General features: G+C 62.3%; 47 protein-coding genes, 2 tRNA genes and 1 riboswitch (2 of these 50 running past the window's edge). Of the genes, 36 read left to right on the top strand and 13 right to left on the bottom strand.

From position 1 onward, the window contains the following. A protein-coding gene (locus J0L98_RS01800) for a LysR family transcriptional regulator (RefSeq protein WP_296409670.1) crosses the window boundary here: on the bottom strand, nt 1-652 show its 5' portion. It extends 257 nt beyond the left edge of the window; 652 of the gene's 909 nt are visible here — the first part of the coding sequence; its start codon is at nt 650-652; the stop codon falls past the left edge of the window. Nucleotides 653-707: 55 nt separating this feature from the next. Next, nucleotides 708-1,061 carry a helix-turn-helix transcriptional regulator gene (locus tag J0L98_RS01805; protein WP_296409672.1) on the bottom strand — a complete coding sequence of 118 codons (354 nt, stop codon included), beginning with the start codon at nt 1,059-1,061 and terminating at the stop codon, nt 708-710. Nucleotides 1,062-1,172: 111 nt separating this feature from the next. On the opposite strand from J0L98_RS01805, the gene J0L98_RS01810 reads away from it, so the two are divergent. Beyond that, entirely contained in the window at nt 1,173-1,397 is a 225-nt protein-coding gene (locus J0L98_RS01810; protein WP_296409673.1) for a helix-turn-helix transcriptional regulator, read from the top strand. Between the two features lie 27 nt (nt 1,398-1,424). Beyond that, nucleotides 1,425-2,369 carry a diguanylate cyclase gene (locus J0L98_RS01815; RefSeq protein ID WP_296409674.1) on the top strand — a complete coding sequence of 315 codons (945 nt, stop codon included), beginning with the start codon at nt 1,425-1,427 and terminating at the stop codon, nt 2,367-2,369. A 19-nt stretch (nt 2,370-2,388) separates the two neighbouring features. Here J0L98_RS01815 and J0L98_RS01820 read toward each other — a convergent pair whose 3' ends face one another. Both J0L98_RS01820 and J0L98_RS01825 read right to left on the bottom strand, forming a co-directional pair. After that, nucleotides 2,389-3,369, bottom strand: a complete 981-nt coding sequence (locus J0L98_RS01820) for an NADPH:quinone oxidoreductase family protein (protein WP_296409676.1) — start codon at nt 3,367-3,369, stop codon at nt 2,389-2,391. A 28-nt stretch (nt 3,370-3,397) separates the two neighbouring features. Next, nucleotides 3,398-3,523, bottom strand: coding sequence for a hypothetical protein (locus tag J0L98_RS01825; protein ID WP_296409679.1), 126 nt, complete (start codon nt 3,521-3,523; stop codon nt 3,398-3,400). 215 nt (nt 3,524-3,738) lie between these two features. Here J0L98_RS01825 and J0L98_RS01830 point away from each other — a divergent pair. The 8 genes from J0L98_RS01830 to J0L98_RS01865 all read left to right on the top strand — a co-directional run bounded on the left by J0L98_RS01830 (nt 3,739) and on the right by J0L98_RS01865 (nt 20,555). After that, a tRNA-Arg gene (locus J0L98_RS01830) sits at nt 3,739-3,815 on the top strand. A 99-nt stretch (nt 3,816-3,914) separates the two neighbouring features. Further along, nucleotides 3,915-3,991: transfer RNA gene (locus J0L98_RS01835), tRNA-Arg, on the top strand. A 211-nt stretch (nt 3,992-4,202) separates the two neighbouring features. Continuing rightward, entirely contained in the window at nt 4,203-5,552 is a 1,350-nt protein-coding gene (locus tag J0L98_RS01840) for an HlyD family efflux transporter periplasmic adaptor subunit (protein ID WP_296409681.1), read from the top strand. 1 nt (nt 5,553) lies between these two features. Continuing rightward, complete coding sequence (locus J0L98_RS01845; RefSeq protein ID WP_296409682.1) at nt 5,554-7,701, top strand: PqqD family peptide modification chaperone; 2,148 nt, start codon at nt 5,554-5,556, stop codon at nt 7,699-7,701. Then, a complete protein-coding gene (locus J0L98_RS01850) occupies nt 7,698-9,653 on the top strand; it encodes a preprotein translocase subunit SecA (protein WP_296409685.1) in 1,956 nt (651 codons plus the stop codon). The genes J0L98_RS01845 and J0L98_RS01850 overlap by 4 nt, the downstream gene beginning before the upstream one ends. A 5-nt stretch (nt 9,654-9,658) precedes the next feature. Continuing rightward, complete coding sequence (locus J0L98_RS01855; RefSeq protein WP_296409686.1) at nt 9,659-10,594, top strand: efflux RND transporter periplasmic adaptor subunit; 936 nt, start codon at nt 9,659-9,661, stop codon at nt 10,592-10,594. Between the two features lie 8 nt (nt 10,595-10,602). After that, nucleotides 10,603-19,017 (top strand): cadherin domain-containing protein, encoded by an 8,415-nt coding sequence (locus J0L98_RS01860; protein WP_296409687.1) that lies wholly within the window; start codon nt 10,603-10,605, stop codon nt 19,015-19,017. Further along, a complete protein-coding gene (locus tag J0L98_RS01865; RefSeq protein WP_296409688.1) occupies nt 19,014-20,555 on the top strand; it encodes a GGDEF domain-containing protein in 1,542 nt (513 codons plus the stop codon). The genes J0L98_RS01860 and J0L98_RS01865 overlap by 4 nt, the downstream gene beginning before the upstream one ends. 59 nt (nt 20,556-20,614) lie before the next feature. Here the strand turns inward: J0L98_RS01865 and J0L98_RS01870 are convergent, their stop codons facing one another. From J0L98_RS01870 to J0L98_RS01880, 3 genes are read right to left on the bottom strand one after another with little or no spacing between them, the layout of a single operon-like run. Then, nucleotides 20,615-21,034 carry a biopolymer transporter ExbD gene (locus tag J0L98_RS01870; protein ID WP_296403286.1) on the bottom strand — a complete coding sequence of 140 codons (420 nt, stop codon included), beginning with the start codon at nt 21,032-21,034 and terminating at the stop codon, nt 20,615-20,617. Continuing rightward, nucleotides 21,031-21,759 (bottom strand): MotA/TolQ/ExbB proton channel family protein, encoded by a 729-nt coding sequence (locus tag J0L98_RS01875; protein WP_296403284.1) that lies wholly within the window; start codon nt 21,757-21,759, stop codon nt 21,031-21,033. The genes J0L98_RS01870 and J0L98_RS01875 overlap by 4 nt, the downstream gene beginning before the upstream one ends. 33 nt (nt 21,760-21,792) lie before the next feature. Further along, nucleotides 21,793-22,641 (bottom strand): energy transducer TonB, encoded by an 849-nt coding sequence (locus J0L98_RS01880; protein WP_296409690.1) that lies wholly within the window; start codon nt 22,639-22,641, stop codon nt 21,793-21,795. A 167-nt stretch (nt 22,642-22,808) separates the two neighbouring features. On the opposite strand from J0L98_RS01880, the gene J0L98_RS01885 reads away from it, so the two are divergent. The 3 genes from J0L98_RS01885 (at nt 22,809) to J0L98_RS01895 (ending at nt 27,368) form a co-directional block, all read left to right on the top strand. After that, nucleotides 22,809-25,322, top strand: a complete 2,514-nt coding sequence (locus J0L98_RS01885; protein WP_296409691.1) for a TonB-dependent receptor — start codon at nt 22,809-22,811, stop codon at nt 25,320-25,322. A 64-nt stretch (nt 25,323-25,386) separates the two neighbouring features. Continuing rightward, nucleotides 25,387-26,715, top strand: a complete 1,329-nt coding sequence (locus J0L98_RS01890) for a histidine kinase (RefSeq protein WP_296409773.1) — start codon at nt 25,387-25,389, stop codon at nt 26,713-26,715. Continuing rightward, a complete protein-coding gene (locus tag J0L98_RS01895; RefSeq protein WP_296409692.1) occupies nt 26,712-27,368 on the top strand; it encodes a response regulator transcription factor in 657 nt (218 codons plus the stop codon). The genes J0L98_RS01890 and J0L98_RS01895 overlap by 4 nt, the downstream gene beginning before the upstream one ends. An 18-nt stretch (nt 27,369-27,386) precedes the next feature. On the opposite strand, the gene lplT is transcribed toward J0L98_RS01895, so the two are convergent. Beyond that, nucleotides 27,387-28,649 carry a lysophospholipid transporter LplT gene (gene lplT / locus J0L98_RS01900; protein WP_296409693.1) on the bottom strand — a complete coding sequence of 421 codons (1,263 nt, stop codon included), beginning with the start codon at nt 28,647-28,649 and terminating at the stop codon, nt 27,387-27,389. Nucleotides 28,650-28,774: 125 nt separating this feature from the next. On the opposite strand from lplT, the gene J0L98_RS01905 reads away from it, so the two are divergent. From J0L98_RS01905 to J0L98_RS01925, 5 genes are all read left to right on the top strand, one after another. Continuing rightward, the gene (locus J0L98_RS01905) at nt 28,775-29,689 is read left to right on the top strand and encodes a LysR family transcriptional regulator (RefSeq protein WP_296409694.1); all 915 of its coding nucleotides are present in this window, start codon (nt 28,775-28,777) and stop codon (nt 29,687-29,689) included. Nucleotides 29,690-29,694: 5 nt separating this feature from the next. Beyond that, entirely contained in the window at nt 29,695-30,774 is a 1,080-nt protein-coding gene (gene alr, locus J0L98_RS01910; RefSeq protein ID WP_296409695.1) for an alanine racemase, read from the top strand. 6 nt (nt 30,775-30,780) lie between these two features. Then, nucleotides 30,781-32,157, top strand: a complete 1,377-nt coding sequence (gene radA / locus J0L98_RS01915) for a DNA repair protein RadA (RefSeq protein ID WP_296403271.1) — start codon at nt 30,781-30,783, stop codon at nt 32,155-32,157. A gap of 180 nt (nt 32,158-32,337) precedes the next feature. After that, a complete protein-coding gene (locus J0L98_RS01920) occupies nt 32,338-32,613 on the top strand; it encodes an HU family DNA-binding protein (RefSeq protein ID WP_296409696.1) in 276 nt (91 codons plus the stop codon). 238 nt (nt 32,614-32,851) lie between these two features. Then, nucleotides 32,852-33,307, top strand: a complete 456-nt coding sequence (locus J0L98_RS01925; protein ID WP_296409697.1) for a hypothetical protein — start codon at nt 32,852-32,854, stop codon at nt 33,305-33,307. Here the strand turns inward: J0L98_RS01925 and J0L98_RS01930 are convergent, their stop codons facing one another. Next, nucleotides 33,308-35,440 (bottom strand): carboxy terminal-processing peptidase, encoded by a 2,133-nt coding sequence (locus J0L98_RS01930; protein WP_296409698.1) that lies wholly within the window; start codon nt 35,438-35,440, stop codon nt 33,308-33,310. It lies immediately after the preceding gene. A 151-nt stretch (nt 35,441-35,591) separates the two neighbouring features. Then, on the bottom strand, nt 35,592-35,972 hold the full coding sequence (locus J0L98_RS01935; protein WP_296403263.1) for a rhodanese-like domain-containing protein: 381 nt from the start codon (nt 35,970-35,972) through the stop codon (nt 35,592-35,594). A gap of 261 nt (nt 35,973-36,233) precedes the next feature. Continuing rightward, a riboswitch (cobalamin riboswitch) is annotated at nt 36,234-36,445 on the top strand. A gap of 153 nt (nt 36,446-36,598) precedes the next feature. Here J0L98_RS01935 and J0L98_RS01940 point away from each other — a divergent pair. The 3 genes from J0L98_RS01940 to J0L98_RS01950 are packed head-to-tail and all read left to right on the top strand — an operon-like array spanning nt 36,599 to nt 41,379. Continuing rightward, nucleotides 36,599-39,364 (top strand): ribonucleoside-diphosphate reductase subunit alpha, encoded by a 2,766-nt coding sequence (locus tag J0L98_RS01940; protein ID WP_296409699.1) that lies wholly within the window; start codon nt 36,599-36,601, stop codon nt 39,362-39,364. A gap of 26 nt (nt 39,365-39,390) precedes the next feature. Next, nucleotides 39,391-40,224, top strand: a complete 834-nt coding sequence (locus tag J0L98_RS01945) for a hypothetical protein (RefSeq protein WP_296409701.1) — start codon at nt 39,391-39,393, stop codon at nt 40,222-40,224. A gap of 15 nt (nt 40,225-40,239) precedes the next feature. Then, complete coding sequence (locus J0L98_RS01950; RefSeq protein WP_296409705.1) at nt 40,240-41,379, top strand: ribonucleotide-diphosphate reductase subunit beta; 1,140 nt, start codon at nt 40,240-40,242, stop codon at nt 41,377-41,379. Nucleotides 41,380-41,389: 10 nt separating this feature from the next. Here J0L98_RS01950 and J0L98_RS01955 read toward each other — a convergent pair whose 3' ends face one another. Next, nucleotides 41,390-42,799, bottom strand: coding sequence for a short-chain fatty acyl-CoA regulator family protein (locus J0L98_RS01955; protein ID WP_296409706.1), 1,410 nt, complete (start codon nt 42,797-42,799; stop codon nt 41,390-41,392). A 174-nt stretch (nt 42,800-42,973) separates the two neighbouring features. Between J0L98_RS01955 and prpC the strand changes: the two genes are divergently transcribed. The 5 genes from prpC (at nt 42,974) to J0L98_RS01980 (ending at nt 49,544) form a co-directional block, all read left to right on the top strand. Then, nucleotides 42,974-44,128 (top strand): 2-methylcitrate synthase, encoded by a 1,155-nt coding sequence (prpC, locus tag J0L98_RS01960; RefSeq protein ID WP_296409707.1) that lies wholly within the window; start codon nt 42,974-42,976, stop codon nt 44,126-44,128. A gap of 13 nt (nt 44,129-44,141) precedes the next feature. After that, nucleotides 44,142-46,760 (top strand): Fe/S-dependent 2-methylisocitrate dehydratase AcnD, encoded by a 2,619-nt coding sequence (gene acnD, locus J0L98_RS01965; protein WP_296409709.1) that lies wholly within the window; start codon nt 44,142-44,144, stop codon nt 46,758-46,760. Then, the gene (prpF, locus tag J0L98_RS01970) at nt 46,760-47,947 is read left to right on the top strand and encodes a 2-methylaconitate cis-trans isomerase PrpF (protein WP_296409710.1); all 1,188 of its coding nucleotides are present in this window, start codon (nt 46,760-46,762) and stop codon (nt 47,945-47,947) included. Before acnD ends, prpF begins: the two co-directional genes overlap by 1 nt. Before the next feature lie 14 nt (nt 47,948-47,961). After that, nucleotides 47,962-48,822 (top strand): isocitrate lyase/phosphoenolpyruvate mutase family protein, encoded by an 861-nt coding sequence (locus J0L98_RS01975; RefSeq protein ID WP_296409711.1) that lies wholly within the window; start codon nt 47,962-47,964, stop codon nt 48,820-48,822. 176 nt (nt 48,823-48,998) lie between these two features. Further along, nucleotides 48,999-49,544, top strand: coding sequence for a GntR family transcriptional regulator (locus J0L98_RS01980; protein WP_296409714.1), 546 nt, complete (start codon nt 48,999-49,001; stop codon nt 49,542-49,544). A gap of 182 nt (nt 49,545-49,726) precedes the next feature. Here J0L98_RS01980 and J0L98_RS21545 read toward each other — a convergent pair whose 3' ends face one another. Next, the gene (locus J0L98_RS21545) at nt 49,727-50,131 is read right to left on the bottom strand and encodes a DUF3693 domain-containing protein (protein ID WP_365954041.1); all 405 of its coding nucleotides are present in this window, start codon (nt 50,129-50,131) and stop codon (nt 49,727-49,729) included. 251 nt (nt 50,132-50,382) lie between these two features. On the opposite strand from J0L98_RS21545, the gene J0L98_RS01985 reads away from it, so the two are divergent. The 10 genes from J0L98_RS01985 to J0L98_RS21555 all read left to right on the top strand — a co-directional run bounded on the left by J0L98_RS01985 (nt 50,383) and on the right by J0L98_RS21555 (nt 57,497). Continuing rightward, a complete protein-coding gene (locus tag J0L98_RS01985) occupies nt 50,383-50,676 on the top strand; it encodes a hypothetical protein (protein ID WP_296409715.1) in 294 nt (97 codons plus the stop codon). Continuing rightward, nucleotides 50,676-51,254 (top strand): hypothetical protein, encoded by a 579-nt coding sequence (locus tag J0L98_RS01990; protein ID WP_296409717.1) that lies wholly within the window; start codon nt 50,676-50,678, stop codon nt 51,252-51,254. The genes J0L98_RS01985 and J0L98_RS01990 overlap by 1 nt, the downstream gene beginning before the upstream one ends. Then, complete coding sequence (locus tag J0L98_RS01995; protein ID WP_296409718.1) at nt 51,244-52,539, top strand: replication initiation factor domain-containing protein; 1,296 nt, start codon at nt 51,244-51,246, stop codon at nt 52,537-52,539. The genes J0L98_RS01990 and J0L98_RS01995 overlap by 11 nt, the downstream gene beginning before the upstream one ends. Nucleotides 52,540-52,541: 2 nt before the next feature. Continuing rightward, a complete protein-coding gene (locus J0L98_RS02000; RefSeq protein WP_296409719.1) occupies nt 52,542-52,844 on the top strand; it encodes a hypothetical protein in 303 nt (100 codons plus the stop codon). A gap of 412 nt (nt 52,845-53,256) precedes the next feature. Next, nucleotides 53,257-53,457 (top strand): major capsid protein, encoded by a 201-nt coding sequence (locus J0L98_RS21550; RefSeq protein ID WP_365954058.1) that lies wholly within the window; start codon nt 53,257-53,259, stop codon nt 53,455-53,457. Then, nucleotides 53,457-54,011, top strand: coding sequence for a hypothetical protein (locus tag J0L98_RS02010; RefSeq protein WP_296409722.1), 555 nt, complete (start codon nt 53,457-53,459; stop codon nt 54,009-54,011). The genes J0L98_RS21550 and J0L98_RS02010 overlap by 1 nt, the downstream gene beginning before the upstream one ends. A gap of 126 nt (nt 54,012-54,137) precedes the next feature. Then, entirely contained in the window at nt 54,138-55,451 is a 1,314-nt protein-coding gene (locus tag J0L98_RS02015) for a virulence factor TspB C-terminal domain-related protein (RefSeq protein WP_296409724.1), read from the top strand. Nucleotides 55,452-55,542: 91 nt separating this feature from the next. Beyond that, nucleotides 55,543-55,827, top strand: coding sequence for a DUF2523 domain-containing protein (locus J0L98_RS02020; protein WP_296409725.1), 285 nt, complete (start codon nt 55,543-55,545; stop codon nt 55,825-55,827). Then, nucleotides 55,824-56,969 carry a zonular occludens toxin domain-containing protein gene (locus J0L98_RS02025; RefSeq protein WP_296409728.1) on the top strand — a complete coding sequence of 382 codons (1,146 nt, stop codon included), beginning with the start codon at nt 55,824-55,826 and terminating at the stop codon, nt 56,967-56,969. Before J0L98_RS02020 ends, J0L98_RS02025 begins: the two co-directional genes overlap by 4 nt. 234 nt (nt 56,970-57,203) lie before the next feature. After that, complete coding sequence (locus tag J0L98_RS21555) at nt 57,204-57,497, top strand: helix-turn-helix transcriptional regulator (protein WP_365954046.1); 294 nt, start codon at nt 57,204-57,206, stop codon at nt 57,495-57,497. Here J0L98_RS21555 and J0L98_RS02030 read toward each other — a convergent pair. Next, nucleotides 57,437-57,671 carry the 3' portion of a helix-turn-helix domain-containing protein gene (locus J0L98_RS02030; RefSeq protein WP_296409730.1) on the bottom strand. The gene runs 239 nt beyond the window's last position, so 235 of the gene's 474 nt are visible here — the last part of the coding sequence; its start codon lies beyond the right edge, outside the window; the stop codon is at nt 57,437-57,439. The genes J0L98_RS21555 and J0L98_RS02030 overlap by 61 nt on opposite strands.

The following is a 57,671-nucleotide window of genomic DNA, read 5'->3' on the forward strand; positions in this document are numbered from 1 at the left end:
AGGTGGGATGGGGTTTCTGGCCCAGGCTGGCAAAGACGGCATCAATGGTCTGACGGTTGTGCATGTTAGGCGTCAGCAGGCCCAGCGGGATCTGGGCAGCCTCCTGCCAGGTGACGCAATCGCGGCCTTCAAAGGGGCTGCTCGCGGGCGTGAGCAGAACATGGTTTTCACGCCAGAGGGGGAGGGCATCCAGGTCTGCAGCGGTGGATTCCTGATAGGCGATGCCGCCGTCAAGCTCGAAGCTGCGCAAGCCCGCAAGGATCTGCTGGGTGCTCATGGACAATACTTCCACGTCCACCAGCGGATGGTGGCGGGCAAAAGCCGCGGTCAGCGTCGCCACGGCGGTGAGACCGGTGGGGATGACGCCGAGGCGCAAGCGCCCGGCCAGCCCGTCCTGCATCTGGGACAGCTCCTGGCGCAAGCCTTCGGCCCGGGCCGCCATCTGACGGACGCATTCAAGCACCCGTTCGCCCTCCCGGGTCAGACCGGAAAACTGTTGGCCGCGCTCCACGACAGTCACGCCCAGCTCGGATTCGATGTCGCGAATGGCTGCCGACAAGGTCGACGCCGACACGTGGCAGGCTTCCGCTGCGCGGCCGAAGTGCTTTTCCCGGGCGAGGGCAATCAGGTAGAGAAACTTCCGCGCGATCATCGGGCTGGCCGGGAGAAGGGGTCTGAGTGCTGCATGAGCTCCGTTATACACCGCCTCATGACCAGTGCTTCAGAAACTCGAGGAGGGCCTCGCGGCGGGCTGGCGGCAGCCGGCGGTACACGGCCTGCAGATGGCGCTCGTCCTCAGGCAACTCGCGTTCGACACGGTATTCGCGCTGCGCCTCCTGGACTTCCGGCCTGAAGTCGCGGGGGCCGCGTCCGGTGACGATCCATTCGAACCATACGTCCAGTTCGACGGCGAGGGTACGGAGATTGTCCACCGAGGGCTCCGTCTTGCCGTTCTCCCAATCGGAGACGGTGGGTTGCGACACCCCCAGCCGGCGCGCCAGCTCGCTCTGGCTGAGGGTCTTCTGTTCCCTGGACTCCCTGATTCGGTTTCCGATCTTCATGGATGAAAAATATAGGTAAAACCTATAAATCGGAAATAAGTTTTACCTATTGACACACCCATCGCCCATGCCTATATTTGCATACGCATAATGGATAGAAATCGATCACCAATGACGCCGCTGCGCAGTGCACGAAAAACGAAAGGAATGACCCAGTCGGCACTCGCCCGGCAGAGCGGCGTGAGCCAGGCCCACATCTCTGCGTTGGAGAGCGGCCAGTGCCGCGCATCGGCAGAACTGGCCGAGCGGCTTGTGCGGGTGATCGGACCAGGCTTGATCAGCGAGGCCGAGATCCTCTATCCCGAACGTTTCCCGAACCACGAGGGCCGAGCCTGAATGCGCCGCCGTGCGTCCCTGCCAGCAGTGCGGTCCCGGGCAGATACCACCCCCCGCGCCGGGCGCGTGTTCTCCGACGCCCACAATGGCATGCTCATCGTCAGCCCCCGCGGCGTGATCCTGGAAGCCAATGGCGCCTTCTGCCGGGCTACGGGCTACCATCCCGCCGAAGTGCAGGGCAGGACGCCCGCCCGCCTGAAGCTGACCGCCCATGGCCCCCACTTTTTCGCCCACCTCCGGCATTCACTTCGAAAGAGCGGGGTGTGGCAAGGCGAACTCGTGAAGCGCTGCAAGGATGGCTCTCTGGTCACCGCCTTCCTGACCGTCGGCACCGTCCGGAACCATATCGGGCAGATATCCCATTACCTCTGCGTGTTCTCCGACATTGAACCCCTGAAGGCGCGCCAGCGTCGCCTTGAGCAGCTCGCCTACTTCGACTCCCTCACCGGCCTGCCCAATCGCATGCTGCTGATGGATCGCCTCCGCCAGATGTGTGCAGCCTCCCGCCGGCATGGGCGGCAGGTGGCTGTCTGTTACCTCGACATTGACGGCTTCAAAGCCGTCAATGACAGCCTGGGTCATCATGCGGGCGACAACGTGCTGGTTGAAGTGGCCTCGCGCCTGAGCCTTGAAGTACGCAGCGGAGACACCGTGGCACGCCTTGGCGGAGACGAATTTGTGATGCTCTTCGCGGAGCCCGGCACGGTGGCCGACATCCAGGCGGTGCTTGATCGCATTCTCCTGAGCCTTTCCCAGGTGCCCATGGCGAGCGGGCGCAGGGGAATATCGGCGAGCGTCGGCGTCACCCTCTTTCCCATGGACGACGGCAGCCCCGACACCCTCCTTCGGCACGCCGACAAGGCGATGTACCAGGCCAAACGCGCCGGTCGTGCCGGCTACTGCTTCTTCTATCCGCTTATGGACAGCTACAAGCCCCCCGATCTGCGTCGCGAACACCTTTCCAGCCATTGACCGGGGGAAGCCCGAAAAATCAGCCTTGCGGACATATCAGCAGTTTGCCGGTCGCCCGGCGTTCCGCCAGGGCCTTCAGGGCCAGCCCAGCCTCTTCGATGGCGTAGCGGCCGTGAATCGGAGGGTTGAAGCTCCCGTCGGCAATCCCGGCCAGAATGGCACCAACCTGGGCGCGGCAGGCGTCCGGTTCGCGGCGCAGGAACTCATCCCAGAAGACGCCGGAGAGTTCGCATCCTTTAAGCAGGAGAAGGTTGGCCGGGACGCGCGGAATGTCGCCAGCGGCAAAACCGATGACCAGCACCCGGCCACGCCAGGCCGTGGCCCGCACGGCCGCCTCCGTGTACGGGCCACCGACCACGTCGATCACCACGTCGGCACCGCGCCCCCCGGTGGCTGACTTGACGGCTTCCTTGAGGTCCTCAACCTGGTAGTTGATGCCGATGGAGGCGCCTGACTGACGACACACCTCCAGCTTCTCGGCCGTGCTCGCCGCTGCGATCACGGTGCAACCGGCCGCATGGGCGATCTGCACTGCCGCGAGGCCGACACCGCCGGCCGCCCCCAGCACCAGCGCGGTTTCTCCGGCTTGCAGGCGCCCCCGGTCATGGAGCGCAAACCAGGCCGTTGCGTAGGCCACAAGGGCCGCCGCGGCCTGATCGAAGCTGACGCCATAGGGCAGGGGAAATACCTGGCTTGCCCGGGCGCGAGCCCTCTCGGCAAAACCGCCATACGAATTGAAGGCGAGCACCCGCTGCCCCGGATGAAAGCCGTCCACCGCCGCACCGACGGACGAAACTGTTCCAGCGAACTCGCCACCGGGCGAGAAGGGAAACGCCGGGCGGATCTGATACCGGCCCTGGACGATCAGGGTGTCGTAGTAGTTGACCCCGGCGGCGGCCACGTTGACGATGACTTCGTCGTCGGCCGGAAGGGGGGCAGGCAGCTCAAAGCAGCCGTGGGTGTCGAGGGGGCCAAAGGCCTTGCATAGATAGGCGCGCATGGATGTTACTTGGAGCGTGAGGATGAAGTTACTGTGCGAGCAGATCGACCACAAAGCCAGCCACGGCAGCGATCACGGCCCCCGGCTGGTCCTTGTGGGGTGCAAGGTGCTGGATTTCCATGGTCTTGCCGCCAAGATCGAGTTGGATCTTCATGAATATGTGCGTCTCCCGTTGTGTGTCCGGCGGTTCGTGCCCGCCTGTCGCGTCGTCGCCGATGGAGCAGTCAGATTATTGTTCAAACGCCGGGTTTCGTCGCCCCGGCTTCCGACCGTTCACGCCGGCAAAGGCGGCCTGGACGACAAATTCAAGGATCTGCGACGAAAGGCTTCCAATATCTTCGAGCGTGTGTATAATCTCGGTCTCTCAGCGCGCCCGTAGCTCAGTTGGATAGAGTACTTGGCTACGAACCAAGGGGTCGTGGGTTCGAATCCTGCCGGGCGCGCCAGTTTTTCAAGAGCGGTTTTCAGTGGTTGTCAGCCGCTCTTTTCAACCAGAAAGAGTCTTCTTTCTGCCGGTTCGCCGGACGTTGAAAGTTGGGAATGATGCGCCCGTAGCTCAGTTGGATAGAGTACTTGGCTACGAACCAAGGGGTCGTGGGTTCGAATCCTGCCGGGCGCGCCAGAATGGCCGAAAAGGAACTGTGGAAACGCGGTTCCTTTTTTGCGTTCACGCCTCATGTCATCTCCTCGATCGTGCCCCATGACACACCCCCTGTCCTGAAAGCATAAAGTTTTTCGAAGATGCGTCGTCAATACGAGGACGACATTCTTTCAGGATCCACGCTCTGAACGCGCCGCCTCTCCTCGTTGCCGTTGAGCCGGTAAAGCTTGACGTGCTCGCTTTGCTGGCCACCCTGGTGTCCCACGGCAGCTTGGGTGCGTCGGCTACTGCGCTTGCATCCGAGCTGGCCAACCGTCTCGGTTGCGAGCGCGTTTCCATTGGATTCGTGGAGGATCGCTTTACCCGGGTGGTGGCCATCTCCCACGGTGCGATCAGCACCAACACGAGCGAGATGCTGCGGGTGATCGGTGCCGCCATGGATGAGTCCATCGAACAGGCGGCCACGGTGGTGGCGCCGGCACCCGAAGACCACGTACCCCGGATCGTTCTGGCACATGAAGAGCTGTTGCGCCACGACGGCGGAATGGCGATCACGATTCCGCTGGTGGTTGCGCATCAACTGGTCGGTGCAGTTATGTGTCAGTACCGACATGCGGGGCCGGTTGTCCCGGCACAACTAGTCGAGTGGGAACATGCGTTCGCCTTGCTGGGCCCTGTGCTTCATCTCATGCGTCGCAGCGAGCGCCCTTGGCGGAGACGTCTGAAGGATCGCCTGCGGCACCTCTATGCCGACTTTCGGGCGCCGGGGCGCGGGCACCTACGTGTGGGGCTTGGGGTGGTGTTGCTGGGCGTTGTCGCCCTGGGGTTTGTTCCCATGGATTTCAAGGTCGGAGGCACTGCCCGGGTTGAAGGTGCCGTCCAACGCGTCCTGGTCGCGCCCGCCGACGGATTCATCAGCCAGAGCCACGTCAGGCCGGGTGATGGCGTCAAGGCCGGGCAGGTTCTGGCCGAACTCGCCGGGCAGGATCTTCAGCTTGAACGGAACAAGTGGAGCAGCGAGCTTGCCCAGCATGAGAACGCCTACGCTGCCGCCATGGCCCGGGCAGACCGGACGCAACTCGTCATCAGCCAGGCACGCGCCGCTGAGGCCAGGGCCCAGCTCGCGTTGGTGGATGAGCAGCTCGGACGCATCCGTCTCGAGGCGCCCTTCGATGGCGTGGTGATCCGGGGTGATCTCAGTCAGTCCCTGGGGGCACCGGTGCAGCGGGGCGATGTGCTTCTCACGGTAGCACCGCGGGATCGCTTCCGAGTCATCATCGAGGTGGATGAGCGCGACATCGCCTGGATCAAGGTGGCGCAGCAGGGCAGTCTGGCGCTGTCGGCACTGCCCTGGGACACGCTGCCCCTGAAGGTCGTCCGCATCACGCCGATGGCCAGCCCGATGGAGGGGCGCAACGTGTTCGAAGTCGAGGCCAACCTGGAAAGCCAGCCCGACACCCTTCGCCCGGGCTTGCAGGGGGTGGCCCGGATTTCCGTGGGCGAGGCGCCTGTGTTGTGGGCCTGGACCCATCGCCTCGGCGAGTGGTTGCGGCTCAAGGCCTGGGGCCTTTGGGGCGGCTAGCGTGGGCGACAGCGTCTTCAGTGCCCAGTGGTACCGTGTCGCCGGACTTCATCCCCGGCTGCGCGCCCATGTGCGCGTGACCCGGCAGATCTACCGCAACGAGGTGTGGCACGTGCTGGCCGACCCGGTCAGCGGGCATTTCCATCGTATCAACGCCACGGCGTACGCCTTTGTGGGACGTTGTGACGGGCGGCACTCAGTCGATGAGATCAGTGAGGCGCTGCTGGCCGGCGATCCTGACTCGGCGCTGACCCAGGACGAAATCGTGCGCCTTCTGGTCCAGCTCAATCAGCACGGCCTGGTCCAGTGCGAGCTGACCCCCGACGTGGAATCGATCTTCCATCGGGAAGCGCTGGTTGAACGTCAGCGGCGGCGCCTGGCGATCAACCCGCTGGCTTTCCGGGTTCGGCTGGGTGATCCCACGGCCATTCTGGCGCGCTTCGATCCGTGGCTGCGCACCCTCTTCGCGCGCCCCATCCTGGCCTTGTGCGTGGTGCTCATCCTGACGGGAACCCTGACTGCGGCGATGAATTTACCGGAGCTCTCGCTACAGGTTCGAACCCGGATGGGAACACCGCGCTTTCTCCTGATGGCCTGGCTCTTGTACCCCTTCATCAAGGCCGCCCACGAGTTCGCGCACGCCCTGGCCATCCGGCGGTTTGGCGGTGAGGTCCATCAAATGGGGGTGAGCTTGCTGGTACTGATGCCGGCACCCTTTGTGGACGCATCGGCCGCATCGGCCTTCCGCTATGCCTTCCAGCGCCTGGTGGTCAGCGGGGCAGGCATCGTGGTGGAAATGGTGATCGCAGCCCTTGCGGTCATCCTGTGGGCACTCGTCGAGCCCGGTATCGTGCGCGATGCGGCCCTCGTCGTTGCCTTCGTCTGTGGCGTCTCCACGATCATCTTCAACGGCAATCCATTACTGCGCTTCGATGGCTACCATGTGCTGTGCGATGCCCTGGATCTGCCCAATCTGGCGTCTCGCAGCGTCGCCTGGTGGCGATACGTGATACTCAATCGTCGCCTGGGTCTCACCGAACACGCATCGCCCGAGCCGGGTCGGGGCGAACGCTTCTGGCTATACACCTACGCACCGATCTCCATGGCTTACCGACTGGTGCTTTCGATCGCCATCGTGGCCTGGATCGGTAGCTGGTCGACGCCCCTCGGGCTGCTTGCAGGTGCAGGTCTGGCCTATGCAATGGTCTTTCGTCCCGTGCTCAGGTTCTGGCGCCGTCTGCTGTCCGTGCCCCTTTCAATGCCCATGCGGCGGCGGGCACTCAGGGGGGCAGGGGCCCTGAGTCTGGCCGTGCTGGCCCTCTTCTGGGTCGTACCGCTCCCGTTTGCTACAGTGGGACAAGGCGTGGTCTGGGTACCCGAACAGGCCCAGCTTCGCACGGGCACCGACGGCTTCATCGCACACCTGGATGCCCGCCACGGTCAGCAGGTGGAGGCGGGGCAGGTCGTGGCGCACCTGTCCGACAGCCGGCTCGAAGCCGAGGCCATCAAACTGCGCAGCCAGCTGGAGGCCCTCGATGTGGACCTCTACAACGCCATGCTGCGTGACCCCCTCAAGGCTCGCAATGTGGAGGAGGAGGTGGCGCGTATCCGCTCCGAGCTGGCCCGGATCGGAGAGCTTCAGGACCTGCTGGTGCTGCGGGCCGGCGTTTCGGGGCGCCTGGTGATGCCCAGACAGGACGACATGGACGGGGCTTTCGTACCCCGCGGAACGCTGCTCGGGCACATTCTCACTGGCGAGGCGGCCGTGGTGCGCATCGCTGTGGAGCAGGGCGACGCTGCGCTGGTCCGCGGGGAGACGCGGGCAGTCTCGGTGCGTCTGGCGGAGATGCCGGGAGAGTCGCTGCCCGGCCGACTGCTGCGTGCCGTACCGGCGGCCACGGAGAAGCTCCCCAGTGTTGCCCTCGGTGAGCACGCGGGCGGCGACATTGCTGTTGACCCCACCGACAAGGATCATCAGCGGGCACTGGCCCCGGTATTCATCTTCGACATCGGGGTAGGTGACAGTATTCTCGAACGGGCCGGGGGCCGGGCCTGGGTGCGTTTCGACCACGGCTGGATGCCCCTGGGCATGCAGTGGGGGCGCCATTTGAAACAACTCTTTCTGCGACAGTTCGATCCCGGCTCGTGACTCTCCCGCTGCACGCACGCATGCCCCTGCCCGGGCCGGCATGGGGAAGCTACCCCGAGCGCCGCGAGGCACCCCAGGCGCGCTGGCCTTGGTCGCGTGCCCCCTACCAGCGTCAGATCGCGGCCGTGGGGCAGGAGCGGGGTACTTGGCGGACGCTGGATGGAGTGGCGTTCGAAAGCCGCTTGCGTAGCCTGCGCGCAGCGATCGGCCGTGACGGTTTGACCCATCAGCACACCGTGCAAGCCCTGGCGGCGGCCACCGAAGCCGCTCGCCGCGGACTTGGGTTGGAACCCTACGACACCCAGATCCATGCGGCGCTGATCATGCTGGACAACCGCCTCGCCGAGATGGCAACGGGGGAGGGCAAGACCCTGGCCGCAGCCCTGGCAGCCAGTGTCGGCGCCCTCGCCGGGACACCGGTACACGTGCTGACCGCCAACGACTATCTTGTTGAACGGGACGCCACGGGCCTGGCCCCCCTTTACCACTGCCTGGGTCTTCGTGCCGGCTATGTCACCGGTGCCATGGACGAGGCCCAGCGGCGGGAAGCCTATGCAGCCCCGATCTGTTACGTGACCGCACGAGAGCTGGTCTTCGACTATCTGCGCGACGGTCAGCGGCGCGGCTTTGCGCGCTCGGATCTGCAGCGCCGCGCTGCCGCGTTTCATCAGAGCAACACCGTGCAGCCCTTGCTGCGTGGTCTCTGCATGGCCGTGGTGGATGAGGCCGACAGCCTGCTGATCGACGAGGCGATGATGCCCTTGATCCTATCCCGTCAGGTGGGCGACAGCGGGATGCGGGCCTTCATGTGGCAAGCTTGGTCACTGTCAGGTGAGATGTTGCCGGATGTCGATTTCAGGCTGGATGGGCCTGCGAAGCAGGTGAGCCTGACGGACCGGGGGCGGGAACGGCTGGCCGGGCGCGCAGCAAGCTTGGGGGGGCGATGGCGCTCGGCCCGCCTGCGGGATGAAGTGTTGGCCCTCGCGCTAACAGCGCGTCACGTCTATCACCGGGACGTCCACTACCTGGTTCGGGAAGGGCAGGTGGAAATCATTGACGAGATCACCGGCCGGGCTGCCCCGGGTCGGGTGTGGTCCCGGGGGCTGCACGGACTGGTGGAGCTGAAGGAAGGCTACCGGCCGTCCCCCGCCACCGAAACCCTTGCCCAGATCACCTTCCAGCGGTTCTTCCCGCGCTATCACAGGCTCTGTGGCATGAGCGGCACGCTGCGCGAGGCTCGGGGCGAGTTGCGCGAGATCTATGGGCTGGATGTCGTGTGCATTCAGTCACGCTTGCCGGCCTCAAGGAAATCGCTGCCGAGCCGTTTATACAGGGGAAGACACGCTTTGTGGGACGCCGTTGCCAGCCGGGTCGCAGATGTCCGGCAGACAGGGCGTCCGGTGCTGATTGCCACGTCGTCAGTTGCCGATTCGGAATTGCTTTCAGACCGACTGATCAGTGCCAGCATCGAACACCGGGTTCTCAACGCCCGTTTCGATGCCGATGAAGCGGCCATCGTGGCCTGCGCCGGTGAACCGGGGCAGGTGACGGTAGCCACCAACATGGCAGGACGGGGTACCGATATTCCGCTTGGCGCTGGCGTGGCGGCAGCGGGGGGACTTCACGTGATGTGTTGCCAGTTCAATGCCTCGCGCCGGATTGATCGGCAACTGGAAGGACGGTGCGCACGCCAGGGGGATCCGGGCAGCGTCGAAACCTGGATCAGCCTGGATCTGCCCAGGGTGGCGGACGTGCCGCTGCTGACGCTGCTGGCGCGTCGGTATGGAACGATGCCCGAGGGTGCGGTCAGGCTGGGGTCTCGGTCGCTGCGCCTGTTGCTTGGCTGGTACCAGTGGCGCCAGGAAAGGCAGGCGCAACGGCTGCGTAGAGGCTTGTTGCAGGCGGATCGGGAGTGGGAGCGTGGGCTGTCATTTGGCGGCCCCGGGGAATGACAAGAATGAACAACTGGATACTGGGTTTCGCGCTGTTGGGACTGGCCGGTCTGGCTGCTGCGGCGGCTCCACAGGCAGCAGGCAGCGCCGTGGGCGCTTCAACACCGACAAGTCTCGGCTGCCTGATCGAGCCCGACAAGGTCGCCGACCTGGGCAGTGCCGTCATTGGCGTGCTGGACACCCTGCGTGCCGAGCGCGGTGACATGGTCCGCAAGGGCCAAGTGCTGGCCGTGCTGCGCAACGACGTGGAACGGGCCACCGCCGAGGTGGCACGCACCCGCGCCACCACCGAGGCCGATTTGCGTAGCGCCGAGGCCAGTCGCGATCTCGCCCGCCAGAAGATGCGCAGAGCTGAAGACCTGGTGGCAAAGAACTTCGTCGCGCAGCAGGCCCTTGATCAGGCGCGAACCGATTTCCAGATGGCGGAGCAGAAAGTGCAGCAGACCCGCGAACAGCTCAGGGTGTGGAGTCGCGAGGTAGGGGTGGCGGAGGCCCAAGTGGGCCTGCGGACGATTCGCAGCCCTTTCGATGGCGTGGTGGTGGAACGCTATCTTTCCTTGGGCGAGCGGGTTGAAGAGAAGCCGATTTTCAAGGTTGCCAGGATTGATCCGCTACGCATTGAGGTCATCGTGCCCGCAGCCCGCTTCGGTACGATCCGGGTAGGCGAGGTGGCCAGCATCAAGCCGGATTTGCCCAATGTTGCGGCACTGGATGCCACCGTGGCCCTGGTTGATCGGGTGGTGGACGCCGCCAGCAACACGTTTCGGGTCCGCCTGACCCTGCCCAACCCCGGAAACACCCTTCCCGCAGGCCTGCGCTGCCGCATCACCTTTGGTGAAACTTCGCCCCAACCCAGGCTTGCCACTACCGGTAACCGTCTTGTGGATGGGATGCGGATGGACTCCAGTCTCGCATCGTTCAAGGAAAAGCCCCGGCGTTAGAAGTCCCCATGAAACGCCGTCGCCATCACCGGGCGCTGATCGAGACTTTCGAGTCGCGCCTCCTCTACTCGGCCGACCCCGGGCCGGCGGGGATTGTCACGGCAGTGCTGGCTACGCCAGTACAGCTAAGTGATGACGCAATCGGTCTGCAGGGTCAAGCCACCGAAATCGTGTTCGTCGATGCACGGACACCGGACGTTCAACAGATCATCGACGATCTTGCGGCCCAGCAGCAAGCCGGGCGACCGGTCGATGTCATCGTGGTCGGTGCCGATGAGGACGGTATTGGGCTGATTGGCAGTGCTCTTTCGGGGTGTGACGAGGTTTCCGCGATCCATCTGCTTGGCCACGGCGCCAGCGGCACCGCCCAGTTGGGCGCCAGCACCCTTGATGCCGAGTCCATCTTCCAGCGGGCAGGGGAAATTGCCGCCTGGGGTGACGCCCTCACCGGCGAAGCCGATCTGCTGCTCTATGGCTGCGATGTGGGTGACGGGGCGAGCGGTCGGTCACTGGTGGCAAGCCTGGCCCAGCTCACCGGTGCCGACGTGGCGGCCAGCGACGACCCCACGGGCAGCGCGCAGTATGGGGGCGATTGGCAGCTCGAGGTGCGTTCCGGCACCGTCGAAGCGCATCCATTTGCCTCAGCCGACTTGCAGTTCGAGTGGACGGGCACACTGGCGCTCACATCCCAGGGTTCGGAAACGCTGGTCAACACCAGTACCAGCGGCACTCAGACACTCAACTGGTCCAGCAAGTCCGTCGCCATGGATGCCAATGGCAACTACGTCATCATCTGGATGGACGGCTCCGGTCAGAGCGATACCGGTATCGGCATTTTCGGTCAACGTTACAACGCCAGCGGTGTTGCGCAAGGTGCCCAGTTCCATGTCAACACCTTCACGTCCGACAACCAGCGCAGCCCCCAGGTGGCGATGGATGCAAGCGGTAACTTCGTGGTGGTTTGGGAAAGCGCCGGGCAGGATGGCAGCAGCAATGGCATTTACGCCCAGCGCTACAACAGCAGCGGCGTGGCCCAGGGCAGTGAGTTCCGCGTCAATTCAACCACCACCTACGATCAAATAGAGGCTGCCGTGGCGATGGATGCCAGTGGCAACTTCGTGGTTGCGTGGCAGAGCTGGAGCCAGGATCTGGCCAACTCCAACGGCATCTATGCCCAGCGATATAACAGTAGCGGCGTGGCCCAGGGCGGGGAATTCCTGGTCAACACCTATATCGCCGACAGCCAGACCGAGCCCAGTGTGGCCATGGATGCGTCGGGCAATTTCGTTATTGCCTGGCAGAGCTTCGGTCAGGATGGCAGCAATGAAGGCATCTACGCCAAGCGCTACAACAGCAGTGGCGTGGCGCAGGGCAGCGAGTTCCATGTCAGCACCTACACCACCAGCAATCAGGATCTGCCGGTGGTTGCCATGGACACGAGCGGCAACTTCGTCATTGTCTGGGAGAGTGCCCAGGACGGCAGCGGCAATGGCATATGCGGCCAGCGCTACAACAGCAGTGGCGTTGCCCAGGGCGGCGAGTTCCAGATAAACACCACAACGAGTAACCAGCAGCAGAACCCGGTTGTGACGATGCTGGCCGGCGGCGGTTTCGTCGTGACCTGGCAGAGCATGTCTCAGGACGGCAGCTTCGACGGCGTTTACATGCGCCAATACGATTCTTCGGGCACCGCGCTTACCGGTGAAGTCCGGGTCAACACCACCACGACGGACTATCAGGATGTACCCAGCCTGGCATCCGACGAAAAGGGGCACCTCGTTGTCGTCTGGCACGGCAATGGCCCCGGCGATACCGACGGGGTCTTCATGCAGCGCTATCTATACGCTGCGGCACCCGTCGTGACGCCAACCGGCTATAGCGGAACCTATGTGGAGAACGCCGCCGCCATCTACGATGCGGGCGCCACTGTTACCGATAGCGACACCGCGGTATTCACCGGCGGCCAGCTGATCTACCAAATTACCGCCAATGGAACTGCCACCGATGAACTCGGCGTCCAAAATCAGGGGACCGGCGCCGGGCAGATAGGGTTGTCCGGAACCAACGTGACCTATGGTGGCACGACCATCGGCACTTACAGCGGAAGCTTTGGCAACGGCAGCACGCCGCTCACGGTCACCTTCAACAGCAACGCCTCCGTCGCCGCCGTGCAGGCTCTGGTACGCAACATTACCTACCGCAACACCAGCGACAGCCCCAGCACCGCCACCCGCACCATCAGCCTGACGGTATCCGACGGCACCGGCATGACGAGCACGCCGGCGGTGGTAACGATGGCGGTAACGTCGGTCAATGACGCGCCGGCGATCACCAGCGCGGCTACGGCCAACGTTGCCGAGAACACCACGGCAGTCATGACCGTGACCGGCACGGACGCAGACCAGCCGGCGCAAACCCTGACTTACTCAATCGTAGGCGGTGCCGACGCGGCGAAGTTCGCCATCAACAGCAGCACCGGCGCGTTGAGCTTCGCGACGGCGCCCGATTTCGAAGCACCGACCGACTCAGGTGCCAACAACGTGTACGACGTGACCGTACAGGCGAGCGACGGCACCTTGAGCAGCACCAGAACCGTCTCCGTCACCGTTACCGCGGTCAATGAGAGTGCGCCGGTTATCACCAGCAATGGCGGCGGGGCATCGGCTTCGATCTCCATCGCCGAAAACACGCTGACGGTCACCTCGGTGACAGCCACCGATGCCGACCTTCCGGCAAGTAGCTTCATTTACGATATTTCCGGCGGTGTCGATGCGTCGAAATTCACCATCGATGCCAATTCGGGTGTCCTTCAGTTCGTCTCCGCACCCGACCACGAGAACCCCACCGATAGCGGTGCCAACAACGTTTATAACCTGATCGTCCGCGTCTCGGACGGCACCAATACCGACACCCAGTCCATCGCCGTGACGGTGACCAATGTCGCCAGCGAACTGATCGTCACCACGGCCGCGGATACCGCCGACGGCAACACCAGCAGCATTGCCAACCTTGTCGCCAACAAGGGGGCGGACGGCAAGATCTCGTTGCGTGAAGCGATTATCGCGGCCAACAACACGGCGGGCGGCGACACCATCACCTTTGCCATTGGCAGCGGCGCCCAGACCATCAACCTCAGCTCGGCCCTGCCCACGATCACCAGCGTGGTCCAGATTCACGGTGACTCTCAGGCAGGTTTCACGGGCGAGCCGCTGATCGCCCTCAACGGGGCCTCGGCCGGCGCGGGCAGTGCTGGCCTTGTCTTCAGCGGCGCCGCGGCGGCGGGTAGCTCGGTGAAATATCTGGCCATCAACAACTTCACCTCGAGCGGCATCCAGATTCTCAGCACATCCAACATCACCGTTGCTGGCAACTATCTCGGTACCAATCTGGCGGGCACGGCCGCTGCAGGTAACGAGGTCGGCGTCCTGATCTTCGATGCGGCCAACAACACGATTGGAGGCTCCACTGCAGCGACCCGCAATGTCATCTCGGGCAACACAGTGGATGGCGTGCAGATCTTCGGTGGGGGGGCCACGGGCAATGTCGTTGCAGGCAACTACATCGGCCTCGACGCCACCGGTACGACAGACTTGGGCAATACCAACCAGGGCGTGGCGATATTCCTGGGGGCCACCTACAACATCGTGGGCGGCACGACGGCGGGTGCGCGAAACGTCATCTCTGGCAACAACCAGGTTGGTGTGCGGATCAGCGAGTCCGGCACCAACTACAACACCATCAGCGGCAACTACATCGGTACCAATGCCGCCGGCACCGGGGCGATCGGCAATACCTTCCAGGGGGTGCAGATCGACGCGGGGAGTGCAAATCTCATCGGAGGCACCGTTGCTGGCGCCCGAAACGTGATTTCGGGCAATCTGGACAACGGCATCCTCATCACCAATGGCGGTGTGAACAACTACGTCCAAGGCAACATCATCGGTCTGGACGCGAGCGGCAGCGGTGTGCTAGCCAACACTCAGGAAGGTATTGAGGTAACCGGCGGCGCCTATGGTACGTGGATCGGAGGTACGACCTCTGCCACCCGCAACATCATCAGCGGCAATGCTTGGCAGGGCATCGGCGTATATGGGGCGACCACGGACGGTACCGTGATCCGCGGCAACTGGATCGGTGTGGCCGCGGATGGCACCACCGCGGCAGGTAACGAGAAGCAGGGCATTCTCGTGATGGATGCCACCAACACGATGATTGGCGGGTCAAACATCGGTGAAGGCAACGTCATCGCCAATGCCCTCAATTCACATCAGGGGATCGTCATCTACGGCACCGCCACCGGTGCGGTGATGATCGGCAACAGCATTTATGCCAATGGTTCCCTGGGCATTGACGTGGGCGGCGACTGGATCAATACCAACGACGTCGGCGACACCGACACGGGGGCCAACAATCTGCAGAACACCCCGGAGCTCACCTCGGCACTCACCTCGGGCAGCACCATCACCATCGTCGGCACCCTCAATAGCCTCGCCAGCACCAACTTCCGCATCGAGTTCTTTGCCAATCCCGTCCCGGATTCGTCCGGAAATGGAGAAGGGCAGAGCTATCTCGGTTTTGTTGATGTGGTGACCAACGCCAGCGGCAATGCCAGCTTCAGCCCGACGCTGACTGCCGCGGTGCCCACTGGGCAGGTGGTGACAGCGACGGCGACCCGACTGACATCGGGGATGGCCTTCATCGAGACTTCCGAGTTTGCTGCGAACATTTATACCAACCCTCCCTCCATCACCAGTGGAGGAGGTGGCGGCACGGCTTCGGTGTCGACTGCAGAAAACACCACGACAGTCTCCACGGTGACCGCAAGCGATCCCGACAGTGCAGCCCAGACGCTGACGTACAGCATCGCGGGTGGGGCCGACGCTGCAACGTTTGCCATCAACGGGAGCACTGGAACACTCAGTTTTCAGGTGCCACCGAATTTCGAGGCACCGACGGACAGCGACGGCAACAATACCTACAACGTCACGGTCCAGGTTGCCGATGGAACGGGTGCGGTGGATACCCAGGCCATCACCGTGAGTGTCACCAATTCCAACGATGCACCGCTCGTGACCTTTGTAGCCGGAAACACCGATTACGCCGAGAACGCCGGGCCGGTGATCGTGGCGGCCCTGGCGACGGTGGCTGACGAAGATGGGGGCGATTTCAACAATGGCAGACTGATCGTCCAGTTCACCGCCAACGGCCAGGCGGAGGATCGCATTGCCATCCGCAATCAGGGTACGGGCGTCGGGTTGATCGGGCTCGCGGGCAGCAACGTGACATACGGCGGCGTCGTCATCGGCACCTGGGCAGGCGGCACCGATGGCAACACACCGCTGATCGTGACTTTCAACGCCAGTGCCGACGCCAGTGCTGCGCAAGCGCTCGGGCGCAACATCAACTATGAAAATGTCTCCGAGAGCCCGTCAACACTTGTCCGGACCATGGCCGGCTACGTGGAAGACGGCGATGGCGGCACGAGCAATGTCGCCAGCGGCACCGTGACCATCATACCGTCCAACGATGCACCGATCTTCACCAGTTCTGCGGCAGTCGATGTGGCGGAGAACAGCACTGCCGTTACCACCATCACCTCCTCTGATCCGGATGGCGGAGTGTCCACATACGCCATCGTTGGCGGCGCGGACGCCGCCAAGTTCGCGATCAACAGCAGCAGCGGTGCCCTGAGCTTCCTGGCAGCCCCAGACTTCGAAGCCCCGACCGACGCGGGTGGCGACAACGTCTACAACGTGACCGTCCAGGTGGCCGACGGCCAGGGGGGTACCAACAGCCAGGCGATCGCGGTGACGGTCACCTCCGCCAATGACAATGCCCCGGTGATCACCAGTGGGGCAACCGCCAGCGTTGCCGAGAACACCACGGCAGTGATGACCGTGACGGCCACTGACACCGACCAACCCACTCAGACGCTGAGCTTCAGCATCATCGGCGGTGCGGACGCCGCCAAGTTCGCGATAAATGCCAGCAGCGGTGCCCTGAGCTTCCTGGCAGCCCCAGACTTCGAAGCCCCGACCGATGCCGGTGGCGACAACGTCTACGACGTGACCGTCCAGGTATCCGACGGACAGGGCAGCACCGACAGTCAGGCCATCGCGGTGACGGTCACCTCCACCAACGACAACGCCCCGACGATCACCAGCAGCGCCACAGCGAACGTTGCCGAGAACACCACGGCGGTCATGACCGTGACCGCGACGGACGTCGACCAGCCTGCCCAAACCCTGAGTTATTCGATCGTTGGCGGCGCCGACGCCGCCAAATTCGCCATCAATGCCAGCACGGGAGCCCTGAGCTTCCTGGCGGCACCGGACTTCGAGACCCCGACCGACGCTGGCGGCGACAACGTCTACGACGTGACCGTCCAGGTATCCGACGGCCAGGGCAGCACCGACAGCCTGGCCATCGCGGTGACGGTGACCGCTGGCAACGACAATGCCCCGGTGATCACCAGCGGGGCAACCGCCAGCGTTGCCGAGAACACCACGGCAGTGATGACTGTAACGGCCACTGACACCGACCAACCCGCTCAGACGCTGAGCTTCAGTATCACAGGTGGTGCCGACGCAGCCCGGTTTGCGATTGATGCGGTGAGCGGGGCACTACGTTTCGTTTCGCCTCCGGACTTCGAGCAATCTTCAGATGCAAATGGGGACAACGTCTACGAAGTGGTCGTGAGTGTTTCGGACGGCACACTTGATACCGCCACCAGCCTCAAGATCAGCGTCATTGGGCTCAACGAAGCCCCCCTCGGCAGGGACGGCAGCATTCGCTTGAACGAAGACGAGAGCTACGTCTTCTCGACGGCCGATTTCGGCTTCTCGGATCCGGGTGACAACCATGCCGACCAGCTTGCAGCCGTGCAGATCGTTGGCTTACCCGCCCGGGGCACGCTCAGCCTTGACGGCCGGAGCTTGACTGACGGTGAGTGGGTTGGAGCCGTCGACATCGCATCCGGGCTGCTGCGCTATGTTCCGCCCGCCGACGAGAACGGGTTGCCCTTCACATCGCTGGGCTTCCGGGTTCGGGACGACGGGGGTACGGCCCATGGTGGGGCCGACACTGAAACGGGGACGCATGTACTCACCATTGGCGTGACCCCGCTTTCAGACGCGCCGATGGGTACGAACGACAGCTATGTCCTCGATGAGGACGGCTTCATCCAGCTTGAAAACAGCGGTATTCTGGCCAACGACACTGATCCCGATGGATTGCCGTTGAGCGCTGAACTGGTCAGCGGCCCCGCAAACGGGCAGCTAACCTTGGAATCCAACGGAAGTTTCCGTTTCACCCCCAATGCGGACTGGAATGGCGTCGATGGCTTCAGCTATCGTCCGTCGAACGGACAGGAGGTCGGAGATATCGTTCGGGTCACCTTGACCGTTGCACCAGTCAATGATGCGCCGACCCTCGTCAAGGCTGGCTTCCCGCTTACGGCAGGCGGAACGGTGACGCTTGGTGCCAACGCCATTCAGGCAACGGATACGGATTCGCCGCAAAGTGAGCTTGTATACGAGGTCGTGAGGACCGAAAACGGGCATTTCGAACTAACATCCAACCCGGGGCAGGCGGTATCGGTGTTCTCCCATGCCGATCTGCTTGCGGGCAGGGTGGTGTTCCGCCATCAAGCGTTTGCCGATGGCCCCGTGGTAGTCCTCAGAGCCGGTGACGGGCAATCCATGGGCCCCGAATTGAAGGCCTCCGTGGCATTCAGCCCAGCCGGCTTGATTTCAACGAGTCCGCTACCGCCCAACGCAACTCAGCCGGACTCAGGGGTTGCGAACCCGTCGCAGGGCACGACTGGAGCACTCAAACCGACCGCTCGCCCCGCAACGCCGAGCGCGTTCACGCCGTTGCGGGTCGTCCCTGAAATGGCGGGGGCGGAGGAGGACGGGCATTCGCTTCATCTGGCAGATGGTTTCAAGACGGAAGCACCAGCCCGTCGCAGCTCGCTTGAATCCCTGGCGCGTTTCTCTAAGGCGCAGATTACGCTCACCCTGGGTACGCAACCCGATGGTGCTTTGTTGGAGTTCATGCTGGGCGCTCAGGATCCGGCCAAGGCAGATACGGGAAGCACGGCCTCCCGCACAGTCAGCGACCGTACCAAACCTCCCCCGCTGCCCGAGCCCTATGCAGATGTACAGCTTGTGTTGCACGCGGTGGAACTGAGCGGCATCGTCCTCACCGCGGGCGCCGTATGGTGGGCCAGCCGGGCCAGCGGCCTGATCGCCGGCCTGCTGATGGTGGCGCCCGCCTGGCGCACCTTGGATCCTCTGCCGGTGCTGGGCCCCGTCGATGACAGCGAAATGGATTGGGGAAGACGGATGGATGACGAGATGACCCGGGACGAAATCGGCGCAGCCGATCTGTTCGATCAGGAGCGGGAAGGGTGGGTACGATGAGCATTGCCATCCCGACCATCAATCCTATTGCGCGCATCGCCATCGGCTTGGTGGCCCTGTTGCTTTCACTGTTGATGGTGATGGACATGGTCTTTGGGCTGCTTCCCGACCGGGCGGATTTCGCGCGTGAAGTCCGCCAGCAGATCAGTGAGGGCCTGGCAATCCAGTCCGCAGCGCTGCTCCAGGTCGGCGACATCCCGACCCTTCAGCGCACCTTGGGTGATGTGCTCAAGCGCAATGAGGCTCTGCGCTCCCTTGCCGTCCGGCGTCATGGTGGCGAGATCGTTGCGCGGGCCGGGGAGCATGAGCGCTACTGGCACCCACCCGAAGATGGCTCTTCCACCGTGACTCAGGTTCGGGTTCCGGTGTTGTCGGACGGCAAGCCTTGGGGAGAGGTGGAGCTGGCCTTTCGGCCCGTGCTGCCTGAATCCCTCATCGAATGGTTCGCCTATCCACCGGTCGTGGCGCTGCTGACCATAGGCATCGGTGCGTTTTTCGCCTTTTATCTCTACATGCGGCGGGTGCTGGAGTACCTTGATCCCTCTACTGCCATCCCGGACCGGGTACGTACCGCTTTTGACACCTTGTCGGAAGGTGTGCTCATTCTGGACAAGCAGAGCAGGGTGGTGCTGGCCAATCGCGCGTTCCGGGCGCTCCATCCCCAGGCGCAGGACGAAATCACCGGTAAGCCGGTGATCGAAATGGAATGGTTGGTGGGCGGCTTCCATGTCGCGCCGGACGATCTTCCATGGTCCAAGGCAATGGCATCGCGGGCGAGCATGGGCGATGAAACCCTTGAGATCCTGCGCCCCGGGGAAGAGGAACAACCCTTGTGCACCATTGTCGGCTGTTCGCCCATTCTCGATGGGCATGGCCGCTTGCGAGGTTGCCTGGTGAGCTTCTCGGATGTCACGATGCTCCATCGCATCAATGACCAGCTACTGGTCACCCTGAGCGATCTTGAGATGTCGAAGGATGAGATCCGCCGCCAGAATGAGGAACTTCAGCGCCTCGCAACCCGAGACCCCATGACCGGCTGCCTCAACCGTCGCGCATTCTTTGGCAGCGCGGAGCCGCTATATGACCAGCTCAAGGCAGGGGGCGAGGAGGTCTGCTGCATCATGAGCGACATTGACCACTTCAAATCTTTCAACGACCGCTATGGCCATGCCGTCGGTGACCAGGTGATCAAGTCGGTGGCGAAATGCCTGGGCTCGGAGCTGCGCGAAGTGGATCTGCTATGTCGCTATGGTGGCGAGGAGTTCTGCATCATGTTGCCTGGATCGACGCCCGAACAGGCGCTGGACGTGGCGGAACGTCTGAGGCTCAGCATCGAGAGGAATGCCGGCGCGGCGGTGCGCGACATCCCAGGCATCCGGATCACCTCCAGCTTCGGTGTGGCGTCAATCCGACTGGGCGCGAAGGATCCCGCCGAGTTGATCGATCAGGCCGACAATGCCCTCTATCAATCCAAGCAGACCGGGCGTAACAGGGTGTCCCTGTGGGCGGGAGAACGCTCCGTCGGGGCACAGAACTGAGAGACTGCGGAAAGCACCGCCCGGGGTGCCTTCCGCAACCCTTCATTAACCCGGCTCCGTCAGTTCCTGGCGGGTTCCGTCACAAAGGCGATCTTGCTCAAACCGTGCCGGCTGGCGGTCGACAGCAGTTGGGCCACATGGTCGTATTCCGCATGCTTGTCCACCTGGAGATGGATCTCGGGTTGGGGCTGCAGGGCCGCCGAGGCCTGTAGCCGTGACTCCAACTCTCCTGTCGGCACGCCGTCACCATTCCAGCTCACGCTGCCACCCGCATCGATGACCAGGCTGATCTTGGTCGGTTTGATCTCTTCCTTCTGGCTGCTGGCCTTGGGCAGGTCGAGTTTCACCGCATGATTGATCACCGGTACGGTGATGATGAAGATGATCAGCAGCACCAGCATGACGTCCACCAGGGGCGTCATGTTGATCTCCGACATCACCTCTCCGTCGTCGTCGAAATCACTGGCCTGGAAGCTCATTGCGCTTCCTTTCGTGCCGGCAGGGGATGGACACTGGCCGGGTTCTTGCGGACCTTGCCTCCGGTCACCAGGAAGGCGTGCAGGTCATGGGCGAAGTGCTTCAGCCGCGCCAGGATCTCCTTGTTACCGCGTACCAAGGCGTTGTAGCCCAGAACAGCGGGAATGGCCACGGCGAGACCCCCTGCGGTCATCACCAGGGACTCGCCCACCGGGCCGGCGACTTTGTCGAGGGTGGCCTGGCCGGCGGCACCGATACCAATGAGGGCGTGATAGATGCCCCACACCGTACCGAAGAGGCCGATGAAAGGCGCGGTGGAGCCCACCGAGGCCAGGATGGACAGGCCGGACTGCAGGCGGCTGGTGGTGTCGTCGATGGATTGGCGCATGGTGCTGGTGAGCCAGTCATTGAGGTTGAGCACACCATGCAGTTCGTTCTGATGGTTGATATGGTGGGTCACGGCTTCGGTGCTGCGACTGGCCAAGTCACGGAAGGGGTTGTCCGCCTGTTCCGGCTGGAGTGCAGCCATACCTTCGTCAAAGCTGGTGCTGTGCCAGAACTGCTTGGCTGCGGCACTCATGCGACGCAATTGCATCAGGCTCCACGCCTTGATCAGGATGACCGACCAGGAGGCAAGGGACATGACGATCAGGATGATGGCCACGGCATGGGAGACGCTGTCTCCTTGGGACCAGATCTGCCCGAGGCTGAAAGTGTTTTCGTTCATGGGGGTTCCTTTGGGGAAATAGTGGAGAAGGGGTCAGGAGTTCAGGGAGAAATCGATGGGTACCCGGACAGTGCCTGCCACGGCCTGTTCACCCTGACGGGCGGGGACGAAGCGCCAACTACGCAGGACTGTCTCCCGGGCAACCTCGTCAAGACGGGCATATCCGCTGCTCTTGGCGATGGTCACCTCCAGAGGCTTGCCATCGGCACCGACATGAACCCGCAGCATCACCCGGCCTTCTTCACCCATGCGACGGGAAAGGCGGGGGTATTCAGGTACAGGGTTGGAGAGGTAGGCCGCATCGAAGCGGGGCGCACTCACGGCGACCGGGGCTTCGCGGGCCACCGTGGGCGTCGCCGCCGGAGTCGGGGGCGCAGGCGCTGCGGGCGCAGTGGATTCGGCCGGATTGTTGTTTGTAGCAGCCGAGGTGATCACCGGGGGCGTGTTGGGTTGCACGCGCGGCGTCGGGGCCACTTTTGGCTTGATCGTGGGCTTGAGCGTCTTCTCGGGCGTCTTGACGGGCTCCGGGCGGGGTGATGGAGCGGGTTTCTGGGTATCCGGCGTGATCAGGCTGACCGTCATCAGGGGCTGAGGCGGCGTGATCGGCGGGCTGCTCTGACTGATCCCGTGGGCGATGATCGCCAGCAGCCCCACGTGCAGCAGGGTGGCAAGACCGACCCCGGCTGCCGTGCGGCGGCGAGTGCGGCCTGTCGAACCGGCGATGCGGTGCCCAAGCAGGAAAGGGGCGGGCAGATCAAACCCGGCAGGCCCCTGCGTGTTGAGGGCTAGATTCATGTCGATATCCATCCAGTAAAAGGGGTGTTCCTGGCTGGCTTGCGACATGCTCTGGCTGGCAAGTAGCTGGCTGGCTGAGAGTGGCACCGCTGCACGTACAATAAAACGCGCAAATACAAATGCGAACAATTCGCATTTTATTGACGTTGTTGCGACGCGTCAAGAACTGGATGAGTGGGTCGGGAACTTCTCCCATGGTGAAGGCAAGCGCGCCTCGGTAGGCTTATCGCCATACAAGAATCCGGAGACTGTCCATGCAAAGCCACCCGTCGTCCTCATCCCGCACCTCGACACCCCGCGTCCATCCGCTCGTGCTGGCCCTTGCGGCGGCGTTCGCTTCCGGCGCCTACGCGGAAGAGGCCGTCTACTCCGTCGCACCAACCGTGACCGTCGTCGGTCAGACGCCGCTCCCCGGCCTCGAGCAGCCCTTGAGCCACATCGCGGCACCAGTCCAGACATCCACTGCACGGGATATCGAGCAGAGCATGGCACTGGACATTTCCGCTTTCATGAATCGCCGTCTGAACAGCGTGCACGTGAACGAAACCCAGAACAATCCGTTCCAGCCGGATGTGAACTATCGCGGGTTTACGGCCTCTCCGCTCCTCGGTACGCCCCAGGGTCTCTCGGTTTACTTTGACGGGGTCCGCATCAACCAGCCTTTCGGCGATGTGGTGAGCTGGGATCTGATCCCCCGCTCAGCGATTGCATCGATGAACATGATGCCGGGCTCCAACCCCTTGTTTGGTCTCAACACTCTGGGCGGAGCCCTGGCCATCCAGACCAAGGAAGGGCGTACCCACGCGGGAACCTCTGTCCAGGTCAGCGGGGGATCCTACGGGCGCCGCGCCGTGGAGTTCGAGCATGGCGGGTTCAATGATCAGGGGCTGGAGTGGTTCATCACCGCCAACCACTTTCATGAGAACGGATGGCGTACCAATTCACCGTCGGATCTGCGCCAGGTCTTCGGCAAGTTCGGCTGGCAGAATGCCCGCACCGATCTTGATCTGAGCGTTGCCTACGCGGACAACCGGATGAATGGCAACGGCCTGCAGGAAAAGCGGCTCCTCGAGCAGGATTACAGCAGCATCTACACCCAGCCTGACATCACGAAGAACCGCTCCCTGTTCCTGAATCTGACCGGAAAACACAGCCTGAGCGACAGGGCCCTGCTGTCGGGCAACGTGTACTACCGCAAGATCACGGGCACAACCTACAACGGCGACATCAACGAAAGCGCCCTGGAAAACTCGATCTACCAACCCAATTCAGACGAGCGGGATGCCCTGGCCGCCGCCGGCTACAGTGGCTTTCCCACCAGCGGTGCAAATGCCGCCAACACCCCGTTTCCGTACTGGCGATGCCTGGCAAACACGCTGCTGGCGGACGAGCCCAACGAAAAGTGTTCCGGCTTGATCAACCGCTCCCGTACCGATCAAGAGAACTTCGGACTCGCGGGCCAGTTGTCGGTGGCAGGCGAGCTGGCCGGACGAAAGAACCTCTTCATCGTTGGGGCGGGATACGACCAGAGCAATCTGCATTTCCAGCAGTCGGGGCAGTACGGCTATATCAATCCTGACCGTAGCGTGACGCCGGTGGATGCCTGGGCCGATGGCAGCCAGAATGCCGGGGAGGGCGAAGTAGCACTGGATTCGCGGGTCAGTCTCAACGGACGTACCCGAACGGTCAGCGTCTTTGCCACCGATACCCTTTCCCTCAATCAACACTGGCACGCTACGGTTTCGGGGCGCTACAACCGCAGTACGGTTAAGAACCGCGACAACCTGAATCCGGGCGGGGGCGCCGATTCCCTGGACGGCAATCACAGCTTCAACCGCTTCAATCCCGCGGTGGGCATCACCTTCACCCCATCTCGTAGCTGGAACGCTTACGCGGGTTACAACGAAGGCAGCCGTACTCCGACCGCCATCGAACTGGGCTGTGCAAATCCGGAGAATCCCTGCAAGCTGCCCAATGCCATGGCGGGCGACCCGCCGCTGAAGCAGGTGGTGACCAAGACCTGGGATCTGGGGCTGCGGGGGCAGCTCAATGCCACCAGCCGCTGGAACCTGGGTATTTTCCGCGCCACCAGTCATGACGACATCCTGTTCGTGGCGGACGAACAATTGGGCTATGGGTACTTCAAGAACTTCGGCAAGACCCGCCGCCAGGGGGTCGAAGCCGGTGCAAGTACGGCCCTGGGGGCCTTGAGCCTCGCCTTCAACTACACCTGGCTTGATGCCACCTATCGTTCGGCAGAGGAGGTGGGCGGCACCGGCAACAGCACCAATGAGGAAGGCCCGGGGCTGGAGGGCACCATCGATATCAAGAAGGGGGATCGCATTCCCCTGATCCCCCGGCATCTGTTCAAGGCCTCAGCTGACTACCGCTTCACCCCGGCCTTCTCGATGGGGGCCGACCTGATCGCCGTGTCGGGCTCCTACGCCCGGGGCAACGAGAACAACCAGCATCAACCCGATGGTACTTACTATCTGGGCTCCGGGCGCTCGGGTGGCTACGCGGTGATGAACCTCAGCGCACGCTACACGATGACCCGGAACGTGCAGGTCTTCGGGCAGATCAACAACCTCTTCGACCGGGAATATGCAAGCGGTGCCCAGCTCGGCTCCACGGCCTTCTCGGCTTCCGGGGGGGTTCTGGCTCGTCCCTTTGGGGAGGTCAATGGCGACTATCCCCAGGTTGGCTCCACCTTCTACGCGCCGGGGGCACCCCGCACGCTGTGGGTCGGGGTGCGTTACAGTCTCTGAAACCGGTTGGTGATGCGGGCCTCTTCGGAGGCCTGCCAATTTCCTGGAGCGGCCGCTGGTGGACATGACAAGTCTGTTGATGCGTCGTTCGGCCTGGATCTTCCTGGCCTGCTTCAGCGTGGCGCTGGCGCTGGCCGTTTTGCGTGCCCAGGGGGATATTCGCCGGGAGAGCCAGGGTGCGGACCAGATGGCGCGCTTTGTCGAGGAACTGTCGGCCTTGCAGAACATCGCACCGGACGCGGTTGAACGGCAGGTGGACAGGCTTCGGGACATACGCCGCTCGGGCAGTCTGCGCCATCTCGACTTCCAACTCGAAGACGGCACCGGCAAGATCCTCATTCCCGCCGTGCCCTCTGCAGCCGAGGCGATTTCCGGGCGTACCCGTCTTGTGCTGCATCGCCCGGACGGCACCCGCTTCCTCGCCACACTGATCGCCGACACAGCCAGCGAGAAAGAGGAAGCAGTCTTCGATATCGCCGGAATGGCGGGGCTCTTTCTGATCTATGGGCTTGCCATGCTGGCCGGACTGTACTGGGCGGTTCGCTACGCCTTCGGCCCCCTGCGGGGCATCGTCGGCGCCATTGCGGCCTTCCGCAAGCAGGATTTCAGTGCCCGGCTACCGCGGCTGCCGGTAAGGGAACTGGATCATATAGCCGGGGCGCTGAATCACCTGGCTGAAGCACTTGCCGAGGCCCAGTCTCGCCAAAAGCACCTATCGCTGCAGATGGCAAGCCTGCAAGAGGATGAGCGCGCCCGGCTGGCCATCGAAGTTCACGAGCATTTCGGGCAAGGCCTCACCGCGCTGCGCGCCAATATTGCCTACTTGCTGCGTCAGACGTCCGAAACCCCTCGTCTTCAGGCAGCGGTTCGCGACATGGAAGCCCAGACCGCCGAAATCCACCAGGAGGTAAGGGCCTTGTTGCGCCGGTTGCAACCGGACGGCGGCGATGCCAACGGACAGGAACCGCTTGGCCTGCAGATCCTGCTGCACGAGCTGGTCAAGAGCTGGCAGGATGCGGACGGTAACAACACCCTGTACCGGCTTGACGTGGATCCGATAGATTTGCGCCTGCCTCGAGAAACCAGCCTGATCGTATATCGGATGACCCAGGAAGCCCTTGCAAACATTGCCCGACATGCCCGTGCCAGGAGAGTCGATATCAGCGTCCGCATTGATTCGGACGAGCCTTCCATGCTGTGCTGGCGGGTGGCTGACGACGGGGTCGGCATCGCCTCTCCAGAGTCGGCGATAAGCCATGGCAACGGTCTTGCCGGCATCCGCGAGCGAGTCTGGGGGCGTGGCGGCAGCTTGCAGATCGGTGCGGCATCGGCAGACAGTGCGCGCCCGGGGCTCTGCCTGTCGGTGCGCCTGCCTCGCGGTGATGCACCATGATTGCGTCAACGGCTTTGCCGGTACGTCTGCGGGTCGTTCTGGCCGATGATCACGCGGTCGTTCGAACCGGCTACCGGCGTTTGCTCGAGCTTGAGGAGGACATGGAAGTGGTGGCCGATTTCAGCGACAGCGATTCAACCTGCCAGTGGTTCTCGGGCAATGAGGCTGATGTGCTGGTGCTTGATCTCTCCATGCCGGGACGCGGAGGCCTGGAAACCCTGGCCCGTGTCAAAGCCCGCCAGAGCGGGTTGAAGGTATTGATCTTCTCGATGCACGACAACCCGGCCATGGTCGCCCAGGCCTTGAGGGCGGGTGCCGACGGCTACCTGACCAAGAGTTCCGAACCGGACGCATTGATTGATGCCGTGCGCCGCGTTGCACGGGGGGAGCGGGCCCTGTCAGCGGATCTCATCAACGCCTTGGCAGGGGAGGGCGGGCGGGCAGCGCATCTGACTCTGTCACCCCGTGAGTTCGAGATCTTTCGCCTGCTCGCCGCCGGCCGTTCGGTGGATGAAATTGCTTCCCGCCTGTTTCTCAGCACCAAGACGGTGGCCAATTATCAAACCGGGATCCGGCAGAAAACGGGGTTGGCCACCACCCTCGACATGTACCGCCACGCCGAAGCTCACAAGCTGCTGGACGGAAGCGAGTAGGGCAGCCGGCGCCACGCTTCAGTGGCGGACGTCTTCGAGTTCGCCGACCGAATCGAACTCCCTCTGGTTGGCGTCGTGGCGGCGCTTGACCATGTACATGGTTCCCGCCACAAACAGGCCGAAGGCGACCACCACCGTATTGATTGATACGCCGGAACTGATCAGGAAGGCGTATAGGCCGGTCATGATCAGGATGGAGAGGTTTTCATTGAAGTTCTGCACCGCGATGGAATGGCCCGCCCCCATCAGGATGTGACCACGGTGCTGGAGCAAGGCGTTCATGGGTACGACAAAGAACCCCGACAGACCACCGATGAGCACCATCAGTGCCATGGCCAGGCTCATGTCGGTGACAAAGATCATCACGTTTACGATCACACCCATGGCGATGCCGAGGGGGATCACCTTGACCGACGAGCGCATGGACACCATGCGGGCTGCAAGGATCGCGCCGACCGCCACGCCCACGGCCACCACGCCCTGCAACATCGAAGCCTTGGAGAGGTCCAGGTGAAGGGCCTGTTCGGCCCATTTGATCACAATGAACTGCAGGGTCGCGCCCGCCCCCCAGAAAAGCGTGGTGGTGGCCAGGGAGATCTGGCCAAGCTTGTCCCGCCACAGGAGTTTGAGGCAGTGGGTGAAGTCGTGAATCAGATAGACCGGGTTCTTCTTGAGGACCTTGTGATCCACACCGGTGTCGGGCACCTTGAGGTTGAACAGGGCAGCCATCACATAGAGCACGGTGATCACGCATAAGGCCATCTCGGGCACCGTGTCGATACCGGTGTCGAGCAGCGGAAAATCGAAGCCCAGCAGGGCCTGGGAGAAAGAAGGCTTGATGAGCATGCCACCCACCAGCGTGCCGAGAATGATGGCACCGACCGTGAGCCCCTCGATCCAGCCGTTGGCCACCACCAGCAGGCGGTGAGGAAGATACTCGGTGAGGATGCCATACTTGGCTGGCGAGTAGGCCGCCGCGCCCAACCCGACGATGGCGTAGGCAATCAGCGGATGCACACCGAAGAACATCAGGGAACAGCCAACTATCTTGATGGTGTTGCTGATCAGCATCACACGCCACTTGGGCATGGAGTCTGCAAAGGCGCCGACAAAAGCCGCAAGCAACACATAGGAAAGCGTGAAGAACAGCTTCAATAGCGGTTCGTATTCCTGGGGGGCCTGCATCTCCCTGAGCACATAGATGGAGGCGATCAACAGGGCATTGTCGGCCAGCGCAGAGAAGAACTGCGCCGCCATGATCATGTAGAAACCGAAGGGCATCGCAGGGAGATGGAAGCTCGGTGAATTTGACGGACCGCGCTTTATACCACGAAGGTCATGTCGGTTCTGGCGGACGGATCAATGTTGTGATTCAATGGGGTACTCATAAACCGGATTTATGAACCATGGCCGATCGACGTCTGCAGGTTTTTCACGCGGTGGCGAGGCACGGGTCCTTCACCCGGGCCGCCGAAGCCTTGTTCATGACCCAGCCCGCGGTCACCTTCCAGATCAAGCAACTGGAAGAGCAGTTCAACACCCGGCTGTTTGATCGGGGCCATGGGCGGGTCACGCTGACTTCGGCCGGCGAGCTGGTCATGGCCTACGCCGAACGCATCCTCGGCCTCAGCGAGGAGCTCGAGTCCCGGGTGTCGGAACTAACCGACGAGCTGTCGGGCATCCTTCACCTGGGCACCAGCACCACCATTGCCAGCTATTGGCTGCCCCATCTGCTTGAGGGGTTCAAGCGTCGCTATCCCCGGGTGATCCCCCGGGTTTCGGTGGGGAATTCCCAGCTCATTGAAACCCGCGTGATGGACCGGAATCTGGACGTCGGACTGATTGAGATCATTACCGAACAGCCCACCCTCGACCGCCGCAGTGCAGGACGGGATGAGCTCCAGTTGATCGTCCCGCCGGATCATCCCCTGGCCGGCGCCCGCTCCGTGCGGGCCGAGCAACTCGTGTCCTATCCGCTGCTGCACCGGGAGCCGGGCAATGCGATCCGGGATCTGGTCGATCAGTTCTTTGCCTCCGCCGGCATCCCCTTCGAGGATCTCAATGTGGCAGCCGAGCTGGGTAGTCTTTCTGCCGTCAAGCACTTGGCGGCCCAGGGCTTCGGCATTGCGATCGCCTCCGCTGCGGCCATCCGCAGGGCGGTCGAGGCGGGTCGATTGGTGGGCGTTCCCTTGTCGCCGCGCCTGTATACGCCCCTTGAGGTCATTCTTCTGAAAGACAAATTCCGCTCTCGCCTGGTCAACACCTTCGCCGATTTCGTCACCGAGGAAATCGGCCGCATGTGTGCCACTGAAAAAGCCTGAATTCCATGCCTCGTCCGATTCGTGCCTCCATCGATCTGGAGGCCTTGCGTCACAACTATCTCGTCGCCCGCAGCCGGGCCGGGCAGGCCCGCACCTTTGCGGTGGTCAAGGCCAACGCCTATGGGCACGGGCTCACCCAGGCCATTCGCGCCCTGGGGCCGGTCGCCGACGGCTTCGCCCTGCTTGACCTGGCAGAAGCCCGGGCCCTGCGTGAAGCGGGGCTGAGCCAGCCCATCGCCCTGCTGGAGGGCTTCTTCGAACCCGCCGATCTGACCACGGTCGTCGAGCTCGGGCTCACCCCGACCATCCACAACGAGGGCCAGCTCACCATGCTGGAGCAGGCCGGGCTGGCAACGCCCATCGACGTGATGCTGAAGATCAACTCGGGCATGAATCGCCTCGGTTTTTCCGACGCCACTTTCGGCGCCGCCTTGGCGCGCCTGCGTGCGCTCGCCTGCGTACGTCAGATCACCTTGATGACGCACTTCGCACGCGCCGATGACGAGGTGGGCATCGCTGCCCAAATGGCACTTTTCAGGACGCTCACCAGCGGTCTCGGACTTCCTCTGAGCCTTGCCAATTCGGCGGCGCTGCTGCGCTTTCCGGAGGCCACCGGGGATCTCGTCCGGCCGGGCATCATGCTCTATGGCGGCTCGCCCATGCCAGACATGTCCAGCGCGGAAGATCTCGGCCTGAAACCGGTGATGACCCTGAGCAGCGAAATCATCGCCGTCCAGGCTCTCGCCGCTGGTGAGCGTGTCGGTTATGGCGGCACCTTCGAGGCCCCCGGCCCGATGCGTATCGGCGTCGTCGCCTGCGGCTATGCGGATGGTTATCCCCGCCATGCACCGACAGGCACCCCCATTCTGGTCGGTGGGCGCCGGACCCGGACCCTGGGAAGGGTCTCGATGGACATGCTGGCCTGCGATTTGACCCACCTGGAGGAGGCGGGCGTCGGCTCGCCCGTCACCCTGTGGGGGCGCGGGCTGGCCGCCGATGAGGTGGCAACGGCGGCTGGAACCATCAGCTACGAGTTGTTTTGCGCTCTGGCTGCCCGGGTGCCGGTCAGCGTGCTGGGGGGCTAAGGCGATATGGCCAAGGCGAGGACGGAGCACGTGTGCTCCGAATGCGGTGGCAGATCGCCCCGCTGGCAGGGCCAATGCCCCCATTGCAAGGCCTGGAACACCCTCGTTGAATCGGTGGTCGAGCCGGAAGCGCCGGTGGCCAAGCGTTTCAGCGCTCTGGCAGGCGAGACCGGGCGCCTGCAGACCCTGGCAGAGATCAGTCCACGGGAATCTCCCCGCGTGCCCACCGGCATTGCCGAGTTTGACCGGGTGCTGGGCGGTGGTTTGGTTCCGGGGGGAGTCGTACTGATCGGGGGCGACCCCGGCATCGGGAAGTCGACCTTGCTGCTGCAGGCGCTGTCACTCCTCTCGGGCCACCTTCAGGCCTTGTATGTGAGCGGCGAAGAATCGGCGGAGCAAGTGGCGCTGAGGGCAGGGCGCCTGCAGCTGGATGCGCGAAACCTGCAGCTTCTGCCGGAGATCAATCTCGAGCGCATTCTTTCCACTCTTCGGGCAGTCAAGCCCGACGTGGCGGTGATCGACTCGATCCAGACTGTCTATTCCGAGACGCTGGGCTCGGCTCCGGGTTCGGTGGCCCAGGTGCGCGAATGTGCCGCCCAACTCACCCGCTTTGCCAAGCAGAGCGGAACCACGCTGGTCATGGTGGGGCATGTGACCAAGGACGGCGCTCTGGCCGGGCCACGGGTGCTGGAGCACATTGTCGATACGGTGCTGTATTTCGAGGGTGATACCCACTCCAGCTTCCGCCTTGTCCGGGCGTTCAAGAACCGCTTCGGCGCAGTCAATGAACTGGGCGTGTTCGCCATGACCGAGAAGGGGTTGAAAGGCGTCTCCAATCCCTCGGCGATTTTCCTGTCCCAGCATGGTCAGCAGGTGGCCGGCTCCTGCGTCCTGGTCACCCAGGAGGGCACCCGTCCGCTGCTCGTGGAGATCCAGGCCCTGGTGGACAGCGCCCATAGCCCCAGCCCCCGTCGTCTTTCGGTTGGCCTGGAGCAGAACCGGCTGGCCATGTTGCTTGCGGTCCTGCATCGCCACGCGGGTGTCGTGTGCTTCGATCAGGACGTGTTCGTGAACGCCGTCGGGGGGGTGAAGATTGCCGAACCCGCTGCTGATCTCGCTGTTCTGCTGGCGATCGTTTCGTCTCTCACCAACCGCCCCCTGCCACGGGAGCTGGTAGTCTTCGGAGAGGTCGGCCTGGCTGGCGAAATACGCCCTGCGCCACGCGGTCAGGAGCGCCTGAAGGAATCGGCCAAACTGGGATTCAGCCTTGCCCTGGTGCCCCGTGCCAACGCGCCAAAGCAGGAAATTTCCGGAATGCGGGTGATTCCCGTGGAACGCATCGAGGAGGCTCTGGCACGCATACGGGAGCTTGCGGACGGCTGATTTATGCCTTTTGTTCTGCAACTCGCCCGAAATGCCCGGAAAACCTTGAGATTCGCGCCACAGGCGGAAAAGAGCAGGGTAAGCTAATGCCCGCGGGTGTTGTAGCGCGCTTGAGGCGCAAAGCGTCACCTGCCTCAGCTCCTGTATCCACCCATTTTTATCACCTATCAATTACGAGCTATGAACAAGACTGAACTGATCGATGCGCTGGCAGGCAAGAGTGGTTTGACCAAGGCCGATGCCGGCCGCGCCGTTGACGGCGTGATGGAAATCATCACCGCAGCCCTGGCCAAGGGCGAAAGCGTGACTCTCGTTGGTTTCGGCACTTTCGCCGTTGGCGAACGTGCCGCCCGCGTCGGTCGCAACCCGCAGACGGGTGCCGAGATCCAGATCGCGGCATCCAAACAGCCCAAGTTCTCCGCTGGCTCCAAGCTGAAGGATGCGGTGAATAGCTGAATCCCGCTCGACGGGAAATGCCCGGTGCCTCACCGGGCATGAATCAAAAATGGCGATCCTTCCGGGTCGCCATTTGCTTTTCAGGGGTGAAGTGCGATGTCCGTGGTGATTGTCACATGGGCTTACAGGACCGACTTGGTTCTGTCATACGGTAACGTTAGAATTCGCACCCCGTGACGCGACTGTTTCGCCCCGGGATTGCCCTAGTTTCACGGGCTCATCACCGGAATTACCCCTCATGTCCACCCCTGTTCTTGATCCGGCATCTGAATCGACACTGCGCCAACGTAGCTGTGCCGGCGTTTTGCGCTGTGCCCTCCTGGGCAATCTCCAGGATGCCGCAGAAGCCATCGGTCGATGTGTTGCCGGCCACGACAGGGACACCGTGCTTGCCCTGCCGGCACTGCGGGAAGAAATAATGACCTCCCTGGAGGTCATGCGCGAAAGCGTGATGGCCTTGCCCGAGGCGGACAAGGCCGACATGCCCGACGTGCCGTGGGCCGCATGGGAGGGCATGCGCCTGGTCGTAGGCGGATCGGCGCGAGAATGGCGTGATCAGGTGTGGGCCGTGATCCACGAGCTTGTACCGACAACCTTGCAAGGTGTCACGCGCCACCTCGGCCTGCTCAATGGCAGGCCGACGGTAAATCGCAACAGCCCGCCCGGCAAGCTGCCGCCCGAACGGGTGTCCTGATCAGCGAAGCGTTTCCGCCGACTGCAAGCCCGACTTTTGGGCCAGCTGCGGACGCGCATTGATGATTTCGGCCTCGTCGGCCACGATGCGGGCAGCCTCATCCAGAAGAACATCCTTTACGTCCTTGCGGGCTTTTTCAGCGGCAAGGTCGGCAGCGAGGCTGCGTTCTCCCGTCTGCAGTCCGTCGTCGCGCAGGGCTGCAGCCAGCTTGTCCTTGCCATCAATCTTCTCCCTGGCCTTCAGGCGTGCCTCACGCGCCTCCTTTTCCTTGCGCCGTTCAGCCTCGTTGAGGGAAATGGTGCGGGTTTCACGCAGCCGCTTGACCTCGGCAACGTCGTCGAGCAAAGCCTGAAAGCTCTTGTCCTTTGCGATGCGCGCCTGATGCCGACTCTGCAGGGCCGGCACGACCTCTTTCAAGGTGCCGACCGGCCGGAAGCTGGCGGCGTCAATCTGGGTCCAGGGCAGGGCATTGTCATAGCTGGACTCACCCTGGGCGTCGGGGTCGGCAACCGACGGGAAGCGGATATCGGGCATCACGCCTTTTAGCTGCGTGGTTCCCCCATTTACCCGGAAAAACTGGGCCACGGTCATCTTCAGATCGCCAAACTTGGGTTTGTCGTTCTTGGCCACATCATCGAGGTTGATCAGGGTCTGCACCGTACCCTTGCCAAAGCTCTGCTCGCCGAGTATCGGGGCACGGCCGTAGTCCTGGAGCGCCGCCGCGAAGATCTCCGAAGCCGAAGCAGAGCCCCGGTTGATCAGCACCGCCATCGGGCCGGCCCAGGCTACACCCGGGTTCTCATCGCTCTCCACGCCAATGCGGCCGTCGGGACGGCGCTGCTGAACCACCGGCCCCTTGTCGATGAACAGTCCGGTGAGTTCAACCGCCTCCCGCAGGGAGCCACCACCGTTGTTGCGCAGATCCATCAGCAGGCCGTCGACCTTGTCCTTCTTCAACTCGTCGATCAACCGCACCACATCCCGGCTGGCACTGCGAAAATCCTTGTCACCACGGCGCCGGCCTTCGAAATCCTCGTAGAACGCGGGGAGGGTGATCACACCAATCTTGCGCAGGGTAGGGCCTTCGCCAATGCGGATCACCGATTTTCGCGCGGCCTGCTCCTCGAGCTTGATCTTGTCCCGTATCAGGGGCACCTGCTTGTGCTTGCCGTCGGGGCCAGCCTCAGCGGGCAGGATGTCGAGCACGACGCGCGTGTCCTTGGTGCCGCGGATCAGTTTGACGACCTCATCCACGCGCGCGCCGACCACATCGGCAACCGCCCCCTCGGCCTGACCGACGCCCACGATGCGGTCACCCACGGCGAGTTTCCCCGACTTGGCCGCCGGGCCGCCCGGCACCAATTCCCTGATGGTGATGTACTCGTCGCGCTCCTGCAGCACGGCGCCGATCCCCACCAGGGAGAGGCGCATGGAGATATCGAAATCGTCGGATGCGCTGCGCCCCAGATAGTTGGTATGGGGCTCGATGGACATGGCATACGCGTTCATGAATATCTGGAACACGTCATCGCTCTTGTTGCGTGCTGACCGGGCCAGATAGTTGTCGTAGCGCTTTTCAAGGGTCTCGCGGATGAGCTTGTCGTCCTTGCCGGCCAGCTTGAGACGCAGCCAATCGTTCTTCACGCGCTTGCGCCACAGGTCGCGGACTTCCGCGTCGTCCTTAGGCCAGGGCGCCTTCTCGCGCATGTAGGGGTAGCTTTCCCGGGTGTCGAATTCGAAACCCTGCTTCAGAACCTCTCTGGCGTGGGTCAGCCGTTCGACAGTGCGTTGCTCGTAACGCTGGAAAATGGCAAACGGGATGGCCAGATTACCCCGCTGGATCGCGTCATCAAGGCGCGTGCGGGCGTCCGAAAAGCTGTCGATGTCGGCCTGGGTGAAGAACAGCCGCTCCGGGTCGAGCGCTTTGAGATAGCGTTCGAAGATCTTCTCCGACATGGCGTCGTCAAGGGGCTGGGTCTTGTAGTGGTAACGTCCCAGCAGTTGAGCGCTCAGGTAAGCCGTCTGGGCATGTTCAACGGTCGGTGCAAGACGGGCGGGCGCAGGCGCCTCCAGCGAGGCGGCAGGTGCGGCAAAAGCGGTTGCCACCAGAGCCCAGATCAACCTTTTGTTCACTCAATCACTCCACGACGTTCATTGATAGCTCGATCCGCGGGAAGCTACATGCTTCCGGCTTCCCAGTCGACAGCTAAATAGTGTGAACGTGCGTCAGAGTTTCCATGCCCGAGTGACAAACGCGCTGCCGCCCGGGCGCGGGTATCCGGGGTCAATCGAAGGCAGGCAGACTGGGCTTGGCAACGGGCCGGCCGGCCGCCGCCCAAGTGTCGAATCCACCGGCCAGGGACTGCACGTGCAGATAGCCCATTTCCTGCAGGGAGCGGGCGGCCAGCGCGGCACGGCCTCCGGTCTTGCAGTACAACACGATCTTCAGATCACGATTGCTCAGCTCGGGTGTTCCCCCAAGCTTGAACTCCAGCATCCCCCGGGAAACGTGAACGGCGCCGGGCAGGTGACCCGCTGCAAACTCGTCAGCTTCTCTTACATCCAGCAATACATCAGCGTCACGGATAGCTTGCTCGGCCTCATCGAGGGAGACTTCGCGGATGAGGGCCTTGGCGGCCATGACCAGATCGTGGGGCGTTTTCATGGGAATCCTCTTGTGTTGATATCGAGCGGCCGAATGACCACGAGCGCAGAATATTAGCAAATAATGATTTATTCTTTGGCCGATTACGACCGCAGCCTTGCACGAGGATAGATGTCAGGGGTTCGGGACGAGCCCATCATCTCCGACTTTCCTGCATTCCCGACGCTGAGCGCGAAACGGCGTGCGCGGCATATATAGTTAGAATCCGGAAATATTGAACTATATGTAGTGCGGTTGTTGACGAAACGGGGGGCCCATCTGCATACTGCAGGCGTTGTTGGTTCCCACTACCAAGGGGATTAAAAGGGAATCCGGTGCCAGGTTCAGACCTGTAACCCGGAGCTGCCCCCGCAACTGTCATCGGTGAGTGCACCACTCCCACTTTGCCACTGGACGGCGGTATGTGTCCGGGAAGGCTGGTGGTGCATGCTGACCCGAGAGCCAGGAGACCTGCCACAACCTTCTTTGCAACAATGGGGCGGGGTGTCCCTGGCGAAAGGTGTGAGCATGTCGAGTTTTTCCGAATGCAGCAGGTCGTCCCCGGGCACGGTGCCGTTTCCGTGCCGGCGCGGCCTCGCGTTGCCCCTCTGCGCTGGACTCTCCGCCCTCCGAACCGGAGAGTCCCTTTGTCCTCGAACGTCCTAGCCCTCAATGCAGGCACCGAGCCCTCGCTCGTAGCCTTCCAGGTAATTCGTCGCAACGCCGCCGTCGTCGCCTTCGATCCGGAGAAGATCTCCGTGGCGATGACCAAGGCTTTCCTCGCCGTGGAGGGAAGCCAGAGTGCCGGCTCTTCCCGCGTGCGGGAAGTCGTGGCGCGCCTTACCGACGTGGTGGTGCGCTCCCTGACCCGGCGCCTGCCCGACGGGGGCACCGTGCACATCGAGGACATCCAGGACCAGGTGGAACTGGCCCTGATGCGCTCCGGCGAGCACGATGTAGCCCGTGCCTACGTCCTTTACCGGGAGCGCCGTGCCGAGGAACGGGCCGCCCGATTAGTGGCGACCGTCCCAACTTCCGTATTGCACGTGATGGAGAACGGAGACAGACGCCCCCTCGATGTCGCCGGTCTGCGAGCGGTATGCGCAGCCGCCTGTATCGGGCTGGAGGAGAGCGTATCGGCAGATCTGATCCTTGAGCACGCCCTGCGCAATCTGTACGACGGGGTCGCGGTGGAGGAAGTCACCCAGGCCCTGATCCTGTCGGCCCGCAGTCTCATCGAGACGGACCCGGGCTACGACTACGCCACCGCGCGCCTGCTGCTGGCAAGGCTGGTGCAGGAGGTGCTGGGTCGTCCGGTGCCCACCGAACAGATGGGCGCCGCCTGCACGGACTATCTTCCCCACTTCATCCGGAAAGGGATCGGGGCAGAGCTGCTCGACCCGCGCCTTGCCGAGTTCGATCTGGACCGGCTCGCCGCCGCGATCCGACCCGAGCGGGATCGGCTCTTCGGCTACCTGGGCCTTCAGACCCTCTACGACCGCTACTTCCTGCACATCGACGGCCAGCGCATCGAGCTGCCGCAGATCTTCTTCATGCGTGTGGCCATGGGGCTGGCCCTCGGCGAGATCGACCGGGAGGCGCGGGCCATCGAGTTCTACGACCTGATCTCGAGCTTCGATTTCATGTGCTCCACGCCGACCCTATTCAACAGCGGCACCCTGCATTCCCAGCTGTCCTCCTGCTACCTGACCACGGTGGCCGACGATCTGGAAGGCATCTACCAGTCCATCAAGGAAAACGCCTTGCTGCAGAAGTACGCCGGTGGCCTGGGCAACGACTGGACACCGGTGCGCGCCCTGGGGAGCCGCATCAAGGGTACCAACGGCCAGAGCCAGGGGGTGATTCCCTTCCTCAAGGTGGTCAATGACACCGCGGTGGCGGTGAATCAGGGCGGCAAGCGCAAGGGGGCCGTGTGTGCCTATCTGGAAACCTGGCACCTGGACATCGAGGAGTTCCTGGAGCTGCGCAAGAACACCGGCGACGAGCGCCGCCGCACCCACGACATGAACACCGCCAACTGGATTCCCGACCTCTTCATGAAGCGGGTCCACGAGAACGCGGAGTGGACGCTCTTCTCGCCGTCGGACGTACCCGACCTGCACGACAAATACGGGCAGACCTTCGAAACCGCCTACCTTGCCTACGAAGCCCGTGCCGAGGCCGGCGAGATCCGCCTCTTCAAGAAGCTGCCCGCCGTCCAGCTGTGGCGCAAGATGCTGACCATGCTGTTCGAGACCGGGCATCCCTGGATCACCTTCAAGGACCCGTGCAATCTGCGTTCGCCCCAGCAGCACGTGGGCGTGGTGCACAGTTCCAACCTGTGCACCGAGATCACCCTCAACACCTCCGATGCCGAGACCGCCGTGTGCAACCTGGGCTCGGTGAACCTGCTCGCCCATCTCACGGACGGCCAGCTCGACCAGGCCAAGCTGGCGCGGACGGTGCAGACCGCCATGCGCATGCTCGACAACGTGGTGGACATCAACTTCTACGCCACCCCCAAGGCCCGCAACGCCAACCTGCGCCATCGCCCGGTCGGGCTCGGGATCATGGGCTTTGCCGACTGCCTGTACCGGCTGGGCATTCCCTACGCCTCGCCTGCCGCGGTGGAGTTTGCCGACGCCAGCATGGAAGCCGTGTGCTTCCAGGCCTACTGGGCGTCGGCCGAACTGGCGCGGGAGCGGGGGGCTTACTCCAGCTTCCGCGGCAGCCTGTGGGACAAGGGCGTGCTGCCCCATGAATCCCTCGCCATCCTGGGCGCCGCCCGGGGCGGCTACCTGGAAACCAACCCGGACGTCCGCCTCGACTGGAGCGCCCTCAAGGCCCACATTGCCCGCCATGGCATGCGCAACTCCAACTGCGTGGCCATTGCCCCCACCGCCACCATCTCCAACATCATCGGCGTGTCAGCCAGCATCGAGCCTGCGTACCAGAACCTCTACGTCAAATCGAACCTGTCCGGCGAATTCACGGTGGTCAATGAGGCCCTGGTCCGCGACCTGAAGGCCCTCGGCCTGTGGGATCCGGTGATGATCTCCGACCTGAAATACTTCGACGGCTCCCTGGCGCGCATCGAGCGGGTACCCGACGAACTCAAGGCCCGCTACGCCACCGCCTTCGAGATCGACCCCCGCTGGCTGATCGAGGCCGCCGCCCGGCGCCAGAAGTGGATCGACCAGGCCCAGTCCCTCAACCTCTACCTGGCCCTGCCGTCCGGCAAAAAGCTCGACAAGCTCTACAAACTGGCCTGGATCCGCGGGCTCAAGACCACCTACTACCTGCGCACCCTGGGTGCCAGCCAGATGGAAAAGACGGGTGGCACCGAAAGCGGGGGAGGGGAGGAGCCCCGCTTCTGCAGCATCGACAATCCGGAATGCGAGGCCTGCCAATGACACCGGTACCGCACGCACGCCCGCCCATGAACAGAATGTGGGCATGGCGCGGGATGGCGTCCCGGCATCTTCGCCTGCTGCTCCTGTGCGTGCTGTGCTCGCCAGGCCTGCTCCAGGCAGCAGAATGCCCGCGCATCATCAGCCAGTCCCCTTATATCAGCCGTGTCGTCGACTGGCTGGGGCTGGCACGCTGCATCGTCGGCGTCAGCCGCTACGACGCCATGCCGCTGCCCCATACCGGCGGCGTGATCGACCCGGACGCCCCGGCCATTGCCGACCTGGAGCCGGATCTGCTCATCTTCTCGGAATGGACGAGCGAGGACGTGGCCCGCAAGGCCACCCCGCCCGGCGCAGCATCGATACGCGTCGGCGGGTTTCGGGGCATCGCCGGGATGGAGGAGATGATGCGGGATGTCGGCCGGGCTATCGGCGTAAGCGATATCGACCGACGGCTTGCCGCTTTCGATACCGACTGGCGCGCAGCAGCCAAGATGGACAGCCGGGGGCGGCGGGTACTGATCCTGTCGGCCTGCGGTCCGGCGCCGTACTCCTACGGCAAGGGCACAACGCTGCATGAACTGATCTCTGCCGCCGGTTTCCAGGTGGTCGCCGACCACGACAGCATCCGCAACTTCAAGCCCGGCGCCCCCAACGGTGATGTGGCCGCATGGATCACCGCCAGGGAGCCCGAGCTCATCCTGGCGCTGCAGGACCGCCGCGCCACCTCCTGCAATCCCGCCGTCGCCAAACCGGGCATTCCCATCCTGCCCCTGGCTGCCGAGCACTTCACGCACCCGGGCCCCGACTTCCTGGCCGGACTGCGTGAGCTGAGAGAGAAGATCGCCACCTATGGCGAATGACCTGGACCCAAGAACATGAGTGCCTTCCGTTTCGACGACTGGGAAACCGCCGCCCCAGCCGCTATTGCCCCCTTACCCGGTCAGCCTGCGGCCCCAGCCCCTGCTACGCCCGCGGGCCACAGTGACGGCAACCCTCCCTCCGCCCATTCCCTGGCCCCGGTGAATGCTGCCGACAAGCGCATCGTCGGTGGCAAGACCGACATCAACCAGCTGGCGCCCTTCAAGTATCCCTGGGCCTGGGAGTTCTTCCTCAAGGCCAACCGCAACCACTGGACGCCCCTGGAGATCTCCATGGCCCAGGACGTGCACGACTACCACCACAAGCTCAACGGCGCCGAACGCCACGTCTTCGAGAACGTGCTGGCCTACCTCACCACCTCCGACATCCTGGCCATGCGCAACATCGGCCTGGCGGTGATGGAGAAGATGAGCGCCCCCGAGCTGCAGATCTACCAGGCCCGCCAGGTGTATGAGGAAGCCCTGCACACCTGGACCTACCAGCACTGCATCGAGAGCATCGGCCTCGACCAGCAGGAGATCTATAACCGCTACCGCGTGGTGCCGGCCATCCACGGCAAGATCGCCCTGGCCAACCGGCGCCTGGAACGGGTCATGCGCCCCGACTTCGACCTGGCTGACCGGGACAACCTGCACGAATTCGCTCTTTCCTATTTCTTCTTCGCGGCGATCTTCGAAGGCTGCTGGTTCTACAACGGCTTCACCCCCATCTTCGCCCTGCAGCGCCGCGGCCTGATGAAGGGCGCCGCCGAACAGCTGCAGTACATCATGCGCGACGAGGTGCTGCACTGCGCCTTCGGCATCCGGGTGGTGCGCGAACTGCTCAAGGAAGAGAACCTGAGCTTCGACCCGTCCGCCCTGAAGGCCCTGTGGGACGAAGCCGAAGCCGCCGAGGCCGCTTACGCCGCCTACATCCTGCGTGACCCCATCCTGGGCTACAACGCCGACCTGCACACCCGCCAGTTCCGCTTCATGGCCAACCGCCGGGCCCGCCAGGTCGGCCTCGCCGAACCCTTCCCCGGTGCCGAGAACGTCCTGCCCTGGCTCGACGAACAGGCCAACCTGCGCAAGGAGAAGAACTTCTTCGAGACGCGGGTCACCGAGTACCAGACGGGAGGTGCACTGGCCTGGGAGTAGGGTGGGGCCCTCAATCCTGGCGATAGGGCTCGAAGTAGCTGCGGTCGGCGTCGATGGACAGGCTCCGCCCCATCGCCGGGAAGGCCCGCTGCGAGCAGTGATCCCGCTCGCACACCTTGCAGCCGGCGCCGATGGGCGTGGCGGCCTCGGGGGTGTTGAGGTCCAACCCGCGGGAGTAGATCAGCCGGTCCGCGTGGCGCAGGTCGCAGCCCAGGCCAATGGAGAAGGTCTTCTCCGGAGCGCCATAGGCGCCGGCTTCCCGGGAAGTGGTGCGGGCGATCCACAGGTAACGGCGACCGTCGGGCATGGCGGCAATCTGGGTGAAGATGCGCCCCGGTGAGGTGAAGGCCTCGTACACGTTCCACAGGGGGCAGGTGCCGCCGATGCGCGAGAAGTGGAAATCGGTGGCGGATTGACGTTTGGAGATGTTGCCGGCCCGGTCCACGCGGATGAAAAAGAAGGGTACGCCGCGGGCAGCAGGGCGCTGGAGGGTGGACAGGCGGTGGCAGACCGTCTCGAAGCCCACGCCAAACTGCCTTTCCAGCAGGCCAATGTCGTAGCGGAGCGTCTCGGCGGCCTTCAGGAAGCGGCTGTAGGGCAGCACCAGCGCGCCGGCAAAGTAGCTGGCGAGGCCGATGCGGGCGAGGGCGCGGGATTCTTCCAGGGCAAAGCTGCTTTCGCTCGCCAGTCCGTCGATGAGGCTGCCGGCCTCGAGAAAGGCGATCTGGGTGGCGAGCTGGAAGGCCTGCTGCCCCCACTGGAGGCGCGAGGACAGGCGCAGCACCCGGGCGGCGCTGTCATAGCTGCGCTGGGCGCCACCGTCGTCCTTGTCGATGGCGACCCGCACCCCGTGCCCGGACTCCAGGCGCTGGGTGAGGGCGGCGACCAGATCCCTGCCTTCGCCACAGGATTCAAAGATCGATTCGGCCAGGCGGTCGAGTTCGTCGATGTGGTTGTGGCGGGCGTAGAAGAAATCCCGCACCTCCTCGTAGGGCATGGGGGCCGGGCGAAACGTGCCGCTGCGATCATCGCCGAGCCGGATGGACAGTGCCTCGGTGCGCTCGCGCTGGTCCCGCAGGCCCCGATCCAGGGCGATCAGCGTGCGCGCCACGGCGGGCATGTTGGCCGCCAGCTCGCGGATCTCGGCGGTGGACACCGGAGTCTCGCCGGGGGCGGACAGGAAGACTTCGCGCAGGTCTGCGATGAGACGGGCTTCGTCGTCCTCGGAGAACTGCTGGACATCGACGCCGAACACGGCGTTGAGCTTGAGCAGCACCGGCACGCTGAGGGGGCGCTGGTTCTGCTCGAGCTGATTGAGGTAGCTGGGGGAGAGCTCGAGGGCCCGGGCCAGGGCAACCTGGGTGAGGCCCCGCTCTTCACGAAAGCGTCGCAGACGGATGCCCATGAAGGTCTTCTTCACCGGGTGCTCCTCTCTTGAGTTTGGATGAATGGCATGTTCGCAATATTCGCAATTTCGCAGGATCGTGTTCGCAACGCTTCGCCTTTTTAGTTCTCGTCACTGCGGTCAGGGTGCGTATATTGCGAACTCCTCAAGACAAGCGCAAGCCCTAGCCGGATTGCATAGGAGACAGGAATGAACACACCACAAGAGTCCTCATTCAAGCCCAAGAAGTCGGTGGCCCTCTCGGGCATCACCGCCGGCAACACCGCCCTGTGCACCGTGGGCAAGAGCGGAAATGACCTGCACTACCGGGGTTACGACATCCTCGACATCGCCGAGCGCTGCCAGTTCGAAGAGGTGGCCCACCTGCTGGTGCATGGCAAGCTGCCGACCCGGGCGGAGCTGAAGGCCTACAAAGCCAAGCTCAAGGCCATGCGCGGACTGCCGACGAACGTCAAGGAGGCCCTGGAATGCCTGCCGGCGTCTGCCCATCCGATGGACGTGATGCGCACCGGGGTATCTGCGCTGGGCTGCGCCCTGCCGGAGAAAGACGACCACAACATCCCGGGCGCTCGGGACATCGCCGATCGCCTGATGGCCTCCCTGGGGTCCATGCTGCTCTACTGGTACCACTGGTCCACCAACGGCAAGCGCATCGATGTGGAGACGGACGACGACTCCATCGGCGCGCATTTCCTGCACCTGCTGCACGGGCAGAAGCCCTCGGCCCTGTGGGAGCGTGCCATGCACACCTCCCTGATCCTCTACGCCGAGCACGAATTCAACGCATCCACCTTCACCGGCCGGGTCATCGCCGGTACAGGGTCGGACATCTACTCGGCCATCACCGGCGCCATCGGCGCGCTGCGCGGCCCCAAGCACGGGGGCGCCAACGAGGTGGCCTTCGAGATCCAGAAGCGTTACGACAGCCCGGATGAAGCCGAGGCCGACATCCGTCGCCGCGTGGAGGCCAAGGAGGTGGTGATTGGTTTCGGCCACCCGGTCTATACCGTGTCCGACCCCCGTAACGAGGTGATCAAGGGGGTCGCGGCCGAACTGTCGGTGGATGCAGGCTCCACCAAGATGTACGACATCGCCGCCCGCCTGGAAGCCGTGATGTGGGAAGTCAAGCAGATGTTCCCCAACCTGGACTGGTTCAGCGCCGTGAGCTACCACATGATGGGCGTCCCGACGGCCATGTTCACCCCGCTCTTCGTGATCGCCCGCACCTCTGGCTGGGCGGCACACATCATCGAGCAGCGCATCGACAACAAGATCATCCGACCGAGCGCGAACTATGTCGGGCCGGAAGACCGGGTCTTCGTGCCCATTGAGCAGCGCCAGTAAGGGCCAGGTCACCATGAACACTGCTTACCGCAAATTCCTGCCCGGCACCCGGCTGGACTACTTCGACACCCGTGCCGCCATCGACGCCATCCGCCCGGGCGCCTATGACGGGCTGCCCTATGTCGCCCGCGTTCTGGCGGAACAACTGGTCCGCCGCTGCGACCCGGCCATGCTGACCGATGCGCTGGTGCAGATCATCGAGGGCCGGCGTGACATGGACTTCCCCTGGTACCCGGCCCGGGTGGTCTGCCATGACATCCTCGGCCAGACCGCGCTGGTGGACCTCGCTGGCCTGCGCGACGCCATTGCAGACCAGGGTGGCGATCCGGCCAAGGTCAATCCGGTGGTGCCCACCCAGCTCATCGTCGATCACTCTCTGGCGGTAGAATACGGCGGCTTCGATCCGGAGGCCTTCGCCAAGAACCGGGCGGTGGAAGACCGTCGCAATGAAGACCGCTTCCATTTCATCGAATGGACCAAGCGGTCCTTCGAGAATGTGGATGTGATCCCGGCGGGCAACGGCATCATGCACCAGATCAACCTGGAGAAAATGTCGCCGGTGATCCAGGTCCGGGACGGGGTCGCCTTTCCCGACACCTGTGTGGGCACCGACAGTCATACGCCCCATGTGGACGCCCTGGGTGTGATCGCCATCGGCGTAGGGGGCCTCGAAGCGGAGACCGTCATGCTGGGCCGGGCGTCGATGATGCGCCTGCCCGATATCGTCGGGGTGAGGCTGACGGGTACCCGTCAGCCCGGCATCACCGCCACCGACATCGTGCTGGCGCTCACCGAGTTCCTGCGCCAGGAGCGGGTCGTCGGTGCGTGGGTGGAGTTTTTTGGCGAAGGGGCCGACAGCCTGTCCATCGGCGACCGGGCCACCATCTCCAACATGTGCCCGGAGTACGGCGCCACCGCCGCCATGTTCTACATCGATGCGCAGACCATCGACTACCTGAAGCTGACCGGCCGCACGCCGGAGCAGGTTGCGCTGGTCGAGCTGTACGCAAAGACCACCGGCCTGTGGGCCGAAGCGCTGAAGACGGCGGAGTACGAGCGGGTGCTGGAGTTCGACTTGACGTCGGTGGTGCGCAACATGGCCGGGCCGTCCAACCCCCACAAACGCCTGCCGACCTCGGCACTGACGCAGCGTGGCATCGCTGGCCCGGTCAAGCTGGAAATGGCTCGGGCGGAAGAATATGAGGGCCTGCTGCCCGACGGCGCGGTGATCATCGCCGCCATCACCAGCTGCACCAACACGTCCAACCCGCGTAACGTGGTCGCCGCCGGCTTGCTGGCCCGTAACGCCAACGCTCTGGGCCTTGTCCGCAAGCCCTGGGTCAAGACTTCCTTTGCGCCGGGCTCAAAGGTGGCCAGGCTGTATCTGGAAGAGGCGGGCCTGCTCTCCGAACTCGAGAAGCTCGGCTTCGGCATCGTCGGCTACGCCTGCACCACCTGCAACGGCATGTCCGGGGCCCTGGATCCGGCGATCCAGCGGGAGATCATCGAGCGCGACCTCTACGCCACCGCCGTATTGTCCGGCAACCGCAACTTCGACGGGCGCATCCACCCCTATGCCAAGCAAGCCTTCCTGGCCTCGCCGCCCCTGGTGGTGGCCTACGCCATTGCCGGCACGATGCGCTTCGACATCGAGCAGGATGTGCTCGCCGTGGTGGACGGCAGGGAGATCCGCCTGAAGGAGCTGTGGCCATCCGACGAGGAGATCGACGCCATCGTCGCCCGCGCCGTCAAGCCCGAGCAGTTCCGCCAGACCTACGAACCGATGTTTGCCCCCCGCCGGAATGAGGGCACGGCCATCAGCCCCCTCTACGCCTGGCGCCCACGGTCCACCTACATCCGCCGCCCGCCCTACTGGGAGGGCATGCTGGCCGCCGAGCGGACCCTGCAGGGCATGCGGCCCCTGGCCATCCTGCCGGACAACATCACCACCGACCATCTGTCGCCGTCCAACGCCATTCTTCCCGATTCGGCGGCCGGCGAATACCTGGCGAAGATGGGCCTGCCGGAGGAGGACTTCAACTCCTACGCCACCCATCGGGGCGATCACATGACCGCCCAGCGTGCCACCTTTGCCAACCCGACCCTCAGGAACGAGATGGTGCGCAATGCCGATGGCAGCGTCCGCGCGGGCTCTCTGGCGCGGGTCGAGCCGGAAGGGCAGGTGATGCGCATGTGGGAAGCCATCGAAACCTACATGCTGCGCCTGCAGCCCCTGATCATCATCGCCGGGGCCGACTATGGCCAGGGCTCGTCCCGGGACTGGGCGGCCAAGGGCGTACGCCTGGCCGGGGTGGAGGCCATCGTGGCGGAAGGCTTCGAACGCATCCACCGGACCAATCTGGTGGGCATGGGCGTGCTGCCGCTGGAGTTCAAGCCCGGCACCACCCGCCTGACGCTGGGCCTGGATGGCACCGAAACCTATGATGTGGTCGGCGTGCGCCAGCCACGCACCGACCTGACCCTGGTGATCCACCGCCGGAACGGGCAGACCATCGAGCTGCCCGTCACCTGCCGGCTGGACACGGCCGAGGAAGTCTCGATCTACGAAGCCGGCGGCGTCCTGCAGCGTTTCGCCCAGGACTTCCTGGCTACTGAAAAGGAAACCGCCTGATGAGCGCTGCCCCCCAGATCCGCATTCCAGCCACCTACATGCGCGGTGGCACCAGCAAGGGAGTGTTCTTCCGGCTGGACGACCTGCCGGAATCCTGTCGCGTGCCGGGCAAGGCCCGTGACCGCCTGTTCCAGCGCGTGATCGGCAGCCCCGACCCCTATGCCACCCATATCGACGGCATGGGCGGGGCCACCTCAAGCACCAGCAAGTGCGTGATCCTGTCCCGCAGCACACGGCCGGATCACGATGTGGACTACCTCTATGGGCAGGTCTCCATCGACAAGGACTTTGTAGACTGGAGCGGTAACTGCGGCAACCTGTCCACCGCCGCCGGCGCCTTCGCCCTCCACGCCGGGCTGATGGATCCGGCGCGCGTCCCCCACGACGGCGTCTGCGTGGTGAAGATCTGGCAAGCCAACATCGGCAAGACCATCATCGCCCACGTGCCGGTGAGGGCGGGGCAGGTCCAGGAAACGGGCGATTTCGAGCTCGACGGGGTGAGTTTTCCCGCCGCCGAGATCGTGCTGGAGTTCGTCGATCCGTCAGATGAGGGGGAGGAGGGCGGTGCCCTGTTCCCCACCGGCAGGACCGTGGATGAGCTGGAAGTACCGGGCGTCGGCAGCTTCAAGGCAACGATGATCTCGGCCGGCATTCCGACCGTGTTCGTCAATGCCGCCGAGATCGGCCACACCGGCACCGAGCTGCGCGAAGCCATCAATGGCGACCCGGCTGCCCTGGCCCGCTTCGAGGCGATCCGTGTGGCCGGCGCCCTGCGCATGGGTCTGATCAAGACGCCCGAAGAGGCTGCCACCCGCCAGCACACCCCCAAGATCGCCTTCGTCGCGCCCCCCCGGGACTACGTTTCCTCATCGGGCAGGTCGATCAAGGCCGACGAGGTGGACCTGCTGGTGCGCGCCCTGTCGATGGGCAAGCTGCACCACGCGATGATGGGGACGGCCGCGGTCGCCATCGGCACGGCGGCAGCCATCCCCGGCACCCTGGTCAATCTGGCGGCCGGCGGGGGGGAGCGCACCGCCGTGCGCTTCGGCCACCCCTCCGGCACCCTGCGCGTGGGCGCCGAAGCCCGTCTGGTGGACGGCACATGGACAGTCACCAAGGCCATCATGAGCCGCAGTGCGCGGATTCTGATGGAAGGCTGGGTCCGCGTGCCCGGCGACGCATTCTGAGCAAGGATTTCAACATGTCTTCCCGCAAGAAACTCAAGGAACTGGTGGCCGCCAAGCGTGGCGTCATCGTCCCCGGTGCTTTCAATGCCCTTTCGGCACGCGTCATCGCCGACCTGGGCTTCGAAGCCCTCTACATCACCGGCGCCGGCGTGACCAACATGTGGTTCGGCATGCCCGACCAGGGCTTCATGGGCCTGGCCGAAATTGCCGACCACACCGCGCGCATCCGCGATGCCGTCGAGCTACCGCTGCTGGTGGATGCCGATACCGGCTTTGGCAACGCCCTCAACGTGTATCACACGGTGCGCACCCTGGAGCGTGCCGGCGCCGACTGCATCCAGCTCGAAGACCAGGTGGCGCCCAAGCGTTGCGGGCACTTTGCCGGCAAAGACGTGATCTCCACCGAAGAGGCGGTGAGCAAGATCAAGGCTGCCGTGGATGCGCGCCGGGATCCGGATTTTCTGGTCATGGCACGCACCGACGCCGCCGCCGTCCATGGCTTCGAGGCCGCGGTGGAGCGGGCCCAGCAGTTCGCCGAGGCCGGTGCCGACATCCTGTTTGTCGAGGCAGTCACCACAGCCGAAGAGATCCGGGCCCTCCCGCAGCGCCTGGCTACGCCGCAGCTGATGAACATGGTCATTGGCGGCAGGACGCCGATCTTCAACGCCGCGGAGCTCGGCGAGCTCGGCTTCGGCATCGTCCTCTACGCCAACGCCGCGCTGCAGGGCGCGGTGATGGGCATGCAGAAAGCCCTGGGCGTGCTGCGTGACGACAAGGAGATCCTTGAATCCGGCGGCCTGGTGACACCCTTTGCAGAGCGCCAGCGCCTGGTGGGCAAACCGGGCTGGGACAAGCTCGAAAAACGCTACATCTGATCGCAGCGGATTGCCGGGTGATCGAGCCCGGCAATCCGCAAATCGATCCACGGTTTCGCCGCCGAACCAATTTCTTCTCTCCCTAGCGGGTCTCTCCAGGACCTGGGTTCGTGCGGCTCTTTTGTTCGCTCCTTCCGAAGGGGATCAGCCATTCGGAAGGAGCAGGGTGCCAGAAAATGGGAATCAAGATGACCACGCCGGAGATTGAATCCATTCCACGTCCGAAAGCGCTATTTGAGGCCATCGCTGATCGATTGCGTAGTCGGATCCTGAGTCACGAGATCCCTCCCGGCGCCGCGATTGATGAAAGCGCGGTGGCCCGAGAGCTTGGAGTCAGCCGCACACCCGTACGGGAGGCCATCAAAGTACTGGCCCGGGATGGCCTCGTCACCGTCGCCCACAGACGATCCAACCACTGCTTGGTCACCGAGTTCAGTGCATGCGAGCTGGGAGATCTGCTCAGGATCACGGAGCACCTCGAAGCGTTCCATCATGACTGGGAGACCAATCCCTTCGTGCAGGAACTGTTGCAGCGCATGACGGACAAGATCCACCTTGCCCTTGGCCCGAGCTTCCTGATGGCGGATCTCGATGCGAAGCAGGCGCTGCACCGGAAAGGTGCCGACACCCCTCCGGCAGCCCATGCGTCCAAAAAGGCACTGGCCGACTACTTCGCGTGGCGACGACTTGAAGTCGCAAAGCGCGTGATGAAGACCCCCTGAGCACCGGGGCTATCCGGCACGGCGCGGAACACCTGCAAAGGATCGCTCGCTGGATCAATCGGACCACGCGCATTACCGGATCGCTCGATCAAGCATGTCGGTACATAAGGGTAGTGCAACGGATATCGGCGCCCTGAGCACAGGATTGATCATGAAGGGAGCCAGGAGGCTTATTTCACCCGTTACTTCAACTTCTGAAAATTACTGGGTGCAGATTGTTGATAGGGCATGCTCTGAGAGGCGCTAGCCTCCTGGCTTTGCCCCGTATCAATAACCATTGCGCATGCCGTAATACTGGATGCCGCCATTCTAGCGGCGATCCTCTCCCATGCTCTCCGGGTCTCCGGAGTCTTGGCGCGAGCTGCGCCACACTCCGCTAGGACTTCCCCCGCCTCGACCCCCAAAAGCTCGGCAAGCCTGACTGCTTGATCGTCGTCTGGTGCTCGCCTTCCTACTCTCCAGTCTGAAACTGCTGCTCTCGTTACGCCTATTTTCCGGGCGGTTTCGCTGTCGTTCTTCGATAGTCCGCGGTTTATCGCGTCGTCAAGGTATCGGCTGATGGGCTTCATGCTGCCTCCGTTGGTCATAGGTCGACAGTATTTTGTACGCGGCCTATTGACAAGTTGTCCGCGGTGCGCGTACCGTTCGGACTGTACGCACTCCGCGTACTTTCGATGGGAGTCGATATGTACAAAATTTTCATCCGGGAACTTCGGGACCGCGAAGAGGTGCGGCGTCTTAAGCACTTTCGCATGGTCGCTTATGCGGAACGTGGTCTTAATGACAATCTCCGAGAGGATCTTTTTGCCCTTGGTGGCATGGCGGCCGAGTGGTAATCATGTCCTCCAAAAAATCTATTGCTGAACAGCGCCTGCTTGATGCCTTTTCCGTCGCGAGAGAGAGAGTTATCAAGCGTTATTCCAAGTCCGATTTCACGACGCGGCAGGAACTCCCCATGCTTCCCCCTGGCATGCCTGTCGCGTCACCCCTCTTTACCTTCGTTTCCATTCCGGAGAATTTCGTTTCCGCTGTGAATGAAGCGCATGCGGTCTATTGCCTCGAAAGCGGCGAAAACATGCCCCTTCATGAATTCCTCGGCCTCGTGGTTATTGCTGGATTGGAGGACTTCTAATGGCTCGTAAAACTTACTATCGTTTTGCGCCGGCTCAACCTGGCGAATCCGCCGTCGCCGTGTTGTTTGCTCGCGAGCGGTCCGAATATTTCAGCTTGCCCGAATGTGACGTCTGGCCGCGTTCTCGCGATGCTCGCAATTACGCGGGGCATCTCCCTGTTATTGCGCACCCGCCCTGTCGTGGTTGGGGTCGCCTTCGGCATCTGGCAAAGCCTGTCGTCGGTGAACGCCATCTGGCGATTTTCGCCGTTGAGCAAGTTCGTCGTTGCGGTGGTGTCCTTGAACATCCGGCAGGCTCCACTCTTTGGGATGTGCTCTCTCTTCCTCGACCTGGTGATTCTGACCTCGTTGGTGGTCGTACTGTTTCGGTCTACCAAGGGCATTTTGGCCATCGTGCTCCTAAACACACTTGGCTATATATCGTTGGCGCGCCTTCTATTCCACCGATTCCGGACGGTCCTTTGCCTGAAGGGCGTGTCGAGCTGATGGGCCAGCAAGAGCGCGAAAGAACGCCGTTGCTTTTCGCCAGGTGGCTTGTCGAGCTGGCGAAGTCCTGCGAGGTGCTCCATGGCGCGTAAATCCCGGCCGGTCGAGCTGTCGCATGTCCGCGAGTCTGAAGCTAATTCGCGCCTCTCGTCTGAGAAGATCGAACGGCTTGAATTTGATGTGGCTGCGGCGTTGCGCGGGCGCGACGCAGGAGCGCACGGGCACGGCGCAGCTAAAGTGGGCTTTGCCCCCCCCTCACTAACAGGGGGGGAACATCACGAGGAAACCGCGGAATGCGTCGAACTCATGATGGACGGCGGGCAAGTCAAGATCGTCGTGAAGCGCACGGGTCCTGACGGCGGGCAGGCTTTTATTGACTGGATCAATTTCACGTGTCACGAGGATACAGCCCATAAGGTGGGATATCCCGGCTCGACGCTCACTGATTCGGACATCGTTAAAGCAATGTCATATGCTGTTGAAGGCATCTTCGGCTTCGGTATTACGTCTCAGTGTGACCGCGGCCGTAACTTCTACCGCCGTGCTTATGAGCTTGGCGAGGATGGATATGGTTTTGTGGCCCATGGCGGTCAACGTCACACGGTGATGGTGTCTATATCTGGCACGGGCCTCGCGGCAGCAAAGGTGGGGTGGGAATACCGTTTAAGGCATTTCTGCGAAAACATCGCAGTTAATCCAAAGCTGACACGCGTTGATGTTGCCCATGACTGTTTCAACGGCGAATACACTCCGATGCAGGCGTCCATCGATTACGACGATGGAATGTTTAAGCTTCCAAAGTCCCCTTCAAATCCTGCGTGGGAAGAGCGGGGGGACTGGAAAGCCGAAAGGGCGGGGCGTAATACGCGAGGTATCACGGCATATATCGGCGTTCGCACCTCGGGCAAGTTTTGTCGCGTCTATGAAAAGGGTCGTCAGCTTGGCGACAAGGATTCTAAGTGGGTCCGCGTGGAAGTCGAGTTCAAGTCGGTTGATCGCATCCTGCCGTTCGACATTCTCACCGCACCTGGCGCTTATCTTACGGGTGCTTATCCGGCATTCGGGTGGATCAGCGAAAAGCAAGAGCGCATTACGACTATCCGCGAAACAAAGATCGCAGAAAAGCGCAAGAAGGAAGAGTGGATCACGTCCGTTGCAGGTCCTGACCTGGCGGTCCTTGTCGAGCTTGAGCCGGGCGAAACGGATTCTGAGCGGGCGCTGAACTTGATCAATCGAATCAAAAACGAATCGAAGCTTCCCAAGTGGGCGAAGCTCCCCGATTACCGTTTTTGTCCTGCTGCTATTCATCAGCCTGAGTTGTCCGCCGGGGCAACGGAAGAGGCTATCTATACCCGGCTTGAAAGAATGGAGATTTAAAAATGCAATTCGATACCGTTGCCAATGTTACCGGCATTAAGCGTTTCAAGGATACCGTCGAGGGCAAAGCCTACGACAGCACGACGGTGTTTGCTGAGGTCGCCATGGATGAAAAATCCGGCAATGCAAAGGGCGTTGCCAGTCAGCCGTTCGGCTGGGGCACGTCGGAAAACTTCTCCCGAATTGCACATCTCCCGTTTCCGTTTCAAGCCAAGCTAACCTTTGAGATGGTTACGAATGGCAAGGGCTCCGGCAAACAGGTACTTATTGATCTCAAGCCGTTGCAGCCGGCTCCGAAGGCGTAAACATGAATCGGGAAATGGTTCAGGTCTTCGTTATTCAGTGCGCTTCTACGGGCGAATTTTTGACAGAGGATTTGAATTATTCCCGGTCCCTCAAACGCGCGGGTCGTCTCTATGACGTTCAGGAAGCTGCGGAAACTGCGCAATTTAACCTCGATCACGATTACGAGATCAGCACGTTTTTCGAATACACGAAGTTGAGGAAATAAAAATGAGTCCAGAGGTGCAAACGGCTTTGCAGGAAATAGCGCTAGTGGGCGTCCTGGCTCCAGCCGTGGCGCTTCTGGTATTCATGGTTCATGTTTATATCAAAACCACCGGCCTTTTCCGCAAGAATTTTTTTTAGTTGTTCGGCCGAATTGACCCATCGGCCGGATATTTCATCGGGTCTTTTTTTTGGAGAATCAAAATGCAAATGATCAAATCTGCTCGTCGTTCCTTCGCCGCTGCTGGTGCTCTGGTTGCCGGTTCGATTTCCGCCGCGCATGCGGCCCTGCCGTCCGGCGTTGAATCCGCCCTTACCACGGCCGGTGATGACGCCAAGCTCGTTGGCGTTGCTGTTTTCGTCGTGCTGGTCGGCATTTTCGCCATCAAGCTGATGCGTCGCGGTCTGTAATGCGTACCCGCCTGCTCCTTGCATTTCTGCTTGCGCTGATTGGTTCGGCGCAGGCGGGTTATTACGCAACCGCAACGGTTGTTGTATCTCCTTTTGGATCGCTTGTGCAGGGTGTTAATAGCTCCTGCTATTTGACGCCGTCCATGGCTATTGCCGGTCTCGCGCAGATGGCCGGTAACTCTCCTGCATTTGTTAAGACCATTGATACGACTTCCGCTACGTTTGAGGCGTATTACTATGATGTGAGCCCAATTCGGCTTTTTACGGGCACGATTGCCCAGTGCGTGGCTAATCCGGCCGTTACGACGTTGCCCACGTTTATCGGTGGTGCGACTGACCCAGCAATTCAGGGCGGCTCTATTTTTACGGGCTCTGGTGGCGGTGGCGGTGGTGGCGGATCATCTACTGTTTCCGGGACGGTGACGATGACGCCATATGTTCCAACTGAGGCGGAAAAGCTTTCCGCTGTTCAAGATGGCGCGCTCGCGGGCGGTATGATTTTTACCGCAATGGTGGGAGCGTATGCTTTCGTCTTGATGAGGCGGGCTCTCTGATGCTCTATCAGATTGTGTTCGTGTTGCTCGTTATTTCTCTATCTGCCGTGGTGCTGAAATGATCCTCGATCAATGGTTTATCGTTGGGCTTCTCGCGGTAATTCTTCCCATGTGGGTCATATTCAAATGAGATATTTCATTGTCTCGTTGCTGCTTACTATTGCAGTCGGTTACGCGTTTGCGGGGGATCGTTACTCTTCTGATTCGTATACTTCGGTTGTGGATAAATGCACGGCTCTGCGGCCGAATTGGCAAACGCCGTGCGCAATTGTTGGCGCTGCGTGTCCGGCTACGCAGAATGGCGGTTCGTGTTCGGAGGCTGCTACCGGTGTTTTTATCAGTGTTGACGGTGTTTCGACTGCGCCAATTAATGCCTATATCCAGTGGGATTATTGCTCCGATGCGTTCCCAATCCGTAGCGGTAACACGTGCGTTGTGGATGATCCGTGCAGGCGTAAAGCTGGTCTTGCCGTCGATGATGGGACCGTCGGTCCTGGTAATACCAAGCTTTCGATGGCGTTTCCGGTTCGCCCCGATGGCATATATACCGGTCAAGTCTTTTGTTCCGGCGGTTGCAAAGCGGCGGTCACGAAGGACGTAACTAGCGTCGGTATCGGTGCGGGTGGCAATTACTACGGCCAATTCAACGCCAATTTTTCCGGCCAGTCCTGCGATCCTCCCGCTGTTAATGTCGGCCCGGATTCGAGCCCCGTCAAGCTGGTCGCTGGCAACAGTAAAGAATATGACTGTTTGGCGTCCGGTAGGACATACGGATACGTTAATGGCGCTGTCCATTGCCTAGACAATGCCTCAGAAAAAAAGGGTAATGCTACCCAAACAAAAGAGCAGAAAAATCCGGACGGCACGACCACGAAAACCACCGTTGAAAAAAACGTGTCTTGTACGGGTGCAGGGTCGTGTGTAACGACGACAACGACTACGACCACGATTATCGGCGCGGACGGCACGCAGCAAAGCACCAAATCTGAGCAGACAAAAGAGACGAGCGAGACCGGCAACCCGAGCGGATCGTCATTCTGCAAGGATAATTCATCCTCGCCGATTTGCAAATCGTCGTCATTCTCCGGCGATTGCCTCTCTGGATTTTCGTGTGACGGCGATAGCGTGGGCTGTGCGACGGCTAAAGCGTCCTGGATGCGCTATTGCGACTCGAAATGGATGAAGCCCGGTAATCCGTCCGCTTCGACTACGGCGCTTACTGAAAAGAAGGTTCTTCCTCAGTCCGGAATAACGCCCGTTTCGATTTCGGAGAATGGCCAGTGTCCCGCGGATAGGTCGTTCTCTATTGCCGGTAGAACGGTGACGTTTTCATATTCCACGTTTTGTCAGTTTCTGGGAATGATAAGGCCAGTGATTATTGCGGCGGGGTGGCTTGTCGCGGCATATATCGTTTTCGGTCTTGGTCAAAAGTCTGAATAGAGACGGATAAAGTCTTTATTTAAACGTTTCAATTTATACGTATTAATTGAAACGCATAACGTATTAAAATAAACGTTTAGAATGGAATGCCATGTTCGATAATCTCTTCGATTGGATTGATTCGAGTCTCGGTGCTTGGGCGAAAAAAGTACTTTCGTCACTCGGTATTGGTTGGCTGTCGTTTGAGGGAATCACCGAATTAGCGTCCCAGCTTAAAGATCAGTTCCTGGCGTCCTGGGGCGGTATTCCGCAGGACGTTGTTAATATCCTCTCGATGGCTGGCTTTGGCGTTGCCTTCGGCGTGATTTTTGGCGCGATTACGTATCGTGCCGTAATGTCGGCATTCGGGCGGCTTGGCAAGGTGATAGTGGGATGACCCTGCGCATTGTCACCGGTACGCCCGGTGCCGGTAAAACGGCAATGGTCGTGGCTGATTTGATGCAGCCGGAATTCTCGGACCGTCCGCTTTTTGTGATGGGCATTTCCGGACTGACACTCGATCATTCCCCCGTTCCGCCCGTTGCGGAATGGACCAAACTGGTCCCGAATAAAGACGATCCAACGATCCTGGAACCAGAATTCACTTTTCCGCCGCGGTCCATCATTGTCATTGACGAGGCGCAGCGGGTTTTTCGCCCTCGTGCATCGGGTAGTAAAGTGCCAGATCACGTTGCTGCCATGGAAAAGCATCGTCATGGTGGTGTTGATTTTTGGCTGATGACCCAAAAGCCCGGGTTGCTCGACGCCAATATCCGGGATTTGTGCGGGTGTCATGTGCACCTGCGGCAGACCGCTATCGGTCGTTGGCGGTATGAGTGGCCGGAGATGGCGGACCCGAAAAGTAAGAATGATCGCGATATTGCCAGCCGTCGCCGTTACAAGCTTCCGAAGGAAGCTTTTGATAAGTACGTCTCGAGCAAGCATCACATTGTGCATAAGCATGCACTACCTAATTCGGTGATTATGCTCGCTGTTGTTGCGGTCGCTGTCTGCGCTCTCGGCTGGTATCTCTACGGCCGATATAATCAGGTCCGGGCGGAACTCTCCGGTGAAGCTCCGCGGCCCGGTGTAACTGTACCCGGTGAACCAGGTGCAAAAGGGCAGGGGGCTCCTGTTCCTCCGCCTGACCCGGTTGCGACGTACCTTGCCGCAAACAAGCCGCGCTTGGATGGCTATGTTCATACGGCCCCGGCTTACGATGGTTTGACCCAGCCGACGGAAGTTCCTGTTCCGGCAGGGTGTGTGTCCAATAAGACCCAGTGCAAGTGCTATACGCAACAGGCCACACCTTACGCCTTGCCGGAGTCGGAATGTCGGCACATCGCGGCCCATGGGCTATTCTTGGCCTTCAATCCATCTGGCATTAAACAACAACAACAGGCGCAGCAGCCCCAGCAGCGCCAGCAGCAGCCACAACAGCCACCCCAGCAGGTTGCGCAAGCCTCGTTCCCCGGCTTCCCCGCAAAGGACGTCTTTGTCGGTCCCGGAACAAAGCCTGTGCCCCTCGTTTCGGACTGACCATGGTCTTTCTGTCCGTGCTCTCATCAAACCATCTTCCTGCTGCCAAACATCACGAGTTGTCAGTCATTGCTTGTCGTTGTCGCAGCAGCGCGTGACGTAAGCCCAGTATTTGACCATTTGATAGCTGCATACTCACCCGCAAATAAACCACAAAAGCATAAACGTAGAGGTGTGGCGGGAGGCCGAACGCAGCGTAGGCGGAGTTCGGCGAATCGACACGGTTAGTCACCTATGGCGCAAAGCGCCTATTGCTTTTATCTAGAGGGGCGCAGCCCCGGGGGGTGTGGGTTGAAGCCGTGGCAACTCTGTGAACAGTGGCACTATGCCTTCGGACGGCGTTTGCTTTTTGTCTCGAGGCGGTGCCGTGTTTCCCTTGTGGATCTCTCGAGGCGTTCCGGTGTCCCTTACTCAACCCTGCACGGCTATATTTCCAATGGCCGCCGGGTTCCGGCCTATGTAGTCGTTCAGTTGTCCAGGGCGCTTGGCGTGCAAGTCTCTGAACTTCTTGAGGATTCGCAGCAGTAGTTCAGCAAGGCGACGATGAGCGCGGTTCTGAAAATTACTGGGTTCTGAATGAGAATTGTTCTCATCTCATTGTTTGCCGTTTGTGCATGCGCTGCACCGTCGTTGATCTTGTCTCCAGCAAGGGCGAAAAAACACACTGTCACCCCTGCGCCCACCTTCCGAGACAAAGCCCGC

The organism is Zoogloea sp. (assembly GCF_017302315.1).
Lineage (GTDB): Bacteria > Pseudomonadota > Gammaproteobacteria > Burkholderiales > Rhodocyclaceae > Zoogloea.

Bases quoted from the DNA above. Each gene is read 5' to 3' on its own strand.
- acnD (WP_296409709.1), top strand. From the start codon at position 44,142: ATGAACACTGCTTACCGCAAATTCCTGCCCGGCACCCGGCTGGACTAC.
- J0L98_RS21550 (WP_365954058.1), top strand. From the start codon at position 53,257: ATGATCAAATCTGCTCGTCGTTCCTTCGCCGCTGCTGGTGCTCTGGTT.
- J0L98_RS01885 (WP_296409691.1), top strand. From the start codon at position 22,809: ATGCAAAGCCACCCGTCGTCCTCATCCCGCACCTCGACACCCCGCGTC.
- J0L98_RS01890 (WP_296409773.1), top strand. From the start codon at position 25,387: ATGACAAGTCTGTTGATGCGTCGTTCGGCCTGGATCTTCCTGGCCTGC.
- lplT (WP_296409693.1), bottom strand. From the start codon at position 28,649: ATGCCCTTCGGTTTCTACATGATCATGGCGGCGCAGTTCTTCTCTGCG.
- J0L98_RS02000 (WP_296409719.1), top strand. From the start codon at position 52,542: ATGCAATTCGATACCGTTGCCAATGTTACCGGCATTAAGCGTTTCAAG.
- J0L98_RS01980 (WP_296409714.1), top strand. From the start codon at position 48,999: ATGGGAATCAAGATGACCACGCCGGAGATTGAATCCATTCCACGTCCG.
- J0L98_RS01875 (WP_296403284.1), bottom strand. From the start codon at position 21,759: ATGAACGAAAACACTTTCAGCCTCGGGCAGATCTGGTCCCAAGGAGAC.
- J0L98_RS01855 (WP_296409686.1), top strand. From the start codon at position 9,659: ATGAACAACTGGATACTGGGTTTCGCGCTGTTGGGACTGGCCGGTCTG.
- J0L98_RS02015 (WP_296409724.1), top strand. From the start codon at position 54,138: ATGAGATATTTCATTGTCTCGTTGCTGCTTACTATTGCAGTCGGTTAC.
- J0L98_RS01825 (WP_296409679.1), bottom strand. From the start codon at position 3,523: ATGAAGATCCAACTCGATCTTGGCGGCAAGACCATGGAAATCCAGCAC.
- J0L98_RS01865 (WP_296409688.1), top strand. From the start codon at position 19,014: ATGAGCATTGCCATCCCGACCATCAATCCTATTGCGCGCATCGCCATC.
- J0L98_RS01935 (WP_296403263.1), bottom strand. From the start codon at position 35,972: ATGAAAACGCCCCACGATCTGGTCATGGCCGCCAAGGCCCTCATCCGC.
- J0L98_RS01805 (WP_296409672.1), bottom strand. From the start codon at position 1,061: ATGAAGATCGGAAACCGAATCAGGGAGTCCAGGGAACAGAAGACCCTC.
- J0L98_RS02025 (WP_296409728.1), top strand. From the start codon at position 55,824: ATGACCCTGCGCATTGTCACCGGTACGCCCGGTGCCGGTAAAACGGCA.
- J0L98_RS01860 (WP_296409687.1), top strand. From the start codon at position 10,603: ATGAAACGCCGTCGCCATCACCGGGCGCTGATCGAGACTTTCGAGTCG.
- J0L98_RS21545 (WP_365954041.1), bottom strand. From the start codon at position 50,131: ATGACCAACGGAGGCAGCATGAAGCCCATCAGCCGATACCTTGACGAC.
- J0L98_RS01945 (WP_296409701.1), top strand. From the start codon at position 39,391: ATGAACAGAATGTGGGCATGGCGCGGGATGGCGTCCCGGCATCTTCGC.
- J0L98_RS01975 (WP_296409711.1), top strand. From the start codon at position 47,962: ATGTCTTCCCGCAAGAAACTCAAGGAACTGGTGGCCGCCAAGCGTGGC.
- J0L98_RS01820 (WP_296409676.1), bottom strand. From the start codon at position 3,369: ATGCGCGCCTATCTATGCAAGGCCTTTGGCCCCCTCGACACCCACGGC.
- alr (WP_296409695.1), top strand. From the start codon at position 29,695: ATGCCTCGTCCGATTCGTGCCTCCATCGATCTGGAGGCCTTGCGTCAC.
- prpF (WP_296409710.1), top strand. From the start codon at position 46,760: ATGAGCGCTGCCCCCCAGATCCGCATTCCAGCCACCTACATGCGCGGT.
- radA (WP_296403271.1), top strand. From the start codon at position 30,781: ATGGCCAAGGCGAGGACGGAGCACGTGTGCTCCGAATGCGGTGGCAGA.
- J0L98_RS01925 (WP_296409697.1), top strand. From the start codon at position 32,852: ATGTCCACCCCTGTTCTTGATCCGGCATCTGAATCGACACTGCGCCAA.
- J0L98_RS01995 (WP_296409718.1), top strand. From the start codon at position 51,244: ATGGCGCGTAAATCCCGGCCGGTCGAGCTGTCGCATGTCCGCGAGTCT.
- J0L98_RS01870 (WP_296403286.1), bottom strand. From the start codon at position 21,034: ATGAGCTTCCAGGCCAGTGATTTCGACGACGACGGAGAGGTGATGTCG.
- J0L98_RS01990 (WP_296409717.1), top strand. From the start codon at position 50,676: ATGGCTCGTAAAACTTACTATCGTTTTGCGCCGGCTCAACCTGGCGAA.
- J0L98_RS01920 (WP_296409696.1), top strand. From the start codon at position 32,338: ATGAACAAGACTGAACTGATCGATGCGCTGGCAGGCAAGAGTGGTTTG.
- prpC (WP_296409707.1), top strand. From the start codon at position 42,974: ATGAACACACCACAAGAGTCCTCATTCAAGCCCAAGAAGTCGGTGGCC.
- J0L98_RS01950 (WP_296409705.1), top strand. From the start codon at position 40,240: ATGAGTGCCTTCCGTTTCGACGACTGGGAAACCGCCGCCCCAGCCGCT.
- J0L98_RS01905 (WP_296409694.1), top strand. From the start codon at position 28,775: ATGGCCGATCGACGTCTGCAGGTTTTTCACGCGGTGGCGAGGCACGGG.
- J0L98_RS01895 (WP_296409692.1), top strand. From the start codon at position 26,712: ATGATTGCGTCAACGGCTTTGCCGGTACGTCTGCGGGTCGTTCTGGCC.
- J0L98_RS01810 (WP_296409673.1), top strand. From the start codon at position 1,173: ATGACGCCGCTGCGCAGTGCACGAAAAACGAAAGGAATGACCCAGTCG.
- J0L98_RS02010 (WP_296409722.1), top strand. From the start codon at position 53,457: ATGCGTACCCGCCTGCTCCTTGCATTTCTGCTTGCGCTGATTGGTTCG.
- J0L98_RS01985 (WP_296409715.1), top strand. From the start codon at position 50,383: ATGTCCTCCAAAAAATCTATTGCTGAACAGCGCCTGCTTGATGCCTTT.
- J0L98_RS21555 (WP_365954046.1), top strand. From the start codon at position 57,204: ATGGCGCAAAGCGCCTATTGCTTTTATCTAGAGGGGCGCAGCCCCGGG.
- J0L98_RS02020 (WP_296409725.1), top strand. From the start codon at position 55,543: ATGTTCGATAATCTCTTCGATTGGATTGATTCGAGTCTCGGTGCTTGG.